The 57,671-nt window shown below is 43.0% G+C and carries 57 protein-coding genes, 1 tRNA gene, 1 other RNA gene, 1 riboswitch and 1 other annotated feature (1 of these 61 running past the window's edge); of the genes, 49 read left to right on the top strand and 10 right to left on the bottom strand.

Annotated elements, in window-relative coordinates; all coding sequences use genetic code 11:
- On the top strand, positions 1–1,990 hold a 1,990-nt coding region (locus tag D8791_RS08910; RefSeq protein ID WP_142999371.1), incomplete at its 5' end, for an LTA synthase family protein.
- Between the two features lie 70 nt (positions 1,991–2,060).
- Positions 2,061–2,549 carry an EbsA family protein gene (locus tag D8791_RS08915; RefSeq protein WP_045499491.1) on the top strand — a complete coding sequence of 163 codons (489 nt, stop codon included), beginning with the start codon at positions 2,061–2,063 and terminating at the stop codon, positions 2,547–2,549.
- On the opposite strand, the gene D8791_RS08920 is transcribed toward D8791_RS08915, so the two are convergent.
- Entirely contained in the window at positions 2,546–2,743 is a 198-nt protein-coding gene (locus D8791_RS08920; protein WP_312023730.1) for a ferredoxin, read from the bottom strand. The two genes, D8791_RS08915 and D8791_RS08920, sit on opposite strands and share 4 nt — an antisense overlap.
- 45 nt (positions 2,744–2,788) lie before the next feature.
- Between D8791_RS08920 and D8791_RS08925 the strand changes: the two genes are divergently transcribed.
- From D8791_RS08925 to D8791_RS09000, 15 genes are all read left to right on the top strand, one after another.
- Positions 2,789–3,247, top strand: a complete 459-nt coding sequence (locus tag D8791_RS08925; protein ID WP_045499497.1) for an SAG1386/EF1546 family surface-associated protein — start codon at positions 2,789–2,791, stop codon at positions 3,245–3,247.
- Positions 3,248–3,256: 9 nt separating this feature from the next.
- Positions 3,257–3,934 (top strand): (d)CMP kinase, encoded by a 678-nt coding sequence (cmk, locus tag D8791_RS08930; RefSeq protein WP_125447396.1) that lies wholly within the window; start codon positions 3,257–3,259, stop codon positions 3,932–3,934.
- A 26-nt stretch (positions 3,935–3,960) separates the two neighbouring features.
- Positions 3,961–4,091 (top strand) — a sequence feature (ribosomal protein L20 leader region).
- Between the two features lie 16 nt (positions 4,092–4,107).
- Positions 4,108–4,638 carry a translation initiation factor IF-3 gene (gene infC / locus D8791_RS08935; RefSeq protein ID WP_015604487.1) on the top strand — a complete coding sequence of 177 codons (531 nt, stop codon included), beginning with the start codon at positions 4,108–4,110 and terminating at the stop codon, positions 4,636–4,638.
- Between the two features lie 33 nt (positions 4,639–4,671).
- Positions 4,672–4,872, top strand: coding sequence for a 50S ribosomal protein L35 (gene rpmI, locus D8791_RS08940; RefSeq protein WP_005590589.1), 201 nt, complete (start codon positions 4,672–4,674; stop codon positions 4,870–4,872).
- Positions 4,873–4,917: 45 nt separating this feature from the next.
- The gene (rplT, locus tag D8791_RS08945; protein WP_003003310.1) at positions 4,918–5,277 is read left to right on the top strand and encodes a 50S ribosomal protein L20; all 360 of its coding nucleotides are present in this window, start codon (positions 4,918–4,920) and stop codon (positions 5,275–5,277) included.
- 111 nt (positions 5,278–5,388) lie between these two features.
- The gene (locus tag D8791_RS08950; protein WP_125447398.1) at positions 5,389–5,856 is read left to right on the top strand and encodes a deoxycytidylate deaminase; all 468 of its coding nucleotides are present in this window, start codon (positions 5,389–5,391) and stop codon (positions 5,854–5,856) included.
- A gap of 385 nt (positions 5,857–6,241) precedes the next feature.
- The gene (gene metK, locus D8791_RS08960; protein WP_125447400.1) at positions 6,242–7,432 is read left to right on the top strand and encodes a methionine adenosyltransferase; all 1,191 of its coding nucleotides are present in this window, start codon (positions 6,242–6,244) and stop codon (positions 7,430–7,432) included.
- A gap of 103 nt (positions 7,433–7,535) precedes the next feature.
- Positions 7,536–8,795, top strand: a complete 1,260-nt coding sequence (murA, locus tag D8791_RS08965; RefSeq protein WP_125447402.1) for a UDP-N-acetylglucosamine 1-carboxyvinyltransferase — start codon at positions 7,536–7,538, stop codon at positions 8,793–8,795.
- A 33-nt stretch (positions 8,796–8,828) separates the two neighbouring features.
- Positions 8,829–9,380 carry a GNAT family N-acetyltransferase gene (locus tag D8791_RS08970; protein ID WP_125447404.1) on the top strand — a complete coding sequence of 184 codons (552 nt, stop codon included), beginning with the start codon at positions 8,829–8,831 and terminating at the stop codon, positions 9,378–9,380.
- Positions 9,373–10,650: a CBS-HotDog domain-containing transcription factor SpxR gene (gene spxR, locus D8791_RS08975; RefSeq protein WP_125447406.1), complete on the top strand. Its 1,278-nt coding sequence runs from the start codon at positions 9,373–9,375 to the stop codon at positions 10,648–10,650. The genes D8791_RS08970 and spxR overlap by 8 nt, the downstream gene beginning before the upstream one ends.
- Positions 10,651–10,663: 13 nt before the next feature.
- The gene (locus D8791_RS08980; protein ID WP_015604495.1) at positions 10,664–11,521 is read left to right on the top strand and encodes a methionyl aminopeptidase; all 858 of its coding nucleotides are present in this window, start codon (positions 10,664–10,666) and stop codon (positions 11,519–11,521) included.
- Between the two features lie 45 nt (positions 11,522–11,566).
- On the top strand, positions 11,567–12,457 hold the full coding sequence (locus D8791_RS08985; RefSeq protein WP_125447408.1) for a YihY/virulence factor BrkB family protein: 891 nt from the start codon (positions 11,567–11,569) through the stop codon (positions 12,455–12,457).
- Between the two features lie 613 nt (positions 12,458–13,070).
- Positions 13,071–14,150 carry a hypothetical protein gene (locus D8791_RS08990; RefSeq protein WP_125447410.1) on the top strand — a complete coding sequence of 360 codons (1,080 nt, stop codon included), beginning with the start codon at positions 13,071–13,073 and terminating at the stop codon, positions 14,148–14,150.
- Between the two features lie 347 nt (positions 14,151–14,497).
- Positions 14,498–14,947 carry a MarR family winged helix-turn-helix transcriptional regulator gene (locus D8791_RS08995; protein ID WP_125387693.1) on the top strand — a complete coding sequence of 150 codons (450 nt, stop codon included), beginning with the start codon at positions 14,498–14,500 and terminating at the stop codon, positions 14,945–14,947.
- Between the two features lie 8 nt (positions 14,948–14,955).
- Positions 14,956–15,663 carry a B3/B4 domain-containing protein gene (locus D8791_RS09000; protein WP_125447412.1) on the top strand — a complete coding sequence of 236 codons (708 nt, stop codon included), beginning with the start codon at positions 14,956–14,958 and terminating at the stop codon, positions 15,661–15,663.
- 71 nt (positions 15,664–15,734) lie between these two features.
- On the opposite strand, the gene D8791_RS09005 is transcribed toward D8791_RS09000, so the two are convergent.
- Positions 15,735–16,175: a GtrA family protein gene (locus D8791_RS09005; RefSeq protein WP_125447414.1), complete on the bottom strand. Its 441-nt coding sequence runs from the start codon at positions 16,173–16,175 to the stop codon at positions 15,735–15,737.
- Positions 16,176–16,203: 28 nt separating this feature from the next.
- A riboswitch (PreQ1 riboswitch) is annotated at positions 16,204–16,326 on the top strand.
- On the opposite strand from D8791_RS09005, the gene D8791_RS09010 reads away from it, so the two are divergent.
- The 4 genes from D8791_RS09010 (at position 16,324) to pulA (ending at position 22,183) form a co-directional block, all read left to right on the top strand.
- Positions 16,324–16,839 (top strand): QueT transporter family protein, encoded by a 516-nt coding sequence (locus D8791_RS09010; RefSeq protein ID WP_125447416.1) that lies wholly within the window; start codon positions 16,324–16,326, stop codon positions 16,837–16,839. Its footprint overlaps the riboswitch before it by 3 nt.
- Positions 16,840–16,944: 105 nt before the next feature.
- Positions 16,945–18,903 carry an NAD-dependent DNA ligase LigA gene (ligA, locus tag D8791_RS09015; protein ID WP_125447418.1) on the top strand — a complete coding sequence of 653 codons (1,959 nt, stop codon included), beginning with the start codon at positions 16,945–16,947 and terminating at the stop codon, positions 18,901–18,903.
- Between the two features lie 8 nt (positions 18,904–18,911).
- Positions 18,912–19,871, top strand: coding sequence for a diacylglycerol kinase family lipid kinase (locus D8791_RS09020; protein WP_005590565.1), 960 nt, complete (start codon positions 18,912–18,914; stop codon positions 19,869–19,871).
- Between the two features lie 14 nt (positions 19,872–19,885).
- Positions 19,886–22,183, top strand: coding sequence for a type I pullulanase (gene pulA, locus D8791_RS09025; RefSeq protein WP_125447420.1), 2,298 nt, complete (start codon positions 19,886–19,888; stop codon positions 22,181–22,183).
- 138 nt (positions 22,184–22,321) lie between these two features.
- Here the strand turns inward: pulA and D8791_RS09030 are convergent, their stop codons facing one another.
- Positions 22,322–24,517, bottom strand: coding sequence for an LTA synthase family protein (locus D8791_RS09030; protein WP_125447422.1), 2,196 nt, complete (start codon positions 24,515–24,517; stop codon positions 22,322–22,324).
- A 362-nt stretch (positions 24,518–24,879) separates the two neighbouring features.
- On the opposite strand from D8791_RS09030, the gene D8791_RS09035 reads away from it, so the two are divergent.
- From D8791_RS09035 to D8791_RS09095, 13 genes are all read left to right on the top strand, one after another.
- Positions 24,880–26,043 (top strand): class I SAM-dependent rRNA methyltransferase, encoded by a 1,164-nt coding sequence (locus D8791_RS09035; protein ID WP_125447424.1) that lies wholly within the window; start codon positions 24,880–24,882, stop codon positions 26,041–26,043.
- Complete coding sequence (aroD, locus tag D8791_RS09040; protein WP_125373882.1) at positions 26,040–26,717, top strand: type I 3-dehydroquinate dehydratase; 678 nt, start codon at positions 26,040–26,042, stop codon at positions 26,715–26,717. Before D8791_RS09035 ends, aroD begins: the two co-directional genes overlap by 4 nt.
- Positions 26,707–27,561 carry a shikimate dehydrogenase gene (locus D8791_RS09045; protein WP_125447426.1) on the top strand — a complete coding sequence of 285 codons (855 nt, stop codon included), beginning with the start codon at positions 26,707–26,709 and terminating at the stop codon, positions 27,559–27,561. Before aroD ends, D8791_RS09045 begins: the two co-directional genes overlap by 11 nt.
- Before the next feature lie 52 nt (positions 27,562–27,613).
- The gene (gene aroB, locus D8791_RS09050; RefSeq protein ID WP_125447427.1) at positions 27,614–28,681 is read left to right on the top strand and encodes a 3-dehydroquinate synthase; all 1,068 of its coding nucleotides are present in this window, start codon (positions 27,614–27,616) and stop codon (positions 28,679–28,681) included.
- Between the two features lie 89 nt (positions 28,682–28,770).
- Positions 28,771–29,937: a chorismate synthase gene (gene aroC / locus D8791_RS09055; protein ID WP_125447429.1), complete on the top strand. Its 1,167-nt coding sequence runs from the start codon at positions 28,771–28,773 to the stop codon at positions 29,935–29,937.
- Between the two features lie 16 nt (positions 29,938–29,953).
- Positions 29,954–31,060: a prephenate dehydrogenase gene (locus tag D8791_RS09060; protein WP_125447430.1), complete on the top strand. Its 1,107-nt coding sequence runs from the start codon at positions 29,954–29,956 to the stop codon at positions 31,058–31,060.
- Positions 31,061–31,078: 18 nt separating this feature from the next.
- Positions 31,079–31,414, top strand: coding sequence for a YlbF/YmcA family competence regulator (locus D8791_RS09065; RefSeq protein ID WP_048765128.1), 336 nt, complete (start codon positions 31,079–31,081; stop codon positions 31,412–31,414).
- 245 nt (positions 31,415–31,659) lie between these two features.
- Positions 31,660–32,145: a thioesterase family protein gene (locus D8791_RS09070; protein WP_125447432.1), complete on the top strand. Its 486-nt coding sequence runs from the start codon at positions 31,660–31,662 to the stop codon at positions 32,143–32,145.
- A 108-nt stretch (positions 32,146–32,253) separates the two neighbouring features.
- Positions 32,254–32,602, top strand: a transfer-messenger RNA (tmRNA) gene (gene ssrA, locus D8791_RS09075).
- Positions 32,603–32,629: 27 nt separating this feature from the next.
- Positions 32,630–33,454 (top strand): DUF695 domain-containing protein, encoded by an 825-nt coding sequence (locus tag D8791_RS09080; RefSeq protein WP_125447434.1) that lies wholly within the window; start codon positions 32,630–32,632, stop codon positions 33,452–33,454.
- Positions 33,455–33,492: 38 nt separating this feature from the next.
- Positions 33,493–33,580: transfer RNA gene (locus D8791_RS09085), tRNA-Ser, on the top strand.
- A 210-nt stretch (positions 33,581–33,790) separates the two neighbouring features.
- Positions 33,791–34,171, top strand: a complete 381-nt coding sequence (locus tag D8791_RS09090) for a CidA/LrgA family protein (protein WP_045499562.1) — start codon at positions 33,791–33,793, stop codon at positions 34,169–34,171.
- Positions 34,164–34,859 carry an LrgB family protein gene (locus tag D8791_RS09095; protein ID WP_061422692.1) on the top strand — a complete coding sequence of 232 codons (696 nt, stop codon included), beginning with the start codon at positions 34,164–34,166 and terminating at the stop codon, positions 34,857–34,859. Before D8791_RS09090 ends, D8791_RS09095 begins: the two co-directional genes overlap by 8 nt.
- Positions 34,860–34,912: 53 nt before the next feature.
- Here the strand turns inward: D8791_RS09095 and D8791_RS09100 are convergent, their stop codons facing one another.
- Both D8791_RS09100 and D8791_RS09105 read right to left on the bottom strand, forming a co-directional pair.
- Positions 34,913–35,461 carry an NADPH-dependent FMN reductase gene (locus D8791_RS09100; RefSeq protein WP_125447436.1) on the bottom strand — a complete coding sequence of 183 codons (549 nt, stop codon included), beginning with the start codon at positions 35,459–35,461 and terminating at the stop codon, positions 34,913–34,915.
- Positions 35,462–35,548: 87 nt separating this feature from the next.
- On the bottom strand, positions 35,549–35,995 hold the full coding sequence (locus D8791_RS09105; RefSeq protein ID WP_125447438.1) for a MarR family winged helix-turn-helix transcriptional regulator: 447 nt from the start codon (positions 35,993–35,995) through the stop codon (positions 35,549–35,551).
- 85 nt (positions 35,996–36,080) lie between these two features.
- Here D8791_RS09105 and D8791_RS09110 point away from each other — a divergent pair, with 85 nt between their 5' ends.
- The 7 genes from D8791_RS09110 (at position 36,081) to D8791_RS09145 (ending at position 44,511) form a co-directional block, all read left to right on the top strand.
- The gene (locus D8791_RS09110) at positions 36,081–36,569 is read left to right on the top strand and encodes a cell wall elongation regulator TseB-like domain-containing protein (protein WP_125447440.1); all 489 of its coding nucleotides are present in this window, start codon (positions 36,081–36,083) and stop codon (positions 36,567–36,569) included.
- Positions 36,566–37,744 (top strand): pyridoxal phosphate-dependent aminotransferase, encoded by a 1,179-nt coding sequence (locus D8791_RS09115; protein WP_125447442.1) that lies wholly within the window; start codon positions 36,566–36,568, stop codon positions 37,742–37,744. Before D8791_RS09110 ends, D8791_RS09115 begins: the two co-directional genes overlap by 4 nt.
- A 2-nt stretch (positions 37,745–37,746) precedes the next feature.
- The gene (locus tag D8791_RS09120) at positions 37,747–38,112 is read left to right on the top strand and encodes a VOC family protein (RefSeq protein WP_125382653.1); all 366 of its coding nucleotides are present in this window, start codon (positions 37,747–37,749) and stop codon (positions 38,110–38,112) included.
- Between the two features lie 20 nt (positions 38,113–38,132).
- The gene (asnS, locus tag D8791_RS09125) at positions 38,133–39,479 is read left to right on the top strand and encodes an asparagine--tRNA ligase (protein WP_125447444.1); all 1,347 of its coding nucleotides are present in this window, start codon (positions 38,133–38,135) and stop codon (positions 39,477–39,479) included.
- 279 nt (positions 39,480–39,758) lie between these two features.
- Entirely contained in the window at positions 39,759–40,946 is a 1,188-nt protein-coding gene (locus D8791_RS09135; protein WP_125447445.1) for an MFS transporter, read from the top strand.
- A gap of 96 nt (positions 40,947–41,042) precedes the next feature.
- Positions 41,043–42,785: an ABC transporter ATP-binding protein gene (locus D8791_RS09140; RefSeq protein ID WP_125447447.1), complete on the top strand. Its 1,743-nt coding sequence runs from the start codon at positions 41,043–41,045 to the stop codon at positions 42,783–42,785.
- Positions 42,775–44,511 carry an ABC transporter ATP-binding protein gene (locus tag D8791_RS09145; protein ID WP_125447448.1) on the top strand — a complete coding sequence of 579 codons (1,737 nt, stop codon included), beginning with the start codon at positions 42,775–42,777 and terminating at the stop codon, positions 44,509–44,511. The genes D8791_RS09140 and D8791_RS09145 overlap by 11 nt, the downstream gene beginning before the upstream one ends.
- Positions 44,512–44,586: 75 nt before the next feature.
- Here D8791_RS09145 and D8791_RS09150 read toward each other — a convergent pair whose 3' ends face one another.
- From D8791_RS09150 to D8791_RS09160, 3 genes are all read right to left on the bottom strand, one after another.
- Positions 44,587–46,113: an ATP-binding cassette domain-containing protein gene (locus tag D8791_RS09150; RefSeq protein ID WP_125447450.1), complete on the bottom strand. Its 1,527-nt coding sequence runs from the start codon at positions 46,111–46,113 to the stop codon at positions 44,587–44,589.
- 370 nt (positions 46,114–46,483) lie between these two features.
- Positions 46,484–47,224, bottom strand: a complete 741-nt coding sequence (locus tag D8791_RS09155) for an amino acid ABC transporter ATP-binding protein (protein WP_005590533.1) — start codon at positions 47,222–47,224, stop codon at positions 46,484–46,486.
- The gene (locus D8791_RS09160) at positions 47,224–49,398 is read right to left on the bottom strand and encodes an ABC transporter substrate-binding protein/permease (protein WP_125370544.1); all 2,175 of its coding nucleotides are present in this window, start codon (positions 49,396–49,398) and stop codon (positions 47,224–47,226) included. The genes D8791_RS09155 and D8791_RS09160 overlap by 1 nt, the downstream gene beginning before the upstream one ends.
- Before the next feature lie 166 nt (positions 49,399–49,564).
- On the opposite strand from D8791_RS09160, the gene D8791_RS09165 reads away from it, so the two are divergent.
- From D8791_RS09165 to D8791_RS09190, 6 genes are all read left to right on the top strand, one after another.
- Positions 49,565–50,491: a CPBP family intramembrane glutamic endopeptidase gene (locus D8791_RS09165; protein ID WP_125447452.1), complete on the top strand. Its 927-nt coding sequence runs from the start codon at positions 49,565–49,567 to the stop codon at positions 50,489–50,491.
- 159 nt (positions 50,492–50,650) lie between these two features.
- Complete coding sequence (gene uvrB, locus D8791_RS09170; RefSeq protein ID WP_125447454.1) at positions 50,651–52,639, top strand: excinuclease ABC subunit UvrB; 1,989 nt, start codon at positions 50,651–50,653, stop codon at positions 52,637–52,639.
- A gap of 22 nt (positions 52,640–52,661) precedes the next feature.
- Positions 52,662–53,159, top strand: coding sequence for a GNAT family N-acetyltransferase (locus tag D8791_RS09175; RefSeq protein ID WP_125447456.1), 498 nt, complete (start codon positions 52,662–52,664; stop codon positions 53,157–53,159).
- Between the two features lie 35 nt (positions 53,160–53,194).
- Positions 53,195–53,740, top strand: coding sequence for a DUF1697 domain-containing protein (locus D8791_RS09180; RefSeq protein ID WP_125447458.1), 546 nt, complete (start codon positions 53,195–53,197; stop codon positions 53,738–53,740).
- Complete coding sequence (locus D8791_RS09185) at positions 53,733–54,215, top strand: hypothetical protein (protein ID WP_125447460.1); 483 nt, start codon at positions 53,733–53,735, stop codon at positions 54,213–54,215. The genes D8791_RS09180 and D8791_RS09185 overlap by 8 nt, the downstream gene beginning before the upstream one ends.
- Before the next feature lie 69 nt (positions 54,216–54,284).
- Positions 54,285–54,758 (top strand): hypothetical protein, encoded by a 474-nt coding sequence (locus tag D8791_RS09190; protein WP_223367436.1) that lies wholly within the window; start codon positions 54,285–54,287, stop codon positions 54,756–54,758.
- Positions 54,759–54,775: 17 nt separating this feature from the next.
- On the opposite strand, the gene D8791_RS09195 is transcribed toward D8791_RS09190, so the two are convergent.
- Entirely contained in the window at positions 54,776–55,552 is a 777-nt protein-coding gene (locus tag D8791_RS09195) for an XRE family transcriptional regulator (RefSeq protein ID WP_125447464.1), read from the bottom strand.
- A 90-nt stretch (positions 55,553–55,642) separates the two neighbouring features.
- Complete coding sequence (locus tag D8791_RS09200) at positions 55,643–56,485, bottom strand: DegV family protein (RefSeq protein ID WP_125447466.1); 843 nt, start codon at positions 56,483–56,485, stop codon at positions 55,643–55,645.
- A 126-nt stretch (positions 56,486–56,611) separates the two neighbouring features.
- Between D8791_RS09200 and D8791_RS09205 the strand changes: the two genes are divergently transcribed.
- Both D8791_RS09205 and D8791_RS09210 read left to right on the top strand, forming a co-directional pair.
- Positions 56,612–57,184 (top strand): TetR/AcrR family transcriptional regulator, encoded by a 573-nt coding sequence (locus tag D8791_RS09205; RefSeq protein ID WP_125447468.1) that lies wholly within the window; start codon positions 56,612–56,614, stop codon positions 57,182–57,184.
- 182 nt (positions 57,185–57,366) lie between these two features.
- Positions 57,367–57,671, top strand: the 5' portion of a protein-coding gene (locus D8791_RS09210) for a LytTR family DNA-binding domain-containing protein (protein WP_125447470.1). Its footprint extends 37 nt past the window's final position; only the first 305 of its 342 coding nucleotides appear in the window; the start codon lies at positions 57,367–57,369; its stop codon lies off the right edge, out of view.

Raw genomic sequence — 57,671 nt, forward strand, 5'->3', positions numbered from 1 at the left:
AGTCGTTTCCCAGTTATTTATTATAATGTGTTTAACAGATTCTAAATTGCCAGCGGTAATGGATAAACTTTCATTATTTTTAGAATTTACGAATACAAATAGTGAGCAATATATTTTTCGATTAATTGGTTTTGTTATCTACATTGTGCTAGTCTCTACAATTCCAAGCTTCGTACTTGTGAAAGGTATGAGAGATGTTATTAACAATCGTTCTAGTTTTTCAGTAGCATTTACATTTAGTGCACTTTTTGCGCTTATCTTCAATTACACAATTCAAGATAGTCTCAAAGCTGATGTAAGCATTTTAGATTTACGCTTATTTACAGGAGCAACACTTTTTCAGATTATTATCTTTTTTGCTTTATTTTTATTAATTTATTTAATTTGTAATAGTTTTTTATTCCCGACAATCATTTGTATATTTTTGGGAGTTGTTACAACTATTGCAAATAGTTTGAAATTTCAATTTAGGCAGGAGCCAATTCTTCCTAGTGACTTAGCTTGGTTGAAGACACCGAGAACCTTGCTAAGCTATGCAGATGGACATTATGGAATGTATATTTTACTTAGCGTTTCTATAGTAACAATATTCTATCTTGCTGTTAGAAAATATATTTTACCAAATAAATTAATCCAGAATTTCAAACATAGACTGGCTTTAATTTTACTAATCTGCAGTTTTTTTGCTACAGTTACAGGAATCTTTTCGTCTAAAAAAGATGGAAGAGTTGCAGAAAATATCCCTGTGATTTCTATTTTGAATAATTACCATGATCTAACTTGGTATGGCAATACGATTAATTCTCAATTACGATCATTGTCATTCGTATGGTTCTCGCAGATGTCAGAAAATGTGATGACACAGCCGAATGGTTATAGTCAGTCTAAGATTCGTTCTTTGGAAGAAAAGTATAAACAATTAGCAGATTCAATAAATACTACTAGATCAAACCTAATAAGCGAGCAAACTGTAGTTTATGTTTTGAGTGAAAGTTTTTCTGATCCTGAAAGGCTTTCAGGTATATCAATTACTACAACTCCGATTCCAAATATTCGTGATATCAAATCACGAACGACAAGTGGTTTGATGCAATCAGACGGTTATGGTGGCGGAACTGCGAATATGGAGTTTCAAACAATTTCAGGACTTCCATACTATAATCTTTCACCAAGTATATCGGTTCTCTATACAGAAATTGTTCCTAGAATGAATGCATTTCCTGCAATTAGTGATCAATTTGAATCGAAGAATCGTATTGCCATACATTTAGCTGCTCCAACGAATTACTCTAGAGATATTATTTATAAGACATTAGGATATGATAAATTTATTTCTTTAGGAACTAGTGGATTATCTGTTTATAGACAAGGAGAGAATTATAGCGATGCTTCTACTTATCAACTAGTGATAGATAACTTAAAGAAAGAGCAAAATCAGTTTTTTTCAGTCATAACAATGCAGAATCATGCACCCTGGTCAGAAAGCGAGCCCTCAAATCTTATGGCACAAGGGGAGGGCTTTACAGCCAATGAAAATAACAAGTTAATAAACTATACTCGCTTGCTCTACTACACAGACAATGCGACCAAGGAGTTTCTAGACAAGCTTTCTAAAATTGATAAAAAAATAACAGTAGTCTTTTATGGTGATCATTTGCCAGGTCTGTACCCTCAGTCAGCTTTTAAGGATCATCCTGAAAATCAATATTTGACAGATTACTTTATCTGGAGTAATTATGAGACACCTAAGTTGAACTATCCTTTGGTTAATTCTAGTGACTTTTCAGCCCTGCTGCTTGAGCAGACCAATTCGAAAGTATCTCCTTACTACGCTTTGTTGACGGAGGTTCTCCATAAGGCTAGTGTGGACAAGAAAGCACTGGATTCATCAGCTCAGGAAATTGCAGATGATTTGAAATTGATCGAGTATGATATGGTTGGTGGAAAAGGATATCTTTCGAAGGATTTCTTTGCAGTACCAGCAAAATAAAAAATAGAATAGGTTTACCAATTCTATTTTTTATTATTTTATGCTAAACTAGTAGTAAGGGGGTGAAGATATGATAAAGATTTTTGGGAAAGTACGCTATCATTGGCAACCAGAAATGTCGGTGTTGGTGATTTATTGGTCTTTGTCAGTCATTCCGATTTTTATAGGACTGGCCTTGATGTACGAAAGTTCCAGTGTTCCGACTCTTGTCCTCTTTTCATTCTTTTTGTTTATGGTCTTACTGGCTATCGGTGTGCATAGATATTTCACGATTTATGATGACGGTATTTTGCGCATTATTACGGCAAATCCTTTCACGCCAATCAAGATTGATATTTCAACGATTGAGAAGCTAGAAGTTACAAAAACGTCTATCACCCTTCATTTTACAGGGAAGAGTCGTAGCAGGACCTTCTGTATGCGGAAGTGGCCAAAAAAATATTTTGTCAACGCCCTAGCTTTAAATGAACATTTTAAAGGCGAAGTGGAATTAGTAGACAATCTGACTCTTCTAGATTATTTCGAGGTCTACTATGGTGACCAATCTAAGAAAAATTAGTCTTTTAGCAGAGCTCGGGTTGGACAGTTTTTAATAGCCTCGAGAATCTCAGGCTGACTATCAACCTCTTTTTCTAAGAGCTGGTCGTCTTGATAAAATTTGACAATGCCATTATCGTGATAATCAAAGAGATCTGAGTAGGTCTGGCAGAGTCCGCAAGCAATGCAACGTTCGGGAATGAGTGTAACTTTCATACTCATATTGTAATAAGATTTTTAGAAAAACTCAAGGAGGAAGTCATGGAAAAAGAACCATGGGAAGCAGATGTATATGATAATGGAGCAGAGAAATTGAATCGCAGAAAGAAAAGTCAGGCGAGTCGAGTTGATCGCTGGCTGACCATATTAGCAGCTATTTTTCTAGTGATGGTCATTGCTATGGCACTCTTTTTCGCCTACCTATCTACTGGTGGAAGTAATAAAAAGACCGTTATGGATGGATTTTATGGTACTTCTAATGCAGCTGCATCTTCAAGTAGCAGCGCAGAACAACCAGCTCCATCAGAGCAACCAAGTGAATCAGAAGAAAAGCCAACTCAGTCTTCAGAAGGTACTTTGACTGTTCAGCCTGGTGAAGGAGAAGCTGCGATTGCAGCGCGTGCAGGTATCTCTATTGCAAAATTGGAGCAATTAAATCCGTCGCACATGTCTACTGGTTCTTGGTATGCCAACCCAGGTGATATTGTTAAGATTCAGTAGGAGCGGGTTATGAAACAGATTCAGATTGCGATTGATGGACCTGCTTCAAGTGGAAAATCCACTGTTGCAAAGATTATTGCCAAAGATTTTAATTATACCTATTTGGATACGGGTGCCATGTACCGCGCAGCCACTTATCTGGCTCTGCGAAATCATCTGACTGAAAATGATGCAGATAAGATCGTAACTTTGCTCGAGACTTATTCGGTTAGTTTTGGTCGTTCGGAGAGTGGTGAGCAGCTAGTGTTTGTAGGAGATGTTGATGTTACTCATCCGATTCGAGATAATGAAGTAACCAATAATGTGTCGTGGGTATCAGCTATCCCGGAAGTGCGTGAAAAATTGGTTCATTTACAGCAGTTGATTGCTGCACAAGGCGGTATTGTCATGGATGGCCGTGATATTGGAACGGTCGTTTTGCCAGATGCAGAATTGAAGATTTTTCTAGTTGCTTCAGTTGAGGAAAGAGCAGAGCGCCGCTACAAAGAGAACCTCGAAAAAGGGATTCCGGCTGATTTGGAAACTCTCAAAAAGGAAATAGCGGAGCGGGATTACAAGGATAGTCATCGCGAAGTATCACCTTTGAAACCAGCGGCTGACTCCATTCATTTTGATACGACAGGCATTGGAATCACAGAAGTTGTCAAATTTATTGAAGAAAAAGCGAAAAAAATTATTGACAATTAAAAAGAAACTTGGTATGATAGTAGAGTTGAGAAAAGCAGAAGTGAGAACTTCTCGCCTTGCGACTAACGTTGTCTGGCTCTACAGGATTCAGTTTCAGTGGTGAAATACTATCATGTAGTGCGGGTTTGCGTTAGCAGGTCCGCACTTGTTTTTCTCGAAAAATAAAAAAAGAGGTGAAAACCATAGCAAAACAAGACTTATTCATCAATGATGAAATTCGTGTGCGTGAAGTTCGGTTGATCGGTCTTGACGGCGAACAATTAGGTATTAAACCGCTTAGCGAAGCGCAATCTCTTGCGGATGAAGCGAATGTCGATTTGGTCCTGATTCAGCCACAAGCTAAACCACCTGTTGCGAAAATTATGGACTATGGCAAGTTCAAATTTGAGTATCAGAAAAAGCAGAAAGAACAACGTAAAAAACAAAGCGTTGTCACTGTGAAAGAAGTACGTCTCAGTCCTACCATTGATAAAGGGGACTTCGATACAAAACTTCGTAACGCACGCAAGTTCCTTGAAAAAGGAAACAAAGTTAAGGTATCCATTCGCTTTAAAGGTCGGATGATTACCCATAAAGAAATTGGAGCTAAGGTCTTGGCAGACTTTGCTGAAGCAACTCAAGATGTTGCAATCATTGAGCAAAAGCCTAAGATGGATGGACGTCAAATGTTCATGCAAATGGCACCGATTAGTGACAAAAAATAAACTGTCAAAAAGTTAGAAAAAGGAGATTTTATCATGCCAAAACAAAAAACACACCGCGCATCAGCTAAACGTTTCAAACGTACAGGTTCTGGTGGCTTGAAGCGTTTCCGTGCTTACACTTCTCACCGTTTCCACGGAAAAACTAAAAAACAACGTCGTCATCTTCGTAAAGCATCTATGGTGCATGCAGGAGATTTCAAACGTATCAAAGCAATGCTTACAGGTCTTAAATAAGAGATTTTGTAACAATTATCTAGGAAATATTGGAGGAAATAAAACATGGCACGTGTTAAAGGTGGCGTTGTATCACGCAAACGTCGTAAACGTATTTTAAAATTAGCTAAAGGTTACTATGGAGCAAAACACATCTTGTTCCGTACTGCAAAAGAGCAAGTAATGAACTCTTACTACTATGCATACCGTGACCGTCGTCAGAAAAAACGTGACTTCCGCAAATTGTGGATCACTCGTATCAATGCGGCAGCTCGTATGAATGGACTTTCATACTCACAATTGATGCATGGTTTGAAATTGGCTGAGATCGAAGTAAACCGTAAAATGCTTGCTGACTTGGCTGTTAATGATGCAGCAGCTTTCACAGCTCTTGCAGATGCAGCTAAAGCTAAACTTGCTAAATAAGAAGATAAAAAGTTGAAACATTGTTTCAACTTTTTTCTTGTCAGGGTGACAATCTCCAAGTGTTTTAGTATAATTAGTATAATATAGTGAGAATGGATGGAGGAGTGAATGATGATGTCAAATCGGTTAGCTTGGGATGAATATTTTGCGGCACAAGCTCTTTTGATTGCCAATCGTTCGACCTGCAAACGCGCCAAGGTCGGAGCGGTCTTAGTCAAGGATAATAAGGTCATATCGACTGGCTACAATGGCTCTGTTTCAGGAACGGAGCACTGTATTGATCATGAGTGTTTGGTCATCGATGGTCATTGCGTGCGAACCTTGCATGCAGAGGTCAATGCTATTTTGCAGGGAGCTGAGAGGGGCATTCCTAAGGGATTTACGGCTTATGTGACTCATTTTCCTTGTTTAAACTGTACCAAGCAACTGCTTCAGGTCGGCTGCAAGCGCGTGGTCTACATCAACCAATATCGGATAGATGATTATGCTCAGTACCTTTACAAGGAAAAAGAAGTGGAACTGGTACATTTGCCGATAGAAGATGTGAAAGAGGCCATTGCTCAGACGGAGTTGGTATAGTTTGCTTGAAATATTTAGCACTAATAATCCGCTTAGATCGAATAAATCTAAATGATAAAGTTATAGTTTTGAACTATAGCTTTTCTTTTGAAAATGATTCAGCATAATTCTAAAAATCATGATATAATGGAGAGGTTATATAGTCCCGATAAGATGGTAGGAAACTTCTATCAGTACTTTGTAACTCGCAAACAATGACGGCTCCAAAGTCACTCGTCATTCAACGGTTGCCGCTATATTACGGTCACCCTATGCGCCTTACTAGCTTCAGAAATAAAAAGGTATCGTTTTTATTCTTTTCGCGTCGTAACTCGTGGGCGAGATGATTTGCAATCATTTTGGAGTTTGTTTATTTGTTTAATATTTTATTAGGGGGGACATTTCTATGTCAGAACGTAAACTTTTCACGTCTGAATCTGTATCGGAGGGACATCCCGATAAGATTGCAGACCAAATTTCCGATGCTATTTTGGACGCTATTTTAGTTCAGGATCCAGATGCTCATGTGGCAGCTGAAACTGCTGTTTATACAGGATCCGTCCATGTTTTTGGAGAGATTTCCACTACAGCCTATGTGGACATCAATCGAGTGGTGCGTGATACCATCGCAGAGATTGGCTACACCAATACAGATTATGGCTTTTCTGCAGAGACAGTTGGCGTCCATCCATCTTTGGTAGAACAGTCGCCAGATATTGCTCAAGGGGTCAATGAAGCATTTGAGGTTCGAGGAAATGCTCAAAAAGATCCACTGGATTTGATTGGAGCTGGTGACCAAGGTCTCATGTTTGGCTTTGCTGTAGATGAAACACCAGAGCTCATGCCATTGCCTATTTCTCTCAGCCACAAGCTGGTGCGTCGTTTGGCAGAACTGCGCAAGTCAGGTGAATTGTCTTATCTGCGACCAGATGCCAAATCTCAGGTTACGGTCGAATATGATGAAAATGACCGTCCAGTGCGTGTGGATACAGTAGTTATTTCTACCCAGCATGATCCTGAAGTCAGCAATGAGCAGATTCATCAGGACGTCATCCAAAAGGTCATTGCTCAAGTGATTCCAAGTGAATACTTAGATGGTCAGACTAAGGTCTTTATCAATCCTACTGGACGCTTTGTTATCGGTGGTCCTCAAGGAGACTCTGGCTTGACAGGCCGTAAGATTATCGTGGATACCTATGGTGGCTATTCTCGTCATGGCGGTGGTGCCTTCTCTGGTAAGGATGCAACCAAGGTCGATCGCTCTGCGTCTTACGCGGCGCGTTATATCGCTAAAAATATCGTAGCTGCTGGTTTGGCTAAAAAAGTAGAAGTTCAGTTGGCCTATGCTATTGGGGTAGCTCAGCCCGTTTCAGTTCGCATTGATACTTTTGGAACTGGCTTAGTTTCTGAAAGCAGACTTCAGAACGCTGTCCGCCAGATCTTTGATTTGCGTCCGGCAGGTATTATCCAAATGTTGGATTTGAAACGCCCAATTTATCGCCAAACAGCTGCTTACGGCCATATGGGTCGAACAGACATCGATCTTCCTTGGGAACGCACAGACAAGGTGGCTGCACTCCAAGCGGCTTTGCAATAAAATAGTAGCTCTCGGTTTAAACTGAGGGCTTTTTTGTCTAGGAAAATAGATAAAACTATGATATAATAAAGAGTAATACCGTGAAAGAGCTAAATTTTAAAACATGAAAAAAATTGTAATTAATGGTGGTCGCCCTTTAAAAGGAGAGGTGACTATTAATGGTGCTAAAAATAGTGTTGTGGCCCTTATCCCAGCTATTATTTTATCTGATAATATTGTTACTTTAGATGGTGTACCGGCGATTTCGGATGTTGATAGCCTCATCGAAATCATGGAAATCATGGGAGCGACTGTCAAGCGGTCTGCCGATTGCTTGGAGGTTGATCCTAGAAACATCAAGAATATGCCGATGCCATCTGGTAAAATCAATAGTTTACGAGCGTCTTACTATTTCTATGGAAGTTTGCTAGGGCGTTTTGGAGAAGCGACAGTTGGTCTTCCTGGAGGTTGTGACCTTGGACCTCGTCCGATTGATCTCCATCTCAAAGCTTTTGAAGCGATGGGAGCTCATATGACCATGGAAGGCAATTATATGAAATTGTCAACGGGTGGCAAACGCTTGGCTGGAGCTAGTATTTACATGGATACCGTTAGTGTCGGTGCCACGATTAATACGATGTTGGCCGCAGTCAAGGCTGAGGGACGTACGGTGATTGAAAATGCGGCACGCGAGCCAGAAATCATCGACGTAGCGACCCTGCTGAACAATATGGGAGCTCATATTCGTGGGGCTGGGACTGACATTATCACGATTGAAGGTGTAGACAGCCTTCATGGAACGCGCCATCAGGTTATTCCAGATCGGATTGAAGCTGGGACCTATATTTCTTTGGCGGCAGCAATTGGACAAGGTGTCCAGATCAATAATGTTCTTTATGAACATTTGGAAAGTTTCATTGCTAAGCTAGAGGAAATGGGTGTGCGCATGACCATTTCAGAAGACAGCATCTTTGTAGAAGGGCAGAAGGATTTAAAGGCTATTAACATCAAGACTTCGCCTTATCCTGGTTTTGCCACTGATTTGCAGCAACCGATCACTCCGCTCTTGCTGACCGCTCATGGTCATGGAAAAATCGTTGATACCATCTATGAGAAACGAGTCAACCATGTCGCTGAATTGGCAAAAATGGCTGGTAAAATCTCAACCGCTAGCAATCAAATCGTCTATGAAGGACCAAATCAGCTTCAAGGTGCTTCTGTGAAGGCAACGGATTTGCGTGCGGGTGCAGCATTGGTGATTGCTGGTCTGATGGCTCAAGGCCGAACAGAGATTACCAATATTGAATTTATTTTACGCGGTTATTCCAATATTATTGAAAAATTAAGAAGTCTGGGTGCTGACATCCAGCTCATCGAAGAATAAGCGTTCATCGCTTATTTTTTATAGAGGAAGCATATGAATTTGTGGACACAGTTAGCAGCTTTTTCTTTTATTGAAACGGAGCATTCGTTTTTACGTCCGATTCTTTTTGGAGATGCAGAATCCCTTTATAAAATTGCTTCCAATCCGGATAATACCGAGTTTATTTTTCCGACTGAAAGTAGCTTGCAGGAGAGTGAATATGTTATCGCCAATTATTTTATGAAAAATCCTTTGGGAATTTGGGCAATTTGTGATAAGGAAACGAATGAAATGATTGGTTCCATTAAATTTGAGAAAATGGATGAGATAAAAAAAGAAGCTGAACTAGGATATTTTTTGAGGAAGGACTATTGGGGACAGGGCTTGATGACCGAAGTTGTCCGTGAATTGGTTTTTCTTTCCTTTACGACATTCGACTTTAAGCGTCTAACAATCATCACGCATGAGGAGAATCTAGCTAGCCAAAAAGTTGCGCAGAAAGCTGGTTTTAAGCTCTTCCGTCAGTTTAAGGGGAGCGATCGCTACACGAGAAGGATGAGAGATTACACCGAATATCGCTACGAAAAAGGAGATTTCAATGAGTAAACACCAGGAAATTTTAGCTTATCTTGAAAATCTTCCAATTGGCAAGCGAGTCAGTGTTCGGAGTATTTCAAATTACTTGGGGGTCAGCGACGGAACTGCCTACCGAGCGATCAAGGAAGCTGAAAATAGGGGAATTGTCGAGACCAGACCCAGAAGTGGAACTGTCCGCGTGAAGTCGAAAAAAGTTGTTTTAGAGCATCTGACCTACAAGGAAATTGCGGATATTACTGGCTCAGAGGTGCTTGCCGGTGAAAGAGGACTAGAAAAAGAATTTAACAAGTTCTCCATCGGAGCTATGACCGAGCAAAATATCCTACGTTACTTAAACGAAGGCGGCCTTCTTATTGTCGGGGATCGAACGCAGATTCAGATTTTGGCTCTTGAAAATGAGAATGCTGTGCTGGTAACGGGAGGTTTTGAAGTCGACCCAGAGGTTTTAAAACTGGCCAATTGTATTGAAATTCCCGTCCTAAGAACCAAGCACGATACCTATACCGTGGCAACCATGATTAACCGCGCCCTGTCCAATATCCAGATTAAAACTGATATTTTGACAGTAGAACAGGTTTATAGGGCTAGTCACGAATATGGTTTCTTACATGACACAGATACCGTTCGTGACTATCTGGACTTGGTTCGTCGTAATCGGACCAGTCGTTTTCCAGTCGTTAATCAGCATCAAATGCTGGTTGGGGTCGTGACGATGCGGGATGCAGGTGATAAGTCTCCTTTGACCACCTTGGACAAGGTTATGACTCGCAAGATTTTCATGACTGGACTGTCGGCGAATATTGCCAATATCAGTCAGCGCATGATTGCAGAGGATTTTGAGATGATTCCGGTAGTGCGTGGCAATCAAACTCTCCTTGGGGTGATTACTCGTCGGGATATTATGGAGAAAATGAGTCGCTCTCAGATTTCCAGTTTACCGACCTTCAGCGAGCAGGTGAGCCAGAAGATTCATCGCCAAGAGGATGTTTTTTCTTTCACCGTCGAGCCTTTCATGCTGGAGCAAAACAGGGTTTTGGCTAATGGTGTCTTGACAGAAATTATCACTCGGATTACGCAGCAGTTGATGACAAGGAGCGGCCGTAGCTTGATCGTCGATCAGATGATGATTCATTTCTTTCAAGCGGTTCAGATTGATGATGTCCTGCAGATTCGGCCCCGCATTATTCATCAAACGCGGCGAACAGCAGTGATTGACTATGATATCTACTTAGATTCGCTTTTCGTTGCCAAAGCGACGATTACTGTAAAAATTAATTAGTAAAGAGGTTATAATGATTACTATAAAATCACAACGTGAAATTGATTTAATGGACAAGAGCGGAGATTTTCTGGCTTCTGTTCATATCGGTCTGAGAGACTTGATCAAGCCAGGTATTGACATGTGGGACATTGAAGAATATGTCCGCAAGCGCTGTAAAGAGGACAATGCTTTGCCCCTTCAGATTGGAGTAGAGGGGAGTGTTATGGATTATCCTTATGCGACTTGTTGTTCCCTCAATGATGAGGTGGCCCACGCCTTTCCTCGCCATCAAAAGTTAGTCGAGGGTGATATCATTAGTGTTGATATGGTTGTCGGTTTAGTAGACAAGGCTGAGCTGGATGTCTCTAAGCTGGACTTTGACAATGTTGAGCAGATGAAGCAATACACAGAAAACTTCCGTGGCGGTGTCGCAGATTCTTGCTGGGCTTATGCAGTGGGTCAGATTAGTCCAGAAGCGCAGCAGCTCATGGATGTGACTAAGGAATGTCTCTACCGAGGAATTGCAGCTGCAAAAGTTGGCAATCGCATTGGAGATATTGGTGCAGCCATTCAAGAATATGCTGAAAGCCATGGCTATGGAGTGGTGCGTGATTTGGTTGGTCACGGGGTTGGCCCAACCATGCATGAGGAGCCAATGGTGCCGCATTACGGCCGTGCAGGACGCGGTTTGCGCCTGCGGGAGGGAATGGTTCTAACCGTTGAGCCAATGATTAATACAGGTACTTGGGAAATTGACACAGACTTTGAGACCGGTTGGGCGCATAAAACCCTAGATGGCGGTCTGTCTTGCCAATATGAGCACCAATTTGTCATTACCAAAGATGGTCCTGTGATTCTAACCAGCCAGGGCGAAGAAGGGACTTATTAAGTAGAGGGCTGGGCTTGTCCCAGTCTTTTTGAATAGGAGAGAGATGTGACAGGATTCATCAAAAAGATAAGAGAAAATGAATTTCTCAGAGCGTTTTTCCATTTTTATCAGGCGTCGGAGGCAGATATTACCAGCATTGCTGTGGCCTATTATTTTCTGATTTCGATTTTTCCCTTGTTATTGATTGCGGCAAATATTCTACCCTATTTTCAAATCCAGCCAGATGAGCTCTTGGTTGCGCTGAAAGACTTACTGCCAGAGTCATTGTATCTGACGATCGCCAAGGTTGTCCGAGATGTGCTAACCAAGCCTTCGACAGGCTTGCTGAGTATTTCTATCTTATCTGCCCTGTGGACTTTTTCCCAGAGCATGACTTTTCTGCAAAAGGCTTTTAATAAATGCTATGGTACGAAGCAAGGGCGGGGCCTTATCTGGGAGCGCATCTTTGCTTTTATTATGAGTCTAGGCTTGCAAGTCTTGCTAGGCTTGTCGCTCGTTTTGACCCTATTTGGTCGAATGCTGGTTGGGATTCTTTATAATTTCTGGCACTTTGACCGCGGTCTCTACCAGCAGTTGCTGACCATGACAGAGCCTACGATTTATCTGATGCTCTTTCTCTCGCTGATTCTGCTTTATTTTTCTTTACCCAATGTGAAGATTCCAAAAATCCGCTATGTCCTACCGGGTGCGACCTTGGTTCTTGCTATCATTTATAGCCTCATGAACCTTTTTACTGTTTATATTGAAGCTTACTTGGATCGTTTTTTAGATGTGCGTTTTGTCGGCTCAGTGGTGGTTGTGATTATCATGTTTTGGTTTATCCTGATTGCCAAGGTGCTAATCGTCGGTGCTGTCCTCAATGCAAGCATCCAAAGCCGCTTCGTATCGCACTTTGAAAGCCGTAGTGGTGAGCTTATTCTGAGATTTGATGACTAAGGAAAAGCAGACAAGGATACAGATGTATAATAGGTGAAATATGAAACAAACAATTTTTAATGCCTCGTTAAGCTGGATCCACTTGTAAATCGTTTAATTGGTGATTCCTACTCTTTGACTAGATCTGAAAGAGAATGACCTTTTCATGCAATTGAACAATAGTTTCTTTGAGCTTTTTGGTATATTTTTGACTCATTTTGACATCGCCTTTGGTTAGATACCATGTCCATAAAATCACACTAACATCAAGTCAAGTAATCTCTACGCATACAGATTATAAACCAATAAATCTAGCTCATCTTCCAACAGAGGAGAATTAAAGTATAATTTATACATTTCTATTCTCCATTTGATAATGATCTAGCCTTTCTGTTAGCAGTTTACGAGGTGTTGCAGAAGACAGATATGAGTTTCAATTGGAATTACCAGAGGAGTAAGGGGAGCGAAAGACGCTCTCCTTTTATGGTGTAATGGGAAAAAGACTTTTTTCTTTTGTTTTTCTGTTTGGCAATCATTTCAAAGCAGATTCAAAAACTAACGAATTGCCTAAATCAGATTATAGGAAAAGTTAAGAATATTTCGAACAGAAATATGGTAAATAAGGGGGAGAGAAATGAAGAAAGTACTAACAATAGTTGGATCTGTCTTGCTGGGTGTTCTGCTTCTATGGGGCTATCATAGTTATCAACAATCAGAGCAGGCCAAGCAAGAACGCGAAAAATATGAAAATATGGGTTACTATACAGGAAAATGGGAAATTGATTCTTATGAGTTTTTAGAGGATGGCAGGGGAGTTGCTGTTCATTGGAAGTCGCTGAATCCAGAAGAAGACCGGTTGTTTGCCAAATACAATCCAGAGGTGGCTGAGAATTTTTTAGGCGTTCATGGGGCCTCCAATCAACGCTATATTGTTCGTGATTATTTCCATAATTCTACCTATAGAGGGACACAAAAATTACCAAAAGAGGATCCCGAAGTTTATTATGCTATGTCCATTTATCGAATAGGTGATCGAAAATTGGAAGGGAGTCAACTCGATATTTATAAACTTGTAGAAGACTATAACCCTGATTATATACCCGAAAAAACTGGTGGTATTATCGAAAAGGATGGTAAGGATTATATAACGTTACAAGTATACAAACGAGGATGGGAGCTATCACAAAAAAAACAATTATGGCTGAATTTAGAAACCAAGCAAATTGAATGGGAAGATACAAAAATACAACAGTTTCCTAAATCGCCGTCGGTAGATTTAGGTCCTTTAAAAGAGAGACTGAAAGAGATGACGACGAATTTGTTAACATCTACAGCGTATGATTTGTGGAATCAAAATAAATTGTCTTTTCGTCAAGATGTATTGAAGGGAAGTGTTCTGGAGACAGCTGCGCCTAAAGTTTATCAATTATTAAATAAGCAAGATTCACAGTTTTTCCTTTTGATTGATTCTAAGTATGATTATGATAAGGTTTATGGAGATGTTCCACAGTTTCTTGATTTGTATCAGCTTTTTGTCCCAGCCAATACGAATCTTTACGAAGGGCTGACGATCCCAGCCGAATTTAGTAAGGATGGTCAAGAGCATTCAGTTAATAGCAAAGAAGAATTTGACTTGTATTACGATGTTGCCAAAGACCGCGAACTGAACAAACAACGCCGAATATTAGTTGAAAATGGAGAACTAGGAGGATAAAGAAGGAGCTTGCTTTGGCTGTAGCTTCCGAACAGATAGTACCGGCTCTACCCGAGATTAAAACATATTCCAAACGATTTGCCTTCTCTTTTGCTTATATAACTTGGATAAGATAGCTACTGAATACGGTCTTATCCCCATTTATCATTTATCCTAGCGTAATAATTCAAAAGTGAGGCAAAGATCTTTTCCGAGCCTCTTTTTTGATGGTGCAGATAAGGGAAAGGCGGAAATAGTTCTGTGCCGAGGTTTAGTTCGATATAGAATTTTTCTAAGATAAGTATTTCTAAAATATTTTATTGCATTTGCAACAAAAATCTGCTATACTATCTTCAGAAGGAGGAGGTATGTCAATTTTACGTGAGATTGGAATCATTGCTCGGGCTTTGGATTCCATCGCTAATATTGAGTTTCGTGACATAGATTTGGCGCGGGGGCAGTATCTCTATCTGGTGCGGATTGCGGAGAATCCTGGGATTATTCAGGAGGAGCTGTCAGACTTGCTCAAGGTGGATCGCTCAACGGTGGCTCGTTCAGTCAAGAAGCTAGAAAGTAAAGGCTTAGTGGAACAGCGGCCAGCAGCCAATAACCGCAAGAACAAGGAATGGTTCGTCACTGAGAAGGGGGTAACACTTTATCCTTTTATCATAGCGGAAAACGAATATTCGGAGCAGGTTTCGTTGGAAAAATTTTCAGAAAACGAGCGGAAAGAGTTAGAGAAGTTGCTGGTTCGCGTCCGAGAGAATATTACCAAGGACTGGGAGCTGGTCAAAAAAGGCCAGAAAAGAAATTATTGAGGTAGAACATGAAAGTTACAGTTGAAAATGAATTTTGGGCTTTGTTTCCAGAAGCGCAGATTAGTGTTTTAGTGGTCAAGGGGCTGGATAATAGAGTTGATGAAAGTAAGGATCCATACTTCAAATCCTTGCTGGATAAGGGAGCGAAGCGAGCAGCAGACTTTATTCCAGATGAGAATTTCACTCAGAATGATGTCATTCAGGAGTGGCGGCAGGCTTTCGGCCAATTTAAGACCAAGAAAGGAGCGCGTTCCTCTATCGAAGCCCTACTCAAGCGGGTCAGTCAAGGACGGGAATTTAACCCCATCAATCCTTTAGTAGATATTTATAATAGTGTTTCCCTTTCTTATGCTGTTCCTTGTGGCGGTGAGGATTTGGACAAGATTGTCGGCGGCCTTTATCTGGGAAAGGCCAAGGGTGGTGAAGCGTTCTTTCCACTAGGAGCTGAGACTGATGCCCCAGCTTTACCGGAAGAAATCATCTACTATGATGATGAGGGAGCGGTCTGCCGTTGCCTTAACTGGCGAGAAGCGCAGCGGACCATGCTGACAGAAGAGACCAAGGACGCCATCTTGGTTATCGAGGCCATCAATGGAGAGCAGGCTGCGCGTGCCCAAGCAGCTATGACAGAACTTCAGACTCTGATTGAGGACTATTTTGGGGTTAAGGGCGACATTACCCACTTGACAGCTGACAATGCCAGCTTGGAAGTCTAAAAATAAAAATATCTGGATCAGAAATATCTGGTCCAGATGTTTTTGTTTTGGGGAAATAGGCTGCTCTATTCTTATTTTGCCTTATTTTTAAAGACAAAAATCTTGCTGAAGACATAGTTAAGAACGATAATCAGCACTTGAGCCATCAATGTTTCAATGGTGTTGACCATCTTAATATCGTTGTGGACGAATTGACCGATAATCTGTGGGAAGCTAGTGACAAAGATAAAGGTTAGCAGTAAATTCAAGGCCATAGTAGCTAGGCGGGCTGTGAAAAATTTGACCAATCGCACTGGCCAGCCCTGTCTCTTTTGCTTGAAAACGATAGTATCGTTGGTCACAAAGGCAAAGAGAATGCCCAGAATATCACCTATTATCGTAGCCAGTAGTTCATTTCCCGTCAGTTCATAGCAGAGCATCCGACTGACGACGGAGACGACGGTTGTGGCGACACCAAAGAAGAGGTAGGATAGGACTTCATTGTCAAAGAATTTTTTAATCAAAGTTTTCATAAGCATAGTCTATCACATTTCTAGGATTTATGCTATACTAGTGAGGTTGTCGATTTGAAGGAGATAGCTTTTCCGTCTGAGGCAACCCTTGGCGCTTAACTTCTTTCGCCAAGCATATTACACGCGCTCATGCGCTAAAGGAGAAAACATGAAACAAGAAAACTTATCAGTTCGTGATTTGACACACATTGCCATTGTTGCTGCTATTTATGTAGCCCTAACGATTACGCCCCCTTTAAATGCTATAAGCTATGGTGCTTACCAGTTCAGAATTTCTGAAATGATGAACTTTATGGCCTTTTATAATCGGAAATATATCATGGGTGTGACCATTGGCTGTATGATTGCCAATCTCTATAGCTTTGGAATTATTGATGTCTTTGTCGGCGGCTGGTCAACTTTAGTCTTCCTATCATTAGGTGTCTACCTCTTCAGTCGCCATAAGAATCAATACCTGATCAAAGATTTGCTTCGTTTGGATCATTTCTATTTTGCTATTTTCTTCTCTATTTCGATGGTGACCATTGCAGCAGAGTTGTATTTCTTACAGGGCTTGCCATTCTTCCTGACTTGGTTTACAACAGCCATTGGAGAATTTGCTTCTTTGATTGTTGGAGCTATCCTTATTAACCAGATTGCGAAAAGGATTGATTTGACAAAATAAGACAGTAGAGAGCGGAATTTCCGCTCTTTTTATCTCCCTTTCTTTTTTAGGAAGAATTCAGAACAAATAGAGGAAGATTTTGTGTATTTGTGATAAAATAGAAATATGAAAGAAAGAATGTCAGAATTAGTCAAATTGCTTAACCGATACGCTCATGAATACTATACGGCAGACAGGCCAAGTGTATCGGACAGCGAGTATGACAGACTCTATCGCGAGTTAGTGGAGTTAGAAGAAAAGTACCCAACTGATATCCTACCTGATAGCCCAACGCATCGGGTGGGTGGGAAGATTTTAGAAGGATTTGAAAAATATCCACACCAGTATCCTCTCTTTAGTTTGCAGGATGCTTTTTCACGTGAAGAATTAATGGCTTTTGACCAGCGAATCCGCAAGGAATTTCCTCAGGTTTCCTATATTTGTGAACTCAAGATTGATGGGCTTTCTATTTCTCTGACCTATGAAAAGGGAATCTTGGTAGCAGGAGCGACTCGGGGGGACGGTTCTGTCGGTGAAAATATCACGGAAAACCTCAAGCGGGTCAAGGACATTCCCCTGACCTTGAAAGAACCGTTGGATATTACTGTTCGTGGAGAGTGTTACATGCCCAAGGCTTCCTTTGATGCGGTTAATCAGCTGCGGCAGGAGAATGGTGAGCCTGAATTTGCCAATCCCCGCAATGCGGCAGCAGGAACCTTACGGCAGTTGGACACAGCAGTTGTGGCCAAGCGCAATCTAGCAACCTTCCTCTACCAAGAAGCCAGTCCGACTCAGGCTGATAGCCAAGAAGAAGTCTTAAACAAGCTAGTGGCTTTGGGCTTCTCAGTCAATCCTACTCATATTCTGGCGGATTCTATCGAAGCGGTTTGGGAGTTTATCGAAAAGATTGCTCAGGAGCGGGACAGTCTGCCTTATGAGATCGACGGTATTGTTATCAAGGTCAATGACTTGGCGGTGCAAGAGGAGCTTGGATTTACTGTCAAGGCACCTAAGTGGGCTATCGCCTATAAATTTCCAGCTGAGGAAAAGGAAGCCCAGCTTCTGTCTGTTGATTGGACAGTGGGTCGGACGGGAGTTGTGACTCCGACAGCCAATCTGACGCCGGTGCAGCTAGCAGGAACAACTGTCAGTCGGGCAACTTTGCACAATGTGGACTATATTGCGGAGAAGGATATTCGTCAGAAAGACACCGTTATCGTCTATAAAGCGGGAGATATTATTCCTGCTGTCTTGCGAGTGGTTGAGTCCAAGCGGGTCTCAGAAGAGACTTTGGAAGTACCTAGTCACTGTCCGAGCTGTGAGAGCGAGCTGGTGCATTTCGATGACGAAGTAGCTCTGCGCTGCATCAATCCCCTCTGCCCAGCCCAGATCAAGGAGAGCTTGATTCACTTTGCCAGTCGGGATGCCATGAACATTACTGGTCTTGGTCCAGCAGTGGTCGAAAAGGTCTTTGATAAGGACTTGGTCAAGGATGTGGCTGGAATTTACCGACTTTCTGTAGAAGATTTGCTGACCTTGGACGGCTTTAAGGAAAAATCAGCGAATAAATTGTATAATGCCATTCAAGCTTCCAAGGAAAACTCAGCAGAGAAATTGCTCTTTGGTCTGGGAATCCGTCACGTGGGGAGCAAGGCTAGTCGGATTTTGATGGAGAAATTCCACGATATGATCAAGCTGTCTCAGGCAAGTCAAGAGGAAATATCTTCCATTGACAGCCTAGGGACAGTTATCGCTCAGAGTCTGCATTCTTACTTTGAGCAGGAAGGCAGTCAGCTTCTGCTGCAAGAATTACAAGAAGCTGGCGTCAACCTAGACTATCTAGGGGAGAAAGTGGCAGCTGATGCCGCTCTCGCTGGCAAAACAGTCGTATTGACCGGAAAATTACAAAAATTAACACGGAATCAAGCTAAAGAAAAGTTGCTGAGCTTGGGTGCAAATGTCGCTGGAAGTGTGTCTAAAAAGACAGATTTGGTGGTGGCAGGTAGCGATGCAGGCAGCAAATTGACCAAAGCTCAAGAACTTGGGATCGAGATTCGAGACGAGGACTGGCTAGATAGCTTGTGAGGCTGAGTATGGAAAATAAGATAAAAAAAGCAAGATTGATTTATAACCCAACTTCTGGGCAGGAAATTATCAAAAAAAATATTGCCGAAGTCTTGGATGTTTTGGAAGATGTTGGCTATGAAACCAGTGCCTACCAGACGACTCCAGAGCCTTTCTCTGCTCAGCGAGAAGCTGAAAGAGCAGCAAGAGCAGGTTTTGATTTGGTTATAGCAGCTGGTGGAGATGGGACTATCAATGAAGTAGTGAATGGGGTTGCGGGTCTAGAAGTGCGCCCCAAGCTGGCTTTCATCCCAACTGGTACAACCAATGATTATGCGCGTGCTCTGAAGATTCCCATGGGAGATCCTGTAGCGGCTGCCCGCATTATAGAAAAGAACCAGACGATTCAGATGGATATCGGCCGGGCTTATGGCAGCAAATACTTTATCAACATTGCGGCGGCGGGTACGCTGACAGAGCTGACTTACAGTGTCCCTAGTGAGGTCAAGACCCGTTTAGGCTATCTGGCTTATGTAGCCGAAGGAGCCAAGATGCTACCGCGCTCCAAATCCCGTAAGGTACGAATTGAGCATGACCATGGTGTTTTTGAGGGTAAGATTTCGCTTGTCTTTGCGGCCTTGACCAATTCTATCGGAGGCTTTGAAAAGCTAGCACCAGATACCAAACTGGATGATGGAAATTTCACCTTGATTCTTGTAAAAACGGCCAAGTTGTTTGATATGCTTAGTCTCATCATACAGGCAATTAATGGTGGCCAACACGTGACGGATGCTAATGTTGAATATCTGAAAACCAGCAAATTGAAGCTAGAGGTATTGGATAAAAAAGCACCCTTTATGTTGAATCTGGACGGTGAGTACGGAGGAGATACACCAGTAGAATTGGAAGTGTTGCACAATCATCTGGAGTTTTTCGCCAATATAGATGAAATCGATGAGAGCGCTCTTTCCTTAGAAAAATTAGAATGAAGAGATAAATGAAAATGCTAGACTATAAAGTCATTGTCCATTATCACAATCCTAAGGGAGATTACTTTTCTTATGATTTGTGGCAGTGGCAGACGGATCAGTGGGGAAAAGAAGCACCTTTTTCCAAACTTGATTATTTTGGTATTCAGGGAGAATTATCTTTTGAAAGTTGGGAGCCTCTCAGTCAGGCTCATGTGATTGTCAAGCGTTCAGACTGGTCCAGCCAATCTTGCGATTATCACATTGATTTATTGCCAGTTCATTTGCCTACAGAGGTTTGGTTGATTGAAGGAGATCATCAGGTCTACTATTCCTTGCAAGCGGCGACGACGAGCCACCAATATTCGCGGCGACGTCCCCATAATTTTGATGTGGCTATGCGGTCGGATTATTTTGATGAATGCTGGGGCTACCAAGGTTGGCTTGGGCATCGTCTGCAGGGGCAGGTAAATGAGTTTAAAGTTTGGGCTCCGACAGCCAAAAAAGTTGAATTGCTAGTCTATGAAACTTCCGATAATCAAGCAGCTGTTTATAAAGAATTCCCTATGGAAAAGGGAGAGATTTACTCGCACGATCATGCTAAAAATACAATCGGAGTTTGGTCGGTGGAAGTGCAAGAAGATTTAGCTGGTAAGGCCTACCAGTATCATGTTCATTTTGAAAACCAGCATTTTTTGACGCGTGATCCTTATACAATCGCCACCAGTCCAGATGGCAAGCATTCAGCTATTGTTGCCGAACAGGACAAGACTGTTGCTGGTTTTAAGGTATGTCAAGGCAAGGAGGCAACTTGGCGTTTAGATAACCCAAATCAGGCGGTCATCTATGAGATGCATATCCGAGATATTAGCAAATCGCCTAGTTCCGGTGTCGCAGAGCATTTGCGAGGGACTTTTTTGGGGGCTTGTCAAAGCGGCACTAGAAATAGTCAGGGAGACCAGACCACTTTTGATTACATTCGCAATCTATGTATCAATGTCGTGCAGCTCCAGCCAGTTTCTGACCGACATAAGGACTATGATGAAAATGGCCAAGTTACTTATAACTGGGGCTATGATCCGCAGAACTACAATGCACCAGAAACCAGTTTTTCTTCTAATCCAGATGATCCGGGTCAGGCCATCCGAGATTTGAAAACCATGATTCAGGCTTACCACGATGCAGGGATTTCTGTGACCTTGGATGTGGTTTACAATCATATTTATTCCACCTTTGACTCCGCCTTTCAGTCAACAGTTCCCGATTATTACTACCGGATGAATCCCAACGGTTCATTCCAGAATGGTACAGGTGTCGGCAGCGAGACGGCCAGTGAGCATGAAATGTTCCGCAAATTCATGATTGATTCACTTCGCTATTGGGTAGAAGAATTCAATGTGGATGGCTTCCGTTTTGATTTGATGGGAATCCATGATGTCACTACCATGAATATCATCCGAGAAGAAATGGATAAAATTGATCCACGGATTTTGCTTTACGGTGAAGGCTGGGACATGGGAACAGGCCTGATGCCAGAGGACAAGGCTAAGAAAGACAATGCTTATCAACTGTCACGAATTGGTTTCTTCAATGATACCCAGCGTGATGCAGTGAAAGGTGCTGAAGTCTACGGTGGTCTGAAAGCAGGTTATGTGAGCGGACAAGCGACTGAAGATATCATAGCTAAAGCCATTTTGGGCAGCAGTGAGTTAGGGTCCTATTTGACACCAACCCAAGTTCTTAATTATGTGGAGGCGCATGATAATTTCAACCTGCATGACTTGCTGGTTGACTTGCACCCAGATGATGATGAGGTCATTCGGACCAAAAGAATTGAGCTGGCAACAGCTATGAACTTGCTCATGCAGGGAATGGCATTTATGGAATTGGGCCAAGAATTTTCCCGCACAAAACTAGTAGGAACAGGCGAAGAAGGCCAAGTCCTGCCTAGCGATCGTGACAGAGCAATGAACAGCTACAATGCTCCCGATGCTGTCAACCAAGTGAATTGGGAATTGATCAGCCAACATCAGGAGAGTATTGATTATATTAAGCAAATCATTCATCTAAAGACAAGTCAGAAGGAATTTTCTTATCAAACCTATGAAGAGATTTACAAACATGTCTTTGTAAGAGAAGCCTTTGCTGGCAGTGGTATCGTCATTTTTGAGATTAAAGATGAAAAACATTATGAAATCATTTTTAATGCAAGTGGCCTGCCCTATTATCTTGAGAATGCGGATCGCCTACGTTTGTTGGTCGGCAATAGCCGTCATAAGAGGCCCTTCTATGTTGAAAATCTGACCGCTTCCGTTTTTGAAGTGATTGCATAATATGAGTAAAGTTAAGAAAAGATTGAAGACGGCTTTGCAGCTTAAGTCTTCAATCTTTTTTTGTGCTTCAAAAATAAAAAACTCTCCCCAAAACATTTTTCAATGTTTTAGGAAGAGTTAAGTAGTTTTTCATAGATATTAGGGACTAGCACTCGAACTGGAGGAGCTAGAAGAGCTAGAGGACTCTCCGCTGCTTCCTTCCTCGCTGCTAGTTTGGAATTGTTCTGGGTGAAGTGCTCGATAACTTGGCGAATTGAAGAGATCCACAGAGGACACACCGCCACGTTTTGAATAAAGGCTAGTCGATTGATCGCCTTTTTCCTTTTCGATGGCTTTGAGAGCCTTGAAAGAGTTGATGTAGTTGTAATCATCAGGATTGACTTTTCCTAGGTCATTGCCTGTGTAAAAGCGGAATAAGTCTCCTGTCTGAATAGCATCGCTCATCTTCAGCTGCGTATTTGCTGCTGTTCGGATAGCTTCTAGTTCAGCCGTTGTTGACTCGTCTGGCAGGGTGATTTCCTCTCCAGTTTGTGTGTTGTAGATACGGCCGCTATAACTTGTGTATTTTGGTGTTACAAAGTTATTGGTTGAGCGGAAAGTGACGATTTGCTGGTGCTGAGGTGAGAGGAGGTCTTGCCCGACTTGAAGGTAATTTTTGGAGTCAATCCCCAATAAATGCTCCAAGGTTGGCAGCATATCGATTTGTCCACCAAAGGTATCGATGATTTTTCCCTTTTCCATTCCAGGTATCACGACCATGTATGGCACTCTCTGCAACATGGCGTTGTCATAGCTAGACCATGTCTCAGAGTTTTTATTGATCAGAGGTGCCAGAGCTGGATTACGAGAATTAGAAATTCCATAGTGGTCACCGTAAAGGACGATGATTGAATTTTCATACAGTCCAGCTTCTTTTAGGTAGTCAAAGAAGGCTTTGACAGCTGAGTCGAGATAGTTTGCTGTTGCAAAATAGCCATTGATGGTTTCATCTTTGGTATCTGCCAGTGGGAAACCGATCTCATCGCCAATCAAACTGGTCGTATAAGGATAGTGATTAGAGACAGTGATGTATTTGGCATAGAAGGGTTGCTGCAAATGTTCCAGATATTTGATGGAATCTTTGAACATAATCTTATCGTTCAAGCCATACTGGAAGGAGTTGGTCTCGTCTTGCTTGGTAAAGTAAGACGCATCGAAGAAATAGTTATAACCCCATTGCTTGTAGGCAGTGTTACGGTTCCAGAAGCTACCTGTATTTCCATGGAAAACGGCAGATGTGTAATCTCCATTTTTTGACAGGATAAAAGGTGCTGCCTGCTGAGTATTGGTACCGCCGTAGTTGACCATGAAGGAGCCTTGGTTGAGACCAAAGAGACCTGTTTCAATCATGGTCTCCGCATCAGAAGTCTTTCCAGCCTTGACCTGATTAAAGATATTTGAAAAAGCTAAAGTTGAGTTGGAGTGGTAAAGGGAGTTGAGGAAAGGAGTAACCTCGTATTCCTTGCCCTCCATCTGTAGTTTATAATCAATCAGAAACTGCTGGAAGCTCTCTAGATGGACATAGATAACATTGCGACCTTTGGCAATGCCATAGTATTCAGAGTTTGGCTCGGCATAGTGGGATTGGATATATTGTTCAACGGGTTCTAGATCCTTGGCAGAGGCTTTGGAACGCTCTTTATTAGCAGCATAGGTTTGATTAGCACTGTAGCCAAGGAAGGCAGGAAGACCAAGAGCGCGAACGACATAGTAATTTGAAAAGCCGCGTGTCAGGAGCTCAGGACGATCAATTTCTGCTAGGAAAAGATTGGCCGAAAAGAGCATCGCTGATAGGGAGGTTACGGCAAAGCTGGCGCGGAAATTAAACCTACGATGATCCAAGCGGATATACTTTTTATAAAAAAGCCAGCCCAGAATTGGAAAATCAATGATATAGATAGCATCCCAAGGGCGGAAGAGCTCCATGGCTGCTGCTCCGAGACCTGCAGACACCTTGCTAGAGGCCAACATGGTATTGACTGTCACAAAGTCGGTAAACTCACGGTAGTAGATGGAGTTTGAGACTAACCAGACAAAGAGCATGATGTAGATAGCCGTGCTGGCACAATAAAAAATCTTCGTCGGCTTGATATAAAGAGCAAGCCCAATCAGTAAAAGTCCAATTGGGAAAGGGTTAATCAGAGCCAGAAAAATCTGATAGGCTCCTTGAATATCTAAATTAAAATCAACGGTATAAGCCCACATGGTTTTTAACCAATAAATCGTGAGCAAGCTCAAGACGAAACCGAGCCTTGTACTCATAAAATTGAGTAAATTCTTGGTTATTTTTTTCACAGAAAGATACTTCCTTGTCTTATTTCCTAAAAATTCTCTTCTTCTAAGTATATCACAATTTTTCAAGTTGAGGAAAAATTGAGGTGATTTAGTGTTTAGTTTATTTTATTTGTAAAGTAATTTAATAAGGACAATTATTTCCTAGATTCAGGATTGTTCGCAAGAATATCTAAAATTAAACAGGCTTTGCTTCATGATAGATAGTGGAAAGTGGTAGTAGAGGAAGCTTGCTCAAAAACCCGCCTGATAAAATAAATATTTAATATGTAAAATGTTGAAAATTTCTTCTACTAAAACAAGTATTATGTGAAAATAATAAATATGCTTTGAGAATTTTCACAATATTTGGTATAATAATGCTTATGAAGAAACTTACTGTTAATAAACAGACAGAGGAAAAGTTGAGAAAAGGAATTTTAGTTCTAGATAAGAATGATTTTAAAACTCTTTCATTCACTGATCAATGTGTGGAATTGCATAGTCAGCAGGGGAAGTTCTTGGGAACAGCTTATCTCTCCTTACAAAATAAGGGATTTGGCTGGCTGATTTCCCATGCCAAGGTAGAGCTGAACTCAGCCTTCTTTCAACATTTGTTTGAAAAAGCTAAAGACAAGCGTTTCTATTACCGTCATGCGGAGGATACGACAGCCTATCGCCTGTTTAACCAAGAAGGTGATGGTTTTGGCGGTTTTACAGTTGATGTCTACGAGAAATATGCCGTTTTCTCTTGGTACAATTCCTTTGTTTTTTCAATCAAGGATCAGATAGTGGCTGCTTTCCAGCAGGCCTTTCCTGAGGTCGCTGGAGCTTACGAGAAGATTCGCTTCAAGGGCTTGGACTATGAGTCTGCCCATCTCTACGGAGTAGAAGCGCCAGCCTATTTTACAGTTTTGGAGAATGGCGTGCGCTATCAAGTCTTCATGAATGATGGCCTGATGACTGGGATTTTTCTGGACCAGCATGAGGTGCGGGGCAGTCTGGTTGACGGCTTAGCTAGCGGAAAAAGCCTGCTCAATATGTTTTCTTATACAGCGGCTTTCTCAGTGGCAGCTGCCATGGGCGGTGCCAGTCAAACAACTTCGGTGGATTTGGCCAAACGTAGCCGCGAGCTTTCCCAAGCGCACTTTGAAGTCAATGGTTTGGATTTAGAGCCCCATCGTTTCGTGGTCATGGATGTCTTTGATTATTTCAAATACGCCAAGCGCCACGAATTGAAGTATGATGTGATTGTCCTAGATCCGCCGAGCTTTGCTCGCAATAAAAAGCAGACCTTCTCTGTGGCGAAAGATTACCATCGTTTGGTGGCTCAGGCCTTGGAAATCTTGAGTCCAAAAGGAACATTGATTCTCTCGACCAACGCAGCTAATGTTTCTAAAAATAAGTTTAAAAAAGAAATTGAAAAAGGATTTGCAGGAGTTCCTCATCGCTATTTAGCGGAATATGGCCTACCAGCAGACTTTGTATACAATAAGAAAGATGAGAATAGTAACTACCTCAAGGTATTTACAGTTAAGGTGGACAAATGAAATTAGTCGTTTCAATCATGCCCAGAAGTTTAGAAGAGGCTAAGGCAATTGATGTGAGTCGTTATGATGATGCTGACATTATAGAATGGCGCGCGGACTTTTTGCCTAAAGAGAGCATTCTGAATGTTGCTCCTGCTATTTTCGAGAAATTTGCTGGTCGTGAATTGCTTTTCACGCTGCGAAGTCGCGTAGAAGGTGGCGAAATTGATCTGTCAGATGATGAATATGTTGCTCTTATCAAAGAAGTAGCCAATTTTTATTCGCCAGACTATGTTGATTTTGAATACTATTCGCATAAAGATAAATTTGAAGAAATGCTCGAGTTTCCAAATTTAGTTCTCAGCTATCATAATTTTGAGGAAACGCCTGAAAATATGATGGAAATTTTGTCAGAATTGACAAGTTTGGCACCAAAAGTGGTCAAAGTTTCTGTCATGGCTCACAATGAGCAGGATGTCTTGGACCTGATGAACTATACTCGCGGATTTAAGATTTTGAACCCTGAACAAGAATATGTGACGATTTCTATGGGAAAAGTTGGAAAGATTTCTCGCTTAGCTGCGGATTTGACAGGTTCGAGCTGGTCTTTTGCCAGTGTTGAGCAGCCGAGTGCACCAGGTCAGGTTTCCTTAGCAAACATGAAGGTTGTGCGGGAGATTTTAAATGAAAATTGATGGCCATACTCGTTTAGCAGCAGTGGTTGCTAAGCCGATTAAGCATAGCATTTCACCATTTATTCATAATACTGCCTTTGAGAAAACTGCTGTCAATGGTGTCTACCTTGCTTGGGAAATTGAAGCAGAGGATTTAGAAGCGACCGTTGCTAATATCCGAAGGTATGATATGTTTGGGATAAATTTGTCAATGCCCTACAAGCAGGAGGTTATCCAATATCTTGATGAATTGGATTCCAGCGCCCGTCTTATCGGAGCTGTGAATACCGTGGTGAATGAAAATGGTACATTGATAGGATACAATACAGATGGCAAGGGATTTTTTAAGAGCTTGCCGTCTTTTGCTATTCAGGGCAAAAAAATGACCATTTTAGGTGCCGGCGGAGCGGCGACAGCTATTATCGCTCAAGCAGCTGTGGATCAGGCAGAGGAAATTTTTGTCTTTACTCGGCAGACTTCCTATGCTAATACTGTCAGCAAGATGGCAGCTATCAGTCGCCAGACTAAGAGCAAGATTCAGGTGTTGAATTTAGAAGACTCGGCTACTTTGCAGGAGAAAATTAACCAGTCAGACCTTCTGGTCAATGGAACAAGTGTGGGTATGGATGACGAGACTTTACCATTAGCAGAAGGTATTCAGCTACCTAGCCAGATTTTAGTCGCGGATGTGATTTATAAACCTTTTGAAACACCTTTTTTAAAGTGGGCTCGAAGTCAGAAGGTAGAGGCAGTGAATGGTCTGGGTATGTTGCTTTATCAGGCATCAGAAGCTTTTGAGCTTTGGACAGGACAACCCATGCCTTGTCAGGAAATTTGGCAGCAGCTAGAAAAGCTGTATAAATAGTCACTCGTACTTAGCTCCTCTATGGTGGAGCAGGAAAAACAAGGAGGCACTTATGAAATTAAATGTAAATCTCCCTCATCATCCCTATGATATTACCATCGAAAAAGGGTCTTTATCTCAGGCTGGAAAGTGGCTGAGTCAGCTTTGGCAGCCTCAGAAGGTGGTTATCGTCACGGACAATCGAGTGGCTCGACTCTATGCGGAAAAGGTCAAGCTGAGCTTGGAAGCGGCTGGGTTTGAGGCCTTTGTCTTTGACTTTTTGGAGGGTGAAGCCAGCAAGAACTTAAAGACTGTCAACAAAGTCTATGAGTTTTTGGTCAAGGTCGGCCTGACCCGCAGTGATGGCATTGTAGCCTTAGGTGGTGGCGTTGTCGGTGATTTGGCAGGCTTTGTTGCTTCTACCTATATGCGAGGCATTCATTTCGTGCAGATTCCGACCAGTCTGACAGCTCAAGTGGACTCTTCTATCGGTGGCAAGACAGGTGTTAATACCCCTTGGGCCAAGAATATGGTTGGCACTTTTACCCAGCCTGACGGAGTTCTGATTGACCCAGAAGTCTTGCAGACCTTGGGCCAGCGGGAATTGATTGAAGGCATGGGTGAGGTGGTCAAGTACGGCTTGATTGAGGATAAAGAACTCTGGGATGAGCTGTCAGAAATGGATGGCAGTCCAGAGTCGATTTTGGAGCATGCAGAGAGCATCATCTACCATTCCTGCGATGTCAAGCGTAAGATTGTGGTTGAGGACGAGCTGGATAATGGCGTTCGCCTCTATCTGAATTTCGGCCATACTATTGGGCACGCTATCGAAGCGACAGCAGGATATGGCAAGGTCATGCATGGTGAAGCTGTAGCGATTGGCATGGTACAGGTTTCCCGCGTCGCTGAAAAGAAAGGCCTCATGCCAGCCGGAATCACAGAAGATATCATCCGTATGTGTCAGAAGTTTGGCTTGCCGGTGGATTACCAGCCTTGGAATGAGAATGCTCTCTATCAGGCTCTGACCCACGATAAGAAAGCTCGAGGCAACTCTATCAAGCTAGTACTGGTGCCCGAGCTAGGGTCGGCTAGTATTCACCAGATTCCGCTGGAAGAGATGAAAGAATTTCTGAAGAAATAAGTGCCAGATGGAGTTTAAGACGATTGGACAGTTTAGATAAAAATAGACAGGTCGTCCATATCCTTCCATCCCAGAAATAGGAGAAATGTATGAGATACTTAACAGCAGGAGAATCCCACGGACCACGTCTGACAGCTATTATTGAGGGAGTGCCATCTGGTCTTCCTCTGACCGCTGACTATATCAATGCTGAGCTCAAGCGCCGTCAGGGTGGGTACGGCCGTGGTGCCCGCATGAAGATTGAGAGCGACCAAGTCGAGATTACGTCTGGGGTTCGGCATGGCTTGACCATGGGCGGCCCGATTACCCTAAATGTCACGAACCTGGATCATCAGAAATGGCTGGAGATTATGAGTGCGGCGGATGTGGATGAAAAGAAAAAAGGGCTGCGCAAGATTACTAAACCACGCCCTGGCCATGCGGACTTGGTTGGTGGTATGAAATACCGCTTTGACGATTTGCGAAATTCCCTTGAGCGCTCTTCTGCGCGTGAAACGACTATGCGTGTGGCAGTCGGAGCAGTAGCCAAGCGCTTGCTGGAAGAAATCGGTGTAGAGGTGGCCAGTCATATCGTGACCTTTGGTGGCATTGATATTGATGTACCGAACAATCTGACTGTAGCAGAAATCAAAGAAAGAGCCGCCCAGTCGGAGGTTTCCATTGTCAATCCCGAGCGCGAAGAAGAGATTAAGGCCTATATTGATCAGATTAAGAAAGACGGGGATACCATCGGTGGTGTCATTGAGGCTGTTGTTGGCGGTGTGCCTGTTGGTCTGGGCTCCTATGTCCAATGGGACAAGAAGCTGGACGCCAAGATTGCTCAGGGAGTGGTGTCCATCAACGCTTTCAAGGGAGTCGAGTTTGGCGTGGGCTTTGAAGCTGGCCGTCTCAAGGGTAGTCAAGTCATGGATGAAATCCTTTGGACTGAGGAAGATGGCTTCACTCGCAGAACTAATAATCTAGGCGGCTTTGAGGGCGGTATGACCAATGGTCAGCCAATCGTGGTGCGAGGTGTCATGAAGCCTATTCCAACTCTTTACAAGCCATTGATGAGCGTGGATATTGAGACCCACGAGCCTTATAAGGCGACAGTGGAGCGGAGCGATCCAACGGCTCTGCCAGCAGCGGGTGTAGTCATGGAAAGCGTGGTGGCAACAGTTTTAGCCACTGAAGTTCTGGAGAAATTCTCTTCAGACAATTTAGAAGAACTAAAGGATGCGGTAGCCTGCCACCGGGAATTTGTCAAGAACTTTTAGAAGTAAGGAGAAGGGCATGGAGAGAAAAACAGTCTATATCGCAGGTTTGGGACTGATTGGAGCTTCCTTGACTCTGGGCATCAGGCGAGCTCATCCTGAGATAGAGATTCTTGGCTATAATCGAAGTGAAGAATCGCGCAGAGTCGCCTTGGAACGTGGAATGGTAGACCGAGTGACGGATGATTTTGCCGCCTTTGCTCCATTGGCTGATGTGATTATTCTGGCTGTGCCCATCAAGCAGACCATAGCATTTATCAAGAATCTAGCGGAGCTGAACCTGAAGGAAAATGTTATCATCTCAGATGCTGGCTCAACCAAGGCTGAGATTGTGGCAGCAGCAGAAAAGTATCTGCAGAATAAGCCCATCCGCTTTGTCGGAGCTCACCCGATGGCCGGAAGTCACAAGACCGGAGCCAAGGCAGCCCATGTCACCCTCTTTGAAAATGCCTATTATATCTTCACGCCCTCTAGCCTGACCAAGTCTGGTACGCTTGAGGAAATGAAAGATTTGCTGAGTGGTCTTCATGCCCGCTTTATTCAGGTAGATGCAGCCGAGCACGACCGAGTGACCAGTCAAATCAGTCATTTTCCGCATATCCTAGCCTCCAGCCTGATGGAGCAAGCGGCAGTTTATAGCCAAGAGCATGAGCTAACCCAGTCTTTTGCAGCCGGTGGTTTTCGAGATATGACACGGATTGCGGAGAGTGAGCCGGGTATGTGGACCTCTATCCTCTTGACAAATCCTCAAGCCATTTTGGAGCGGCTGGAAGATTTTAAAAAGCAGTTAGACAAGGTGGCCGCAGCGATTGAGGCCAAGGATGAGACAGCTATCTGGGAATTTTTCGATCGAGGACGGCAGAGCCGCAAGCAGATGGAAATTCATAAGCGTGCTGGTGTGGATAGCTTTTACGACCTCTTTATTGAGGTGCCTGACGAAGAAGATGCGATTTTGGGTATTTTGGAGCTTCTGCGCGGAATTTCAGTCGTCAACATTCGTATCAACGAGGAAAACCGAGAAGATACCCACGGTATTCTGCAAATCACCTTTAAAAATCGCCAAGATTTGGAAAAATCTGCTAAAATAGTAAAAGAAAATACGGATTACCTAGTGTCCGTAGACTAATATAGAATGGAGAACTCTATGTCAAATATTTATGATTTAGCCAATGAACTCAGTCGAGGACTTCGCGAAATGCCAGAGTACAAAGCTGTGGTAGAAAGCAAGCAGGCTATCAATGCGGATAGTGAAGCCAAGGCTATTTTTGATGACTATCTAGCTTTCCAGAAAGAGCTGCAGCAACTGGCTCAAACAGGTCAAATGCCGACTCCAGACATTCAAGAAAAGATGCAGAGTTTTGGAGATAAAATCCAAGGCAATGATTTATTATCAGCCTTCTTTAATAAGCAGCAACAACTCTCTATCTACTTGTCTGATATTGAACGGATTATTTTTGAACCGATTCAGGAACTATTTTAATAGAAGAAGTTATAAAATTAGAGGAAACCAAGAAGCCATATCGGGCCTTCTTGGTTTTTCTATGCTTTAGAAAGGCTATTAAGGCTAAAAATGAGTATTTTTAATTCAAGAAAGAGGTAGAAAACTTATAAAATCAGATTATAGCAACAATTAAAATATATTGGCCTTGCTTTCTATTTACTATTGCTCCAAAGGCTGATATACTAATCAAAAAACGCTTACAAGAAAAAATGAAAGGAACTGGTATGACTTTAGAAACAAGAAAGATTGCTATTCAAGATACATATGGCGACCGATTTCAACATTGCTGGGGCTGCGGCCCTAAGAATGAGCTAGGCCTGCATTTAAAGACTTATCCTAGCTTGGATGGGAAGGAATGTATCACTAGAATACGACCAGAATCTCACTATACTGGTGGTGTGCCGGCCAATCTTTTTGGTGGCATGATTGCTATGATTTTTGATTGCCATGGAACGGCTTCAGCAGCTTGGTTTGCCCATCAAGAAAAAGGCTTGGACTTGACTCAAGATACAGTCATTGGACGCTTTATCACAGCCCGTTTAGAAGTTGATTACCAGAGCCCGACGCCTATTGATCAGGAAATCATCGTTACTTCGCGGCTTGAGGAATTGGGAGCAAGGAAAGCTATTATCGTGATGGAGATGTCAGTAGCAGGACAGCCAAGAGCCAAGGCTAGAATGGTAGCAGTTGCAGTAAAAGATCATATGTAGTTAAATCCCCTTGGTGCCTTATATCAAGGGAATTTTAGCATCTTTGGAGTAATTTTATCCTGATTTTTGCAATTAGGACATTATTTTGGTATAATAGTTACTTGTCTTGGGGTCGTTACGGATTCGACAGGCATTATGCGGCACATTTTGCGACTCATCTAGCGGATGTAAAACGCCAGTTAAATATAACTGCAAAAAATAACAATTCTTACGCTTTAGCTGCCTAAAAACCAGCCAGCGTGACCTGATTCGGATTGCTTGTGTCTGATGACCGGTCTTATTATGAGCAAGCTACGGTAAAATCAAGTCTAGGGATTTTACAAGAGATTGATAGACTCGCTTAGTTTGGGCTTGAGCCATGTGTCAAAGCTGAGTTAAATGAAGACATGGCCTATGGTCGTAGACAAATGTGTTGGCAGGTGTTTGGACGTGGGTTCGACTCCCACCGGCTCCATAGGGATATGTAAATGAGGTTTTTGATGATATGAGTTTTTTTGGAAAAATCTTAGGGAAGAGTCAAGATAGTCATCTACCCATTGAGGAAGTTTCTGTTGATTTAGAAAATCTTCCGAATGAATGGGGCTCTTTTTCGACCCTTATTGATGACCGAATGGCTAGTATCCGTCTAAATTTAGCGTTGAATTCTATCGCTCCCTATTCATCCTATACTTATGCACTACGGTTGAGAATTGCTATTTTGAATGTTGATCCAGAGACAGGGTTTCCAGATTATGACGAATTTTCTGATTTGAACCTCATCGAAGATCGTCTTTCAGAAGCGATGAAGCGCATTGCGGCTATCTATGTCGGAGTAGTCATCACAGATGGTCATATAGAATTTTATTACTATTTGAAAGATAGAGAGCGGCACATGCCGATTATTGCTCAAGTAATGGAGCAATTTTCGAAATATCAATATAGTTCAGCTACTCTGGTGGATCCTGACTGGAAACAATACTTTGACTTCTTGTATCCAAATGAATATGAGTACCAATCTATTTTAAACCAGCGTATCTGGTATCGCCTAGAAAAAGAAGGGGACGATCATAGTCAACTACGGGAAATCAGGCATCAGTTTAGTTTTGAGACTTACGATGATCGTGTTTCCTTTATGGGGGATGCCTCTGCTCTTGATTATGATATTTCTTCTAGTGGAAAAGAAGAAGGCGATCCTCGACCTTACAAACTGGAAATATCACGATTAGCTACTACTGAGCTCCATAGCATCAACCAACATGTTTGGGAATTAATAGAAATTTCGAAAAAATATAACGGAAAGTATAGCGGCTGGAGCTGCAATGTGGTATAATGGATAAAGTTTTGAGAAAGCAAGTCTTTCTCTTTTATGGAAGATTACTCAAGAGGCTTAAGAGGCTGTGTTGGAAACGCAGTAGGCGTGTAAAAGCGTGCGTGGGTTCGAATCCCATGTCTTCCGTTGTATTTCAAGAAGCGCCCCAAGGCGTTTTTTTGATAGCAGGACGAAGAATGATAATCACTTTGTTTCATGCTAGACCCGCAGATTATAGAAGTAAGGATAGTATGCAAGCAATCAGATGGATTCGTTTCCATCTTTTTTATTTGAGAAAAACCTTGAAATTTTTCTGAAAAGGAGTAAACTGTACATAGAAAGTTTCGGAGGTTCTGCATGAAGTTATATGTCCAGTTGATGATTATTTTCTCGATTTCCATCATTGGAGAGGGGATATCAAGTGTCTTCCATCTTCCCATTCCAGGTAGTATTATCGGCTTAATCTTGCTATTTCTTGCTTTGCAGTTTAAGTTATTGCGGCTCCGCCATGTCAGTATGGTCGGTAACTTTCTGTTGGCCAATATGACCATTCTTTTTCTGCCGCCGGCGGTTGGTATTATGGATAAATTTCACGTGATTGCTCCATATCTGCTACCGATTGTTTTGATTATTCTTGGTGCCATTGTTTTAAATGTGATCGTCATTGCCCTTGTCGTACAATTCATCAAGCAGCATTTTGAAGGCGATTATGAGGAAGGAGGGATGGATCATGTCTAATCTTTGGAGCAATCCGCTATTTGGCCTCGCCTTGTCCATTTTGGCCTACCTCATTGGGATGCTGATTTTCCGCAGATTTCCACATCCTTTGACAACGCCTCTCCTTTTAGCAGCGATTTTGGTCATTGCCTTTTTGAAATTAACGGGAATTTCTTATAAGGACTACTATGTCGGTGGGGCTTACTTGAACAATTTAATCGTACCGTCTACGGTTGCTTTAGGAATTCCGCTTTATAAGACCTTCCACTTGATGAAACACCACGCTCGCAGTATCCTGTTAGGAACCTTTGTCGCTGTAGTGGTCAATACGACTTTCACGGCTCTGCTGGCAAAATTCTTTGGGATGGACTTCTTTTTAGCGATTTCCCTATTCCCAAAATCTGTCACAACAGCGATGGCAGTGGGCATTACTGATAAAATGCAGGGCTTGACAACTGTTACCTTGGTGGTCGTTGTGGCGACAGGTATTTTGACAAGTGTCATGGGACCGACTATTCTTAAACTGCTAAAAATTAAGGATCCAGTAGCAGTTGGCTTGGCCTTAGGTGGTACAGGACATGCAGTTGGTACAGGAACAGCTTTCAAATATGGACATGTTGCTGGAGCTATGGCAGGTCTTGCAATCGGAGTGACAGGGATTATGTATGTAATTGTCAGTCCAATCGTCGCAGCCATTATCTTAAAATAAAAAAACATGAAGCAGTATTTCTCGGAAATCTTGCTTCATGTTTTTATTTTATCTTAGTTGATAGCTGCTAGGAGGGCATCTGCTTGGGCAGAAAGCTCAGCAAGCTTGTTTTCTGAAAGGACTAATTGGCCAGTTCCCCAAGCTTCTGGGTTGATACCGACACCAGTAAATTGATCAACCACATTCATACGAATGAATGGAAGGAGGCTACGGTAGTGCTTGAAGACCTCATCAGGTGAAGTGCCGTTAGCAACAGATGAAACAGTTACCACTTTGGCATTGAGAGCAGAAGGGCCGCTTGGATCTGACAAATCAAGTGCGCGTGAAGTCCAGTCGAGCAAGTTTTTCACCACGCCTGGGATGGCCCAGTTGTAGACAGGTGAGAAGATCCAGATAGCATCAGCTGCAAGGATTTCTTCACGAACCTTGGCAACAGCAGCTGGAGCTGGACTTTCGAGGTCTTGGTTGAAGAATGGTACATCCTTGTAGTCCAGATAGGAAACCTCAGCTTTGCCAGCTAGAGCCTTTTCTGCTTGTGCTGCCAACTGATGATTGAATGAACCTTGACGAAGTGATCCAACAATAAATAGTACTTTAGACATAAATGTGTCCTCCATTTTATCTTTATTTAAGAGGTGTCCCTCCTGTTACTATCTATGTTACAACAATTATCACTAATTAGCAATAATTTAGCTCAGCTTTTTGAAAGTTTTTAAAATCCGCACCAAATCTTCCTTGTCTTTTTGGGAGAGGAATGCAGTCATATGGCGGATATTGGCGATGTGCTCTGGCAAGACAGCCTCGATCTTTTTTTGGCCTTGGTCGGTTAGTTGGATGAGAAAGGAGCGGCGGTCATTGGGATCGCAGCTGCGACTTATCCAGCCATCTCTTTCCATGTTTTTGATAACGACCGTCATATTTCCCGATGTAGCCAGCATGCTGTCAATTAAATCTTGAATCCGCAGTTCTCCTTTACTATATAAGGTTTCCAAAACGGAAAATTGGGTTGGCGTCAAATTATGCTTTTTAAAAATTTGAGCTTCGAGATTACGAATGGTGCGCTCCGCCTTATGGAGAACGATAATTGTCTTGAGGTCAAGTAGAGTATCATTGTCTAGGTTTTCAGTTATTTTCATAGCAACATTTTATCAATAAGTAGTAATAAATGCAAATGTGATAAAAGTCCTAGAAAAATCAGGTTATTTGTAGTATAATGATTCAGTGAAACATAAAATTAAAGAAAGGGCTAAATTTCCTATAAGGCACTATGCCATTGGGCTTTTCCTAGTCCTAACGGCGCTTGTTTTTTCATTTTTTACGATATTGCACCTTGCTATCGAGCCTTGGCAGTCAGCCAAGGAGGGCTCTCAAAAAATTGCTAAGGAATATGCAGATTTGGAAAGTCTGACAAGCTTTTCGATTTACAATGGCAAAGAGTCCTACTATAGTTTGATTGGGAAAACTAGTAAAAAAGAGGAAGAAGCTGTTCTGATTTCCAAAAACTCCAACAAAATCCATGTCTATCGCTTGCAAGATGGGATGAGTCAGGCAGAGGCAGAGCAAGTAGCCAAGGAAAATGGAGCGACCTCTATTGACAAGACCACTTTTGGTTACTTAGACGGTCAGCCTGTTTGGGAAATTAAGTCTGGAAGCACTTATTACAATATCGGATTTGAAAGCAAGACATTGCTCAGCAAGGAGGGGCTATGAAATTATCCAATCGTGTTTTAAATATGGAAGAAAGTGTGACTTTGGCGGCGGCAGCCAGAGCGAAAGCTTTGAAAGCGGAAGGTAGGGATATCCTTTCTTTGACCTTGGGAGAACCGGATTTTCCGACACCTAAGAATATCCAACAAGCAGCGATGGCAGCGATTGAAGATGGCAGAGCTAGTTTTTATACGGTGACAAGTGGCCTGCCTGAGCTAAAAGCAGCGGTTGTAGACTATTTTGCCAAGTACTATGGCTATGAGATTCAGCCTAATCAAGTGATAGTGGCAACGGGTGCTAAGTTCTCTCTTTACACCTTCTTTATGAGCGTGATTGATCCAGGAGATGAAGTCATCATTCCGACGCCTTATTGGGTCAGCTATGCCGACCAGATCTTGATGGCCGAAGGAAAGCCTGTTTTTGCTCAAGCGACAGAGGAAAACAACTTTAAGGTGACGGTGGCCCAGTTGGAGGCTGCCCGTACTGAGAAGACCAAGGTCTTGGTTCTGAACTCTCCGTCCAATCCGACTGGTATGATTTATACTGCAGAAGAGCTGCTAGCTATCGGAAACTGGGCTGTTGAGCATGATATCCTGATCTTAGCTGACGATATTTATGGTCGTTTGGTCTACAATGGTAATAAATTTACGCCGATTTCCAGTCTGTCAGAGGAAATTCGCAAGCAAACAGTCGTCATTAATGGTGTTTCCAAGAGCTACTCTATGACGGGCTGGCGGATTGGCTATGCAGTAGGTGAGCCTGAAATTATCTCAGCCATGAGCAAGGTTGCAGGGCAAACGACTTCTAATCCAACAGCGGTGGCGCAATATGCAGCTATTGAAGCCTTGACGGGCAGTCAGGATACGGTCGAAAATATGAGATTGGCTTTTGAAGAACGCCTGAATACTATTTATCCTTTGCTGGCTCAAGTGCCTGGCTTTGAAGTTGTCAAACCTCAGGGAGCCTTCTATCTCTTCCCAAATGTTAAAAAAGCGATGGAAATGAAAGGTTATACCGATGTGACAGCCTTTACCACAGCGATTTTAGAAGAGGTAGGTGTGGCTCTAGTGACAGGAGACGGATTTGGTGCGCCAGAAAATGTCCGCCTCAGCTATGCGACTGACATGGATACACTAAAAGAAGCGGTTCAACGCCTCAAGAATTTTATGGAGAAGTAAGAATGATTGATCATTTTGAAATTAAAGTAAAGGATTTACAGATTTCAAAAGACTTTTATACAAGCTTTCTTGCTCCTCTTAGCTACGAATTGGATTTTAGAACTGACTCTCTACTCAGTTTTGTTGCCCCCAATAGTCCTCATCCTGGTGGAGATTTTTGGTTAGGGAAAGGGGAGCAGTCTCCTATTCACTTCGCTTTTTTTGCAGAAAACCACGAGCAGGTTCAAGCTTGCTACGAGGCGGGTTTGAAGGCGGGTGGAAAAGATAATGGTGCACCTGATTATCGAAGTGATCATCTACCTTACTATGCAGCCTTTGTCTTGGATCCAGATGGAAATAATGTCGAAGTAGTCTGCCACAAAGAATAAAAATAGAAAAGAGAAAAAACGTGTCGAAGAAAAATGTAACAATTATTGATGTGAAAAATCATGTTGGTGAAGAAGTAACGATTGGTGCTTGGGTGGCCAACAAGTCAGGAAAAGGGAAAATCGCTTTCTTGCAGTTGCGTGATGGTTCTGCCTTTTTCCAAGGTGTAGCTTTCAAGCCTAACTTTATTGAGAAATTTGGCGAAGAAGTAGGACTTGAGAAGTTTGATACGATCAAACGCTTGAGCCAAGAAACGTCTGTTTATGTGACAGGGATTGTCAAAGAAGACGAGCGCTCAAAATTTGGCTACGAGCTTGATATTACAGATATCGAAATTATCGGTGAATCAAATGACTATCCAATCACGCCGAAAGAACACGGAACTGACTTCCTCATGGACAACCGTCACTTGTGGCTACGTTCTCGCAAGCAAGTAGCCATGATGCAAATCCGTAATGCCATCATCTATGCTACTTATGAATTCTTTGACAAGAATGGCTTTATCAAGTTTGACAGCCCAATCTTGTCAGGAAATGCGGCAGAGGATTCGACTGAACTCTTTGAAACCGACTACTTTGGAACTCCAGCTTACTTGAGCCAATCTGGTCAGCTTTACCTCGAAGCAGGAGCTATGGCTCTGGGTCGTGTTTATGACTTTGGACCTGTATTCCGTGCAGAAAAATCAAAAACTCGCCGTCATTTGACAGAGTTCTGGATGATGGATGCGGAGTATAATTTTGTTACTCACGATGAGTCACTCGACTTGCAGGAAGCTTATGTCAAAGTCTTGATTCAAGGTGTATTGGACCGTGCTCCTCAAGCTTTGGAAACATTGGAACGTGATACTGAGCTTTTGAAACGCTATATTGCAGAGCCATTCAAGCGCGTTACCTATGATGAGGCGATTGATCTCTTGCAAGCCCATGAAAATGATGAGGATGCGGACTACGAACATCTTGAGCATGGCGATGACTTTGGTTCACCGCATGAAACATGGATTTCAAACCACTTTGGTGTACCAACCTTTGTCGTGAACTATCCAGCAGCCATCAAGGCTTTCTACATGAAGCCTGTGGAAGGAAATCCAGATCGCGTCCTTTGTGCAGACTTGCTTGCTCCAGAAGGCTATGGCGAAATCATCGGTGGCTCTATGCGTGAAGAAGATTACGACGCACTGGTCGCTAAAATGGAAGAGCTTGGTATGGATACATCAGAATATGAATTCTACTTGGATCTTCGTAAGTATGGATCTGTTCCACACGGTGGCTTCGGTATCGGTATCGAGCGTATGGTAACCTTTGTAGCAGGTACCAAGCATATCCGTGAAGCCATTCCATTCCCACGTATGCTGCACCGTATTAAACCTTAAAATCAATGAGAGTGGGACAGAAATCGGTAATTCGTTAGAATTCGATTTCGTCGTCCCACCTCCGCATAGTTGAGTAGGGCTGTAAAAGCTGATGAAATCAGCGTAGTAGAGTCCACTCAATCACTGCGTCTTTCTCGACAATCCAAAGACAATTGAGAGGCTAGGACTTTTGTCCCAGCCTCTTCAAAGCACTAGAAAGAAGAGGTGGAGATCATGTAAACAGCGGATTAACAAGTGATAAAGGATAGAAATGGAAAAACACTTGTTAAAGGAGAAAATATGTTTAAAAGAAGTTATCGGAAAAATATCGGTCTGATGGCCGGAGTAGAATTTTTTGCCTTTCTAGGCATTACCAGTTTTTGGATTTTATTTCTAAGTCAAAATGGCATGTCCCTCTGGCAGATTGGGTTTTTGGAAAGTATCTTTCATGCCACTAGTGTCATTTGTGAAATTCCTTCTGGGATGTTGGCGGATCGCTTTTCCTACAAGACCAATCTTTATCTGAGCCGAATAGCTGGGATTGTGTCTTCTGTTCTCATGTTGGTGGGGCAGGGGAACTTTTGGGTCTATGCACTGGCTATGATGATCAGTGCTTGGTCCTATAATTTTGATTCGGGTACAAGCGCAGCTATGGTTTATGATTCGTCTGTGGAAGCCGGACTCAAGGAACGTTACTTATCCATCTCCAGCTTCATGTCTGGGGTGGCTGAAGCGACCCAGTCTTTGGGAACGGTCTGGGCCGGATTTTTTGTCCATGGACAATTGCATCTGACCTACTATATCATGATTGGCACTTCTATCGTCGTTCTTTTCTTGACTTGGATGCTGAAGGAGCCAAGTGTCAAGGCAGAGAAATCGGAGCGTCTGACCATGAAAAAAATTATCTGGGCTGTCAAAGAGGAGTTACAGAGAAATCCCAGCCTTTTTATCTGGATGATTCTGTCTCAAATCATCGGAACGCTCATGTGCATGTTTTATTTTTACTACCAAAATCAATTGCCTGACTTAAAAGATTGGCAGATTTCGCTGGTCATGCTGATTGGTAGTGTCTTGAATATCTTGGCAGTCTATCTGGCCAGCAAGGTTGGAAAGAAGTATTCTGCCTTGAAACTTTTTCCATTATTGGTACTTCTGACTGGAGTGACCTACCTGCTGTCCTACTTTGGCACGCCAATCATCTATATCTTGGTTTATCTAATCAGCAACGCCTTGTACGCTCTCTTCCAGCCGATTTTTGACAATGATTTACAAAAGCAGCTGCCAAGTGAAGTGCGGGCGACTATGCTCAGTGTCTACTCTATGATGTTCAGCCTGAGTATGATTGTCATCTTCCCTCTGACAGGCTGGCTGATTGATAATCTTGGCTTCGACTGGACTTTTATAGTTTTAGGCGGCTTCTTATTAGCAGTGACACCGTTTTTGTATATGGGTCTAAAGAAAATAAGCCAGAGCTTACAAGAAGTCTAATATCAATGTTCTCTTTCTGCTGGACAGAAAGAGAATATTTTTTAGCCTTTGAAAATTATGGTAAAATAAATACAGTTTAATGGAGAAGTAGGCAGTATGAAAGATTTATTGAAATATTTCAAGGGCTATATCAGGGAGTCTTTGCTAGGGCCCTTGTTCAAGCTTTTGGAAGCTAGTTTTGAACTCTTAGTTCCGCTTTTGATTGCGGGGATTGTGGATGAGACCATTCCTAGACACGACAGCTCCCATCTCTACTGGATGGTTTTTCTTTTGATGGACTTGGCTGCGCTGGGTGTGGTGGTAGCAGTGGTGGCCCAGTATTATTCGTCAAAGGCGGCAGTGGGCTTTACTCGTCAGATGACAAGCGACCTCTATCAAAAAATCCTGCGCTTGCCCAAGGCCAGTCGGGATGAGCTGACGACTTCTAGCTTGGTGACTCGACTGACGAGCGACACCTATCAGATTCAGACGGGAATCAATCAATTTCTTCGTCTCTTTCTGCGGGCGCCTATCATTGTTTTCGGCTCCATCATCATGGCCTTTACTATCAGTCCGGTCATTACCTTGTGGTTCTTGCTCATGGTGGCAATTTTAACGGCTATTATCGTTTTCATGTCTCGTCTGATGAACCCTCTCTATGCTAAGATTCGTCAGCTGACAGACCAACTGGTCAATCTGACTCGTGAGCAGCTACAGGGCATGCGGGTTATTCGAGCTTTCGGTCAGACCCAGCGCGAGGTTCAGACCTTTCGCAATCGCAACGAGCTCTATAAGACATGGCAAATCAGGACGGGAGCTCTGGCTAGTCTGATTAGTCCTCTGACCTTTCTTACGGTCAATGCTACTCTGATTGCTGTGATTTGGCAGGGGAATACTTTTATTGGCAAAGGGTTGCTGACCCAAGGGATGCTAGTGGCCTTGGTCAATTATTTATTGCAAATTTTGGTGGAATTGCTCAAGCTGGCTATGCTAGTCAATTCACTCAATCAAAGCTATATCAGTGCAGGCCGCATTAGTCAGGTCTTCGAGCAAGCAGAAGAAGATGTCCTGCTGGAATTAGTGCAGGAAACAGCTCTGCTAGATCAAGCCATTAAAGTCCAGCAGGTTAGTTTTTCTTATCCAAATGCAGCTAGTCCAGCCTTGACTGGTCTGACTTTTGATTTGAAAAGAGGTCAGACTTTAGGTGTTATTGGCGGAACAGGCTCAGGTAAGTCTACTCTGGTTCAGCTACTGGCTCATCTCTATCCTGTGGCTGCTGGTCAGTTGACCATCTTTTCCCAAGGACGCAGTCCTAAAAATCTCAGCGAATGGCGGTCTTGGATTAGTCTGGTGCCTCAGAAGGCGGAGCTTTTTCAAGGAACTGTTCGCTCCAATCTGACTTTAGGACTGTCAACCAAGCCAACAGATGCAGACTTGTGGCAGGCTTTGGAGATTGCTCAAGCGGCGGACTTTGTCTCTCAGAAGGAAGGTGGCTTGGATGCGACTGTAGAAGCTTTTGGCCGAAATTTTTCTGGCGGTCAGCGTCAGCGTTTAACCATTGCCAGAGCTGTCTTGCGGAGGGCCCCTTTCTTGGTTTTAGATGATACGACTTCAGCTCTGGACTATTTGACAGAGGCTAGACTCCTGCAGGCTATTAAGAATGAATTGACTGAGACCAGTCTGGTCTTGATCTCCCAGCGGACCAATAGCTTGCGCTCAGCGGATCAAATTTTAGTCCTAGATAAGGGAGAACAGGTGGCTCTTGGTCGCCATGAGGAACTCTTAGTCAGCTCTGCCATTTACCAAGAAATTCATCACTCACAGCATAGTCAAGGAGAGGAGGGAAAGCATGAAACATAAGACATCATCTAGCAGCTTGAGGCGTTTGACTCGAGATTTGCTGCAGGCGCGCTGGCTCTTTCTCCTAGCTAGTCTGGGAACGGTGGCTCAAGTGGCTCTGACTGTTCTTCTTCCAGTTTTAATCGGGAATGCGGTTGACAGCGTTCTTTTCCCTCAAGCGGAGCAACATTTGATGCCGATTTTGGGCCAGATGCTGTTGGTCATCTTAGTCAATACGCTGATTCAGTGGCTCAATCCCTTGCTCTATAATCAGCTGGTCTATCGCTACAGTCAGCAGCTCCGTCAAGGCGTTATCAAGAAAGTACACTATCTGCCATTGGCCTATCTGGATCGGCAGGGAACTGGCGACTTGGTTAGTCGGGTGACGACGGACTTGGAGCAGCTCAGCAATGGCCTGCTTATGGTTTTCAATCAATTTTTTGTGGGTTTGCTGACAATCTTAGTGACCATCATTAGCATGGCCAGATTGGACTTTTTCCTTCTGCTTTTGGTTCTGCTTTTGACGCCCCTTTCTCTTTTTTTAGCTCGCTTTATTGCTAGAAAAAGTTTTAGCTTTTTCCAACGTCAGACGGAGGCTAGAGGGGCACAGACCCAGCTGATTGAGGAAAGTCTGACCCAGGAAAGTCTGATTCAGGCCTTTAATGCCCAGGAGCAGTTTGATACAGCTTTTACTCGCAGCAACCAAACCTATGCGGACTATTCTCAGGCGGCTATTTTCTATTCATCAACGGTCAATCCTTCGACTCGTTTTATCAATGCCCTGATTTATGCTTTGATTGTAGGCTTTGGGGCTGTCCGAATCATTCAGGGAACAGGTTTTACGGTTGGGCAGCTGGTAACTTTTCTCAACTACGTCAACCAGTACACCAAGCCTTTCAATGATATATCGTCAGTCATGTCAGAATTGCAGAGCGCTTTAGCTTGTGCGGAGCGGATTTACAGCGTTTTGGACCAAGAAGAAATAGCAGAGTCTGGTCAGGAAATCCTCCAGTCGGAAGATGTCAGAGGACAGATTAGCTTTGAGCATGTGGCTTTTGGCTATGAGCCTGGAAAAGAGCTGATTCAGGATTTGAATATAAGGATTCCGGCAGCTAGCAAGGTCGCCATTGTCGGGCCAACTGGTGCTGGCAAGTCAACCCTGATCAATCTCCTCATGCGCTTTTACAATGTTGATAGTGGTCTTATTTCGCTAGACGATGTTCCCATTACGCATTACACCAGAGCCTCTTATCGTCAGCAGTTTGGTATGGTACTGCAAGAGACTTGGCTCAAGACGGCGACCATTCATGACAACATAGCTTTTGGCCGGCCAGACGCCAGCCGAGAAGAGGTCATTGCAGCTGCCAAGGCGGCCAATGCGCATTTCTTTATCCAGCAGCTGCCTCAGGGCTATGACACCTATCTGGCGGATGCTGGGGATTCCCTTTCTCAAGGTCAGCGGCAGCTATTAACTATCGCGCGCGTATTCCTGGCTGTTCCTAAAATCCTAATCTTGGATGAGGCGACTTCCTCCATCGATACTCGGACAGAAGTCTTGATTCAGGAGGCTTTCAGCAAGCTCATGGTGGGACGGACTAGCTTTATCATCGCCCACCGCCTGTCCACTATTCAAAATGCTGACATCATCCTCGTCATGGTAGATGGCAATATCGTCGAACATGGGAATCACCAGGAGCTCATGGCAGCCAGAGGTGTTTATTACCAAATGCAGACGGCGCAGGACTAGAAGGGGAGCTTTATTAAAGTTCACAGATTGATGCTAAACAAAACTAAAAGAGTTGGAATTTCCAACTCTTTTTGCTTATAGTTTAACTTCCTCCAACCCTGTCTCTGTCAGTTTATAAATCTTCTGGCAGACTTCTTTGAGAAAGACCCGATCGTGTGAGACAGCGATAATAGCACCAGGATAAGTCGCCAAAAGCTGGCGAATCTGGGGCTGAGAGGTGGGAGAGAAGTTGCGAGTTGGCTCGTCCAGAAGGAGGACATTGGGACGGTCTAGGACTAGTTTGAGCAGGAGTAGCTTGGCTTTTTGACCACCGGAAAGCTGCCCAATCGGGTGACGGGCTTCGTCACGCGTGAACTGGAGACTGGCTAGATGCGTCAGGATTTTCTCTTCCTGAGCCTTGTCACCAGAGGGAGCTAGAAAGTCCAAGGGACTGCTCTCATCATTCAGCAAGTCGCCATAATGCTGGGGCATATAACCGACCCGCATGTCTGTCCGCTCACGCAGAATCTTCCATATTTCCTTAAGTAGAGTAGACTTGCCAGCACCATTAGCACCAATCAGTCCAATTTTTTCCTGGCCGCAGACCTCCAGAGTCAAGTTCTCCGCTAGCTGTCGTCCGTCTGCTTCTAGTTTCATTCCTTCTAATTTTAGGATTCTTTTGGTCAATGGCAGAGCTTCTATGTTTGAGAAGTGAAGGCTGATGACATCTTCCTGTGTTGGGATTTCGGTCATTTCAGCGCCTGCTTTTTCAAATCGTTTGCCCTGCGAGAGGACGTTTTTCATCTTCTTAGCTAGTAGTCGGCCTTGGACATCATTTTTGGTATTTCTCAAGGCATTTTCAACATTTTGTTTAACCCGTCGGTGTTTTTCCATGGTCTTGGCGTGTTCTTCCCGCTCTTTCCGTGCCAATTGACCTTGTTTTTCAAAAGCCTCCTGACGCTGCTGCCGGTAATTTTCGTAGTCCAGACTTTTGACGCTGGTTCTAGCCTCCTGCTTCTTTTTGATTCGCTCCAGATGAACAATCTTGGTCGCGGCTTGAGCGAGGAAGTGTTCGTCATGAGAGACGAAAAGGACCGTTCTTTGGCTGTGGCTGATAAAGTTTTCCAGCCAAGTCAGAGTTTCGAGATCGAGGTCATTAGAGGGCTCATCAAGAAAGAGAATGTCCCAATCGCTGGCTAGTTTCTTGATGAGTTGGACCTTGAGCTTTTCTCCTCCAGATAGGCTAGAGAGCCGCTGCTGACTGGCAAAGCGCTGGCTGTCAAAGTTGAGCTCCCCAGCATAGCGATAGAGCTTGGCATAGTCCAGCTCTGTCTCAAAATCAGCAAAGAAATAGTCATTGAGCGTCAGTTGGGCATCCTCTGAAGGCAGTTGCTGGGGCAGATAAACAGCAGCAGTATAGAACTTATCAATCTGTCCGCTGTAGCTGACATAGGAGCTGACTAGTCCCTCGTCTAGCAGAAGCTTGAGCAGGGTGGACTTGCCATTGCCCTCCTCACCGATAATACCGACCTTGTCTCCTTGATTGATGGTCAGTGTCAGATCTTTGACCAGCTCCTTCAGGTCTTTTAAGTGGGTAATGGTTAGATTTCTTATTTGCAGCATAGATATCTCCTTCGTTTTATAACACAAAATACAGCCCTGCTTTATTTAGCAGAGCTGTTGAGATTGCACAAAGCAGACACATAAGTGTCCAAGTAGGCTTATTCGTCTATAGGCTTCCGGCTTGCACTGTCATAGGAGTGACAGGATTGATCTAAATATAAGCAAATAGAAGCTTGAAAGCACAAAAAAACGAAAGTCCCGCAGATATGCAGAAACATGACAAAATCTACTAAATAAAGTTTCCTTTAAAAAATAGACTTAATTTTTCATGTCTCCGTGTACCTCCGAAATCATTCTACCTTTAGTCTAGCAAAAAGGGCAAAATAAGTCAATAAAAATCCTGAAAGATTACTTTCAGGATTCGTCATGTTTATACATTAAGCACCTTGTCCAAGAAATCCTTGAGACGTGGATGCTGAGGGTTATCGAAGATTTGGTCTGGTTTGCCGTCTTCTAGGAATTCACCGTCAGCAGTGAAGATGACGCGATTAGCAACCTGACGGGCAAAGCCCATTTCGTGAGTCACGATCAGCATGGTCATACCTTGCTGAGCTAGATCCTTCATAACGTTGAGAACGTCACCAACCATTTCAGGGTCGAGAGCAGAAGTCGGTTCGTCAAAGAGCATGATATCTGGGTTCATAGCCAATCCTCGAGCGATGGCCACCCGCTGTTTTTGTCCTCCTGACAGGCTATCTGGTTTGGCATCAGCCTTGTCTGCCAGCCCAACCTTCTCCAAGAGCTCCATACCAAGCTTGTCTGCATCAGCTTGGCTCATTCGCTTGTGCTCAACAGGAGCGAAGGTGATATTTTGCAGGACGGTCATGTGTGGGAAGAGGTTGAAGTGCTGGAAGACCATCCCAATATCTTCACGAACATGGTCCACATTGGTAGCCTTGTCTGTCAAATCATAACCGTTGACAGTAATGGTTCCACTAGTTACTTCTTCAAGCAGGTTCAGGCTACGTAGGAAAGTTGATTTACCTGATCCAGAAGGACCAATGATACAAACAACATCTCCCTCATAAAACTTAGCACTAATCCCTTTTAGGACTTCATTTTCCCCATAGTATTTATGTAAATCATTAACATCAATTTTTAATTTAGCCATTAGTGAATCCTCTTTTCTAAGCGTTTAGCCAATCTTGTTAAGAGTGTGATGATGACCAAGTAAAGCACTGCTAGGATAGCATACATCTTGAAGCTCTGATAGTTACGGGCAATGATAATTTTACCTGTTTGGAAGAGTTCAACAAGTCCGATAGCTGATACGATAGTTGTATCCTTGAGAGCGATGACGAACTGGTTGACAAAGTTTGGTAGCATGATCTTGGTTGCTTGAGGCAGGATAATCTTGCGCATGGTCTTTCCATACGAGATACCTAGACTTCGGCTAGCTTCCATCTGTCCGACCGGAACGGCTTGAATCCCTCCGCGAACAATCTCAGCGATATATGCACCAGCATTGAGTGACAGTGCAATTGTTCCTGCAACGAAGTCGTTAATCGGACTTTGGTGACCAGTCATAGATTCAATGAGGTTTGGAATTCCCCAGAAGATGAAGGCAGCCAGAATCATAAGTGGAATACCACGAATAACGTCAACAAAAATTTCTGAAATGATGCGAAGCGCTTTGATTGGGCTGACGCTGAACATCCCAAAGATAATCCCGATCACCATGGCAATCGCAAAGGAGATCAGTGCTAAAGCAATGGTAATTCCAAGTCCGCTCAACAGTTGTTTGTAGTTGTTTTGGAGAAGTCCCCAGATAGTTGTTTCATCAACGGTTGTGGAATTATCCTTCTCAGCTGAGAGATATTTATCAAGAATTTCTTGATATTTACCATTCGCTTTTAGATTAGCCAAACCATTATTGAACATCTCGATGAGCTCAGGGTTGGTGCCTGCTTTTACTGCAAAAGCAACTTCACCACTAGGGGTTCCTTCGATTGGCGTTTTCATTTTCTTGCCTTGATTGATGGCATATTTGACAACGGGCTCATCATCCATAATAGCAGCGACTGAGCCAGAATTCAGACTATCATACATAGAAGAACCGTCTGAAAAAGTTTTGATTTTGTAGCCGTATTTGCTTTGATTTTCGACGAGGAAGGTTTGAGAGGCTGTACCGTTCTTGACTCCGACGGTCTTTCCTTTCAAGTCTTCATAGGAGCTAATAGTGCTTGATTCTGTCACCGCAAGGATAGAGTTAGCAGTGTAGTATGGTTCAGAGAAATTAAAGGTTTCTTTGCGGGCCTCTGTCACAGACATCCCAGCAATCATCCCGTCAGCTTGACCAGATTGAACAGCATTGATGGCAGCGTCAAAGCCAGGGTTAGAGATTTCCAGTGTAAAACCTTGGTCTTCGGCAATGGCTTTGATCAAGTCCATATCAATACCAGTATATTGGTTGCTATCATTTTGGAAAACGAAAGGAGCAAAGGATGAGTCACTGGCAATCGTATATTTAGCTTTGACTGGAGTGGCTTTTTGTCCAGACTTGGTTGTCGTCTCTGGTACTGCTGAGTTGGTTGAAGTGCCAGAAGCGGCAGTCCACTTGGTGATGATGTCCTTCAAGGTGCCATCTTTTTTCATCTGAGCCAAGGCTTCGTTAAACTCCGTCACCAGATATTCGTATTTGCTGCCTTTTTTGACACCAAATGCGAAGCTACCAACGGCCTCACCCTTCATTGAGATTTTCAAATCTTGTCCTTGGCTGATTGCATACTCGATAACGGGTTGGTCATCCATGGCCGCATCAACCGCTCCGGCTGTTAGGCTGTTGTACATAAGGTCGCCTGTATCAAATGTTTTGATAGTAAAGCCGTATTTGTCCTTGATTTTTTCAAGGAAACGTTGTGCAGCTGTACCGTTTTTGACTCCGACAGTCTTTCCTTTGAGCTGATCGTAGGATTTTACTGTATTAGCCTTGGTCGTTGCGATGACAACTTTTGTGTCATAATATGTATCAGACATGGTAAAGACTTTTTCGCGTTCAGCAGTCTTGGTCATACCTGCCATAATGGCATCGGCCTGTCCTGCTTGAACGGCATTGACAGCAGCGTCAAAGCCAGGGAAGGACATTTCATATGCCCAGCCTTTGATTTCAGCAACTTTATTGATAATATCTACATCAATCCCTTTATAGGTTTGATCGGAATCTTTAAATTCAAATGGGGCATAAGCCGTGTCAGATACGATTTTGATGGTATCCGCATGAATAGTTGTTCCTAAGGCAAAGATAGGGAACAATGCTAGCAGAAAAGCTATGATTTTTTTCTTCATATTTTCTCTCCTTTGTTAGAATATTGTCTGATTATATCAGAAAAATTTGGAAAAGGCAAATATTTTCTATTTCGATGTTATATCTTCTGACATGATAACAAATATTGGCTCTTATACTATTATGATAAAATATGTTATAATAGATAAATCAAGAAAGGAGATTTCTATGTTTAAATCACGCATGTTAGATAATGTGAAGCTGTCGCTCTATATTCCGCCGATTTGGTTAGCAATTCTGATCTCCATTGTCTTTATCCACGTAGGAGAAATCTTTGCAGGGATCATTATTGGAACTGTGCTTGCCATGGTAAATCCGACAGCTGACCAAGCAATAGTTATGGAAGTGTTCGGACATTATGGTATCTTTTTTCAGCTGGGTAGTTTTTTCTTTATGTCCTTACTTGTTTTTCTGTGGGTCAAGTTTATAGAAAAGAGATCGTTCTCCAGTCTGGGATTTTTTAAGAAAGGATGGCTGAAAGAACTGGGCAGAGGCTTCCTGATTGGGGCAGCACAATTTTCGCTCGTCGTCGCTTTGCTATTGCTAACGGGTACGGGAAGCCTAGAATTAGCAGAGCTAAGTTTAGAGCCAGTTCTCTTTATTCTTGCCTTGATTCCTTTCTGGATTCTCCAAGGTGGGACAGAAGAGCTAGTGACGCGTGGTTGGCTCTTTCCAGCAATTAGTGCTAAGTCAAATATCTTCATTGGTATCTTGATTTCTAGTGCTCTATTCGGGGCACTGCACCTCTTTAACCCTGGTGTGACCGTTCTTTCCATTGTCACGATTATTTTGAATGGAATTTTTGCCTGCCTACTCATGATCAAATATGATAATATGTGGGTCTTGGCTGGGATGCATGGCGCTTGGAATTTCGTCCAAGGAAATGTCTACGGCATCCAGGTTAGCGGGCAAGGAGCTAATGCCTCTGTCTTTAATTACACTTCTCAGACTTCGATTGACTGGTTGTCAGGTGGAGCTTTCGGTGCTGAAGGGTCTATTTTTGCTAGTATCGTCCTGATTGGATGTATTGCCTATCTTTACTGGTCGCTCAAGAAAGAAAATCGCTTGCCTCAGGCATTGATGTTTAAGAAATAAAGACATCGCTCAGCTTAGCTGGGCGATTTTTGATGCTAATGAATGATAAGAATGCAAGACTAGCCGTTCTTAGAGATGTAACTACTAAATCAGAGCCAAAGGCAGAGAAAATGTGTCAAATATGGTAAAATGATAGAAGCACAATTTAAGGAATAAAAGATGATTAACAGAATAACAGATAATAAATTTGAATTGGTGTCTAAGTACGAGCCTTCAGGTGACCAGCCTCAAGCTATTGAACAGCTGGTGGACAATATTGAGGGAGGCGAGAAAGCCCAGATCCTCATGGGAGCGACGGGTACTGGTAAGACCTATACCATGAGTCAGGTTATCGCTCGGGTCAACAAACCAACTCTGGTTATTGCCCATAATAAAACGCTAGCCGGCCAGCTCTACGGTGAGTTCAAGGAATTCTTCCCCAATAATGCGGTGGAATACTTCGTTTCCTACTATGATTACTACCAGCCTGAGGCCTATGTGCCTTCCAGTGATACTTATATTGAAAAGGATAGCTCGGTCAATGACGAGATTGACAAGCTCCGTCACTCAGCGACATCAGCTCTCTTGGAGCGCAATGACGTAATTGTCGTGGCTTCGGTCTCTTGTATCTACGGTCTGGGTTCGCCTAAGGAATACTCCGACAGCGTGGTAAGTCTGCGTCCGGGCTTGGAAATTTCCCGTGACAAGTTGCTTAATGATTTGGTAGATATCCAGTTTGAGCGCAATGACATTGACTTTCAGCGGGGGAAATTCCGCGTTCGAGGCGATGTAGTGGAGATTTTCCCTGCTTCTCGGGATGAGCATGCCTTTCGGGTGGAGTTTTTCGGAGATGAGATTGACCGGATTCGTGAGGTTGAAGCCTTGACAGGTCGAGTCTTGGGTGAAGTGGACCATTTGGCCATCTTCCCGGCCACTCACTTCGTCACCAATGAGGACCACATGGAAGTAGCCATTGCCAAGATTCAGGCGGAGTTGGATGAGCAGCTGGCTATCTTTGAGAAGGAAGGCAAGCTGCTGGAAGCCCAGCGCTTGAAGCAGCGCACGGAGTACGATATCGAAATGCTGCGTGAAATGGGCTATACGAACGGAGTTGAGAACTATTCTCGCCATATGGATGGTCGTAGCGAAGGAGAGCCACCTTATACCCTTTTGGACTTTTTCCCGGATGATTTCTTGATTATGATTGACGAGAGTCACATGACCATGGGACAGATTCGGGGCATGTACAATGGTGACCGCTCTCGTAAGGAAATGCTGGTTAATTATGGTTTCCGCTTGCCATCTGCCTTGGATAACCGCCCGCTACGCCGAGAAGAATTTGAAAGCCATGTTCACCAAATTGTCTATGTATCAGCTACGCCGGGCGACTATGAAAATGAACAGACGGATACTGTTATTGAGCAGATTATCCGGCCGACAGGGCTTCTGGATCCAGAAGTGGAAGTCCGCCCAACTATGGGGCAGATTGATGACCTTTTGGGTGAAATCAATGCCCGTGTTGAAAAGAATGAGCGGACCTTTATCACAACCCTGACCAAGAAGATGGCGGAAGACTTGACGGACTACTTCAAGGAAATGGGTGTCAAGGTCAAGTACATGCACTCAGACATTAAGACCTTGGAACGGACCGAGATTATCCGAGACCTGCGCCTGGGTGTCTTTGACGTTCTGGTTGGGATTAACCTTTTGCGCGAGGGAATTGACGTGCCTGAGGTTAGTCTGGTAGCCATTCTTGATGCGGATAAGGAAGGTTTCCTCCGCAACGAACGTGGCCTGATCCAGACTATTGGACGGGCAGCCCGCAACAGCGAGGGGCATGTGATTATGTATGCGGATACTATGACCCAGTCTATGCAGCGAGCTATCGATGAAACCGCCCGTCGTCGGGCAATACAGATGGCTTACAATGAAGAGCATGGCATTGTACCGCAGACCATCAAGAAAGAAATCCGCGATCTAATCAGCGTGACCAAGTCAGCCTTGCCAGACAAGGAAGAAACTGTCGAAATCGAAAGCCTCAACAAGCAAGAGCGCAAGGACATGATCAGAAAACTGGAAGGCCAAATGCAAGAAGCTGCCGGACTTCTGGACTTCGAGTTGGCTGCACAAATTCGCGATATGATTCTGGAAATAAAGGCGATGGATTGAGGAATATCAAGGAGAAAAATAAATGGTCATCACTATCAAAACAATGGAAACAGCTGACGAGATAGAAAGTAAATCCAGAGTTCATTGGCAGACATGGCGAGAAGCTTATGATGAGATTTTGCCTGCGGAATTTCAAGAGCAGATGACCTTGGATAAGTGCCGATTTTATAGTCAAAAGTATCCTGAAAATACCTTGATTGCCTTGGATGATGCTAAAGTGGTTGGCTTTGTTAGCTACGGTGATTTTCGAGATCCAGCTACGATAGCGGGTGAAATTATCGCCTTATATGTCTTAAAAGATTATTATGGCAAGGGTGTAGGACATCAGCTCATGCAGGCTGCATTTGCTGCCTTGGATGGTTATCAAGAGATTTTATTATGGGTGTTAGAAGATAACAAACGTGCCATCGCTTTCTATGGAAAAATGGGTTTTGTTTTTGACGGCGAGGAAAAGGTCATTGACTTAGGAAAAGCCGTGAAAGAAAAACGGATGATTTACATGAGAAACTCGAGCAGTTAGTCTGAAAATAATAGATATATTTTTAAGGAGCACACATGCGTTATGCACTTTTACTCCGCGGCATCAATGTCGGCGGGAAAAACAAGGTCGTCATGGCCGATTTGAAGAAGGATTTGGCTGGGTTGGGTTTTGAAAATCCAGTTTCCTACATCAACAGCGGCAATCTTTTCTTTGATAGCGAAGAGCAGGAGGAGAGGATTCGGGAGATTTTGACGGATTATTTTAGTCAGTCTTATGATTTTCCTCTGCCTTTTGTCCTTGTCAGCTCTACTATGCTTGAAAAAGAAATAGCAAATCTGCCTACTTGGTGGCAGGATGAGACAGCCTTTCGGCGAGATGTTCTCTTTTATCTGCCAGAGACAGACAGGGAGAGTGTCCAAGAGCTGGCAGGCAGTTGGGCAAATGACAAGGAGCAGCTGCATTTTGGGCAGACGGCTTTCTTTTATAGCAATGCTGACCAAGCGGACTATCTCAAGTCCAACTACCATAAGAAACTGCTCAAGTCCAGTTTCTACAAGCAGCTGACCATCCGAAATGGCAAGACTTTCCAGAAGATTGTGGAGTTGGTTGGAAATGAGTGAGCTAAATTTGGAAGATACAAGGGAAGAAAAAGCGAAGCGCTGGAAGTTTTCTAAAGTTATTTGGCTAGTTCTCTATCTCTTGTTGTTTATCTTTGTCTTGCTGCATTTTGGGTTGAGTCCGTTTGGCTTGGCCTTTACTCCACTCCTGTGGAACACATGGCTTTTTCTTCTGTCTGTGGTCGTGTTTTGTCACTTATGGTTTCTCTTTTTGAAAAATAGAAAGTTTCGCTGGTTTCATCTCATCTGGGGAATTCTGAGTGTACCTCTTGCACTTTTTATATGGTTTTCAATTTTCTTTCATTTCTCTATAGCTAAATCAGAAAATTCTGTCCCGATCAATATGGATTACGGGATAGATGGGAATGAAGTTATTTTACGAAAAGGCCTTTTTTTTGGAGAATATGATGAATACCATGATTTAGTCAATCCCTATATCATGAAAACCAGGGTCAATCGTGTTCGCTATATTGATTGATGCAAGTCTTGCTAATGGACTCTGGCTTCAAAGCCCGTTCAAACAAGCTAGTAGAGGGAGTGTGTGGATGTGAATAGAAATTGGAATGAGTGGATGTGGCTAGATAAAGTGAATACATGGCTCAAGCGCCATGGTTTTCTAGCTTGGTTATTGGATTTCTCCGTCCTTATGCTTTTTGCAATGATTATGGGCATCCTAGTTTTTCAAATCCCCTTCCTCCCTACATATTCAAAGAGTAATTATGTTTTTCCCTTGTTTATAAATATTCTTGTTTTACTGTACTATGCCTATGGTTCTATTCTCCGTGAAAATAGTGCAAAGAGGAGCACTTCTTTGAAAGACTTAGTCAATCCTCTCCTTTATATAAATCCTATGGTTCTTTTGCTACATTACTTTGGAGTGAGGAGCCGCCGTCATAGACCTTTGCTACCATTGCCTACTTTGGATCATCGCTATGTCTGGTTCCCGATTGCCACTTATATTATTTTCTTTCTGATAGCAGCAGTCATTACGATTGCAAGCAAAGGGAGTAAGAAAAAATAGAAAAGCCGCTTTATGTACTAAAGTGGCTTTTGTGCTTGTTCTGATAAATCTAAGGGCATAAAGGCGGCCATGACACGGCCGATGACCTTGGGTTCTTCTTGATGCGGGATAAATTTATCGCTGTATTTTTTATTGAGAGAGATGAGGCGGATGCCAGTTGGATCGTTGAAAACTCTTTTCAAAATGGTTTGCCCGTCGTAATCAATGGCATAGATAGCGCCTGCAAATTCAAAATGCGTATTTTTGATGAGAGCCACAGACCCTTGCGGATACTTGGGTTCCAATGAATCTGTCCGAATCCAAAGGGCAATATCATAGTCAAGCTCTTTGTCTAACCAGACGATGTCAGCTTGTTCAGGCTTGTTCAAGAAAGTCTGGAAGCTCTCATAGACCTTGTAAGGAAAATAATCATCCTTTAATCTTTCCTCAGTTGTTTGATTTTCCAACTCTTTTTTAGCAAAGTCTGTTACAGCTTGTCTGTGGGTTTGGTCTAGGGCTTGGAAAACATCTGCGAACTCTAGCGAAAATGACGTAGGGTTATGAACTGATAAATAGCGAGGATCTAGCTCTTGAACGTCCATATCAAAGAAGTCTGCAATTTTTTGCATATTTTCTAGGACAGGCAGGGAATTCCCTTTGATATAGCCAGTAAGAGTGCTGGCTGGAATTCCTGTTCCTCGGGAAAGTTCAATTTGTTTGATTTGCTTTTCCTTCAATAAAGTTTTGATTTTTTTAGAAATGAGTCGCATTGCCTCCTTATCTTGGGGGCTAGCGACACCGCGTCCTCTTGCCATGACTTTCACTCCTTTTCTTTCTTCTATTTTAACGAATTAAATCGAAAAAGTAAAGAGCTGAATACGGATATTCAGCTCAAAAGGAGAGGATTAGATTTCGTAGCCCATCAAGAGGCCACCTTCTTCTGCGTAAAAGCTGCAAAGTCCAGAAGTTGGTAGGAATGAAATGTCGGCTGCTGGGAATTTTTCCTTGATGACTTCTGTAAATTGCTGGCAAAATTTTTCGTTATTACGATGAGCGATGATAATGCGGCCGCCCTTATATCCAGCTTTCAGAACTTCATCGACAGCAGCGGTCAGAGCCTTTTTAGCCCCTCTAGCTTTCTGGAGGAGCTCCAGAGTACCGGTATGGCTGGCTTCGCCGACCATGCGAATATTGAGGAGGCCGACAACTGCACCGATTAGCTTGCTGAGACGACCGTTTTTGACCAGATTATCTACCTTAGCCAGTACAAAGAGAAGCTTTGTGTTTTTTTGGTAGTGGGTGATGGCTTCCACGACTTGCTCAAAAGAAAGCCCTTCTTTGATGAGGTCGTTCAATTTTTTGACAATCAGATCGACCTCGCCACCAGCCGAAAGGCTATCAATGACATGGATATTTGCTGTTGGATGTTCTTCTAAGAAGAGCTTTTTGGCTAGCTGGGCGCTATTGTGGCTACCAGAAAGGGAGCCCGTAATCGTCACGACAAAGATATTTTCAGCTCCTTCAAAGCTTCTGAGGTAGTCATCAGGGCTTGGGCAGGCTGATTTTGAAGCGGTTGAAGTAGCGTACATTTTTTCCATCATGTCATCAATATTGAGATGAGCGTTATCCACAAAAATCTCATTATCAATCTGAATGGTCAGTGGCACACTTTCAAACCTTGTCTGGTTAGCCAAATCAGCAATCTCACGGTAATCACAGCCAGAATCGGCAACAATTTTCCAAGTCATTTAGTTTCTCCTGCTCTATCAGTTCTCTACATTGACAAAAAACATGTCTTTTCTTACAATTATAACATGAAGATGCTTTGATATAAAGCCTTAATTCTCAGCTGATACAGGAAGAAAGAAATTGTTATGGCGGAAAAGAAAATATCAGAAAAATCCCTCGCAAATTTAAAAACTTATAATCAAGAATCTAATCGAATTACAAAGGAATCCTTAGAAATTTCTCTAATGCAATTGTTAGAGAAGAAAGATTTGAAAAAGATTACCATCTCTGAGTTAGTCGAACGGGCTGGGGTTTCGCGCGCAGCCTTTTATCGGAACTATAGCTCTAAAGAAGAAATTCTAGAGGGAATTTTCAAAAATACGGTTCAGGGAATTGTCGATAAACTGGAGCAGTTTAATTTCAAAACGGAAATGTATCAAGTTTGGCTTTTTCTTTTTAAGGAAGCCAAGAAGGAGGCGCGTGTCATTAGTCTGGCTATTGATTATAATTTTGAAAAGTTGCTGACGCAGGCGGTCTTTGATTTCCTTGAAAAGCGTAGCAAAGGTGGGAAGAAGACAGCTAATTCCTATATGAATTCATTCTGGAGTTCTGCGGTTGTTTCGGTGCTTTCAAAATGGATCAAAGAAGGCATGAAGGTTCCGGCTGAAAAGATTGCTGCTTTGGGCATGCCGCTTTTCCCACAGAAAAAGAAAAAGTAAGAGTTCGTATAAATGTTTGGCACCAATATATCAGACTGAAATAATAGATCGTAAAAACTTACCTAACAAGTAAGTTTTTACTTAGTGCTTCTGAGACCATTTAAGACTTCTCAGCTACCATTTAGGATTTGGGAGTCATTTGCGATGCGACTTGTGCTATGCTAGAGCAAAGGAGGTAGACAATGGCTACTATCATAATAAAAGACGGCAGCACCCTTCGAAAGCTGGATCTTTCGACAATTTACTATATCCAGTCCCATCCTCAAAAGCCTCACATCGTTCTTATCGTCACTGGACAAGGCAACTACAGCCTTAGGGCTTCTCTGACTGAGCTGGCTAAGCTCTATCCTGATGAGCTGGTTCACTGTAATCGTCAAACACTGGTCAATTTAGCCAAGGTCCAAGGGTTTGACAGGGAGCGTAAAAGCTTGTTTTTTGAGCAGTCCGACTTAGGAGATATTGTCTGCTCAAGGCGTCATTTATCCAG

It is taken from the genome of Streptococcus cristatus (assembly GCF_003943515.1).
In the GTDB taxonomy this organism is placed as follows: Bacteria; Bacillota; Bacilli; order Lactobacillales; family Streptococcaceae; genus Streptococcus; species Streptococcus cristatus_D.

Bases quoted from the DNA above. Each gene is read 5' to 3' on its own strand.
- D8791_RS08915 (WP_045499491.1), top strand. From the start codon at position 2,061: ATGATAAAGATTTTTGGGAAAGTACGCTATCATTGGCAACCAGAAATG.
- D8791_RS08920 (WP_312023730.1), bottom strand. From the start codon at position 2,743: ATGAAAGTTACACTCATTCCCGAACGTTGCATTGCTTGCGGACTCTGC.
- D8791_RS08925 (WP_045499497.1), top strand. From the start codon at position 2,789: ATGGAAAAAGAACCATGGGAAGCAGATGTATATGATAATGGAGCAGAG.
- cmk (WP_125447396.1), top strand. From the start codon at position 3,257: ATGAAACAGATTCAGATTGCGATTGATGGACCTGCTTCAAGTGGAAAA.
- rpmI (WP_005590589.1), top strand. From the start codon at position 4,672: ATGCCAAAACAAAAAACACACCGCGCATCAGCTAAACGTTTCAAACGT.
- rplT (WP_003003310.1), top strand. From the start codon at position 4,918: ATGGCACGTGTTAAAGGTGGCGTTGTATCACGCAAACGTCGTAAACGT.
- D8791_RS08950 (WP_125447398.1), top strand. From the start codon at position 5,389: ATGATGTCAAATCGGTTAGCTTGGGATGAATATTTTGCGGCACAAGCT.
- metK (WP_125447400.1), top strand. From the start codon at position 6,242: ATGTCAGAACGTAAACTTTTCACGTCTGAATCTGTATCGGAGGGACAT.
- murA (WP_125447402.1), top strand. From the start codon at position 7,536: ATGAAAAAAATTGTAATTAATGGTGGTCGCCCTTTAAAAGGAGAGGTG.
- D8791_RS08970 (WP_125447404.1), top strand. From the start codon at position 8,829: ATGAATTTGTGGACACAGTTAGCAGCTTTTTCTTTTATTGAAACGGAG.
- spxR (WP_125447406.1), top strand. From the start codon at position 9,373: ATGAGTAAACACCAGGAAATTTTAGCTTATCTTGAAAATCTTCCAATT.
- D8791_RS08980 (WP_015604495.1), top strand. From the start codon at position 10,664: ATGATTACTATAAAATCACAACGTGAAATTGATTTAATGGACAAGAGC.
- D8791_RS08990 (WP_125447410.1), top strand. From the start codon at position 13,071: ATGAAGAAAGTACTAACAATAGTTGGATCTGTCTTGCTGGGTGTTCTG.
- D8791_RS08995 (WP_125387693.1), top strand. From the start codon at position 14,498: ATGTCAATTTTACGTGAGATTGGAATCATTGCTCGGGCTTTGGATTCC.
- D8791_RS09000 (WP_125447412.1), top strand. From the start codon at position 14,956: ATGAAAGTTACAGTTGAAAATGAATTTTGGGCTTTGTTTCCAGAAGCG.
- D8791_RS09005 (WP_125447414.1), bottom strand. From the start codon at position 16,175: ATGAAAACTTTGATTAAAAAATTCTTTGACAATGAAGTCCTATCCTAC.
- D8791_RS09010 (WP_125447416.1), top strand. From the start codon at position 16,324: ATGAAACAAGAAAACTTATCAGTTCGTGATTTGACACACATTGCCATT.
- ligA (WP_125447418.1), top strand. From the start codon at position 16,945: ATGAAAGAAAGAATGTCAGAATTAGTCAAATTGCTTAACCGATACGCT.
- D8791_RS09020 (WP_005590565.1), top strand. From the start codon at position 18,912: ATGGAAAATAAGATAAAAAAAGCAAGATTGATTTATAACCCAACTTCT.
- pulA (WP_125447420.1), top strand. From the start codon at position 19,886: ATGCTAGACTATAAAGTCATTGTCCATTATCACAATCCTAAGGGAGAT.
- D8791_RS09035 (WP_125447424.1), top strand. From the start codon at position 24,880: ATGAAGAAACTTACTGTTAATAAACAGACAGAGGAAAAGTTGAGAAAA.
- aroD (WP_125373882.1), top strand. From the start codon at position 26,040: ATGAAATTAGTCGTTTCAATCATGCCCAGAAGTTTAGAAGAGGCTAAG.
- D8791_RS09045 (WP_125447426.1), top strand. From the start codon at position 26,707: ATGAAAATTGATGGCCATACTCGTTTAGCAGCAGTGGTTGCTAAGCCG.
- aroB (WP_125447427.1), top strand. From the start codon at position 27,614: ATGAAATTAAATGTAAATCTCCCTCATCATCCCTATGATATTACCATC.
- aroC (WP_125447429.1), top strand. From the start codon at position 28,771: ATGAGATACTTAACAGCAGGAGAATCCCACGGACCACGTCTGACAGCT.
- D8791_RS09060 (WP_125447430.1), top strand. From the start codon at position 29,954: ATGGAGAGAAAAACAGTCTATATCGCAGGTTTGGGACTGATTGGAGCT.
- D8791_RS09065 (WP_048765128.1), top strand. From the start codon at position 31,079: ATGTCAAATATTTATGATTTAGCCAATGAACTCAGTCGAGGACTTCGC.
- D8791_RS09070 (WP_125447432.1), top strand. From the start codon at position 31,660: ATGACTTTAGAAACAAGAAAGATTGCTATTCAAGATACATATGGCGAC.
- D8791_RS09080 (WP_125447434.1), top strand. From the start codon at position 32,630: ATGAGTTTTTTTGGAAAAATCTTAGGGAAGAGTCAAGATAGTCATCTA.
- D8791_RS09090 (WP_045499562.1), top strand. From the start codon at position 33,791: ATGAAGTTATATGTCCAGTTGATGATTATTTTCTCGATTTCCATCATT.
- D8791_RS09095 (WP_061422692.1), top strand. From the start codon at position 34,164: ATGTCTAATCTTTGGAGCAATCCGCTATTTGGCCTCGCCTTGTCCATT.
- D8791_RS09100 (WP_125447436.1), bottom strand. From the start codon at position 35,461: ATGTCTAAAGTACTATTTATTGTTGGATCACTTCGTCAAGGTTCATTC.
- D8791_RS09105 (WP_125447438.1), bottom strand. From the start codon at position 35,995: ATGAAAATAACTGAAAACCTAGACAATGATACTCTACTTGACCTCAAG.
- D8791_RS09115 (WP_125447442.1), top strand. From the start codon at position 36,566: ATGAAATTATCCAATCGTGTTTTAAATATGGAAGAAAGTGTGACTTTG.
- D8791_RS09120 (WP_125382653.1), top strand. From the start codon at position 37,747: ATGATTGATCATTTTGAAATTAAAGTAAAGGATTTACAGATTTCAAAA.
- D8791_RS09135 (WP_125447445.1), top strand. From the start codon at position 39,759: ATGTTTAAAAGAAGTTATCGGAAAAATATCGGTCTGATGGCCGGAGTA.
- D8791_RS09140 (WP_125447447.1), top strand. From the start codon at position 41,043: ATGAAAGATTTATTGAAATATTTCAAGGGCTATATCAGGGAGTCTTTG.
- D8791_RS09145 (WP_125447448.1), top strand. From the start codon at position 42,775: ATGAAACATAAGACATCATCTAGCAGCTTGAGGCGTTTGACTCGAGAT.
- D8791_RS09150 (WP_125447450.1), bottom strand. From the start codon at position 46,113: ATGCTGCAAATAAGAAATCTAACCATTACCCACTTAAAAGACCTGAAG.
- D8791_RS09155 (WP_005590533.1), bottom strand. From the start codon at position 47,224: ATGGCTAAATTAAAAATTGATGTTAATGATTTACATAAATACTATGGG.
- D8791_RS09160 (WP_125370544.1), bottom strand. From the start codon at position 49,398: ATGAAGAAAAAAATCATAGCTTTTCTGCTAGCATTGTTCCCTATCTTT.
- D8791_RS09165 (WP_125447452.1), top strand. From the start codon at position 49,565: ATGTTTAAATCACGCATGTTAGATAATGTGAAGCTGTCGCTCTATATT.
- uvrB (WP_125447454.1), top strand. From the start codon at position 50,651: ATGATTAACAGAATAACAGATAATAAATTTGAATTGGTGTCTAAGTAC.
- D8791_RS09175 (WP_125447456.1), top strand. From the start codon at position 52,662: ATGGTCATCACTATCAAAACAATGGAAACAGCTGACGAGATAGAAAGT.
- D8791_RS09180 (WP_125447458.1), top strand. From the start codon at position 53,195: ATGCGTTATGCACTTTTACTCCGCGGCATCAATGTCGGCGGGAAAAAC.
- D8791_RS09185 (WP_125447460.1), top strand. From the start codon at position 53,733: ATGAGTGAGCTAAATTTGGAAGATACAAGGGAAGAAAAAGCGAAGCGC.
- D8791_RS09195 (WP_125447464.1), bottom strand. From the start codon at position 55,552: ATGGCAAGAGGACGCGGTGTCGCTAGCCCCCAAGATAAGGAGGCAATG.
- D8791_RS09200 (WP_125447466.1), bottom strand. From the start codon at position 56,485: ATGACTTGGAAAATTGTTGCCGATTCTGGCTGTGATTACCGTGAGATT.
- D8791_RS09205 (WP_125447468.1), top strand. From the start codon at position 56,612: ATGGCGGAAAAGAAAATATCAGAAAAATCCCTCGCAAATTTAAAAACT.